Annotated in this window: 43 protein-coding genes and 1 pseudogene; 24 read left to right on the forward strand and 20 right to left on the reverse strand. The window is 64.6% G+C overall.

What is annotated here, in order from left to right; all coding sequences use genetic code 11:
* Together GSQ83_RS10205 and GSQ83_RS10210 are read left to right on the forward strand one after the other, a co-directional pair.
* A partial coding sequence (locus GSQ83_RS10205; protein WP_305782243.1) for a formyltransferase family protein occupies window positions 1-257 on the forward strand: 257 nt, incomplete at its 5' end.
* Between the two features lie 32 nt (window positions 258-289).
* Window positions 290-478, forward strand: a complete 189-nt coding sequence (locus GSQ83_RS10210) for a hypothetical protein (protein WP_158802796.1) — start codon at window positions 290-292, stop codon at window positions 476-478.
* Between the two features lie 82 nt (window positions 479-560).
* Here GSQ83_RS10210 and ndk read toward each other — a convergent pair whose 3' ends face one another.
* Window positions 561-983, reverse strand: coding sequence for a nucleoside-diphosphate kinase (gene ndk / locus GSQ83_RS10215; protein WP_158802797.1), 423 nt, complete (start codon window positions 981-983; stop codon window positions 561-563).
* 138 nt (window positions 984-1,121) lie between these two features.
* Here ndk and GSQ83_RS10220 point away from each other — a divergent pair, with 138 nt between their 5' ends.
* The 4 genes from GSQ83_RS10220 to GSQ83_RS10235 all read left to right on the forward strand — a co-directional run bounded on the left by GSQ83_RS10220 (window position 1,122) and on the right by GSQ83_RS10235 (window position 5,979).
* Window positions 1,122-2,993, forward strand: coding sequence for an ABC-F family ATP-binding cassette domain-containing protein (locus GSQ83_RS10220; protein ID WP_158802798.1), 1,872 nt, complete (start codon window positions 1,122-1,124; stop codon window positions 2,991-2,993).
* Between the two features lie 128 nt (window positions 2,994-3,121).
* On the forward strand, window positions 3,122-5,176 hold the full coding sequence (locus GSQ83_RS10225) for an NAD(+) synthase (protein WP_158803121.1): 2,055 nt from the start codon (window positions 3,122-3,124) through the stop codon (window positions 5,174-5,176).
* A 32-nt stretch (window positions 5,177-5,208) separates the two neighbouring features.
* Entirely contained in the window at window positions 5,209-5,523 is a 315-nt protein-coding gene (locus GSQ83_RS10230) for a Dabb family protein (protein ID WP_158802799.1), read from the forward strand.
* A 57-nt stretch (window positions 5,524-5,580) separates the two neighbouring features.
* Window positions 5,581-5,979, forward strand: coding sequence for a response regulator (locus tag GSQ83_RS10235; protein WP_158802800.1), 399 nt, complete (start codon window positions 5,581-5,583; stop codon window positions 5,977-5,979).
* Window positions 5,980-6,199: 220 nt separating this feature from the next.
* On the opposite strand, the gene GSQ83_RS10240 is transcribed toward GSQ83_RS10235, so the two are convergent.
* Both GSQ83_RS10240 and GSQ83_RS10245 read right to left on the reverse strand, forming a co-directional pair.
* A complete protein-coding gene (locus GSQ83_RS10240; protein ID WP_158802801.1) occupies window positions 6,200-8,683 on the reverse strand; it encodes a DNA translocase FtsK 4TM domain-containing protein in 2,484 nt (827 codons plus the stop codon).
* A 141-nt stretch (window positions 8,684-8,824) separates the two neighbouring features.
* Window positions 8,825-9,589: a class I SAM-dependent methyltransferase gene (locus GSQ83_RS10245; protein WP_158802802.1), complete on the reverse strand. Its 765-nt coding sequence runs from the start codon at window positions 9,587-9,589 to the stop codon at window positions 8,825-8,827.
* 29 nt (window positions 9,590-9,618) lie between these two features.
* Between GSQ83_RS10245 and GSQ83_RS10250 the strand changes: the two genes are divergently transcribed.
* The 5 genes from GSQ83_RS10250 (at window position 9,619) to GSQ83_RS10270 (ending at window position 12,680) form a co-directional block, all read left to right on the forward strand.
* Complete coding sequence (locus GSQ83_RS10250; RefSeq protein WP_158802803.1) at window positions 9,619-10,470, forward strand: helix-turn-helix transcriptional regulator; 852 nt, start codon at window positions 9,619-9,621, stop codon at window positions 10,468-10,470.
* 107 nt (window positions 10,471-10,577) lie between these two features.
* Entirely contained in the window at window positions 10,578-11,204 is a 627-nt protein-coding gene (locus GSQ83_RS10255) for an NTP transferase domain-containing protein (protein ID WP_216850031.1), read from the forward strand.
* 2 nt (window positions 11,205-11,206) lie between these two features.
* Window positions 11,207-11,674, forward strand: a complete 468-nt coding sequence (gene sufU / locus GSQ83_RS10260; protein ID WP_158802804.1) for a Fe-S cluster assembly sulfur transfer protein SufU — start codon at window positions 11,207-11,209, stop codon at window positions 11,672-11,674.
* Window positions 11,671-11,994 (forward strand): XdhC family protein, encoded by a 324-nt coding sequence (locus GSQ83_RS10265; protein ID WP_158802805.1) that lies wholly within the window; start codon window positions 11,671-11,673, stop codon window positions 11,992-11,994. The genes sufU and GSQ83_RS10265 overlap by 4 nt, the downstream gene beginning before the upstream one ends.
* Window positions 11,991-12,680: an XdhC family protein gene (locus GSQ83_RS10270; protein WP_158802806.1), complete on the forward strand. Its 690-nt coding sequence runs from the start codon at window positions 11,991-11,993 to the stop codon at window positions 12,678-12,680. The genes GSQ83_RS10265 and GSQ83_RS10270 overlap by 4 nt, the downstream gene beginning before the upstream one ends.
* 25 nt (window positions 12,681-12,705) lie before the next feature.
* Here GSQ83_RS10270 and GSQ83_RS10275 read toward each other — a convergent pair whose 3' ends face one another.
* The 4 genes from GSQ83_RS10275 to GSQ83_RS10290 all read right to left on the reverse strand — a co-directional run bounded on the left by GSQ83_RS10275 (window position 12,706) and on the right by GSQ83_RS10290 (window position 18,557).
* A complete protein-coding gene (locus GSQ83_RS10275; protein ID WP_158802807.1) occupies window positions 12,706-13,533 on the reverse strand; it encodes an SDR family NAD(P)-dependent oxidoreductase in 828 nt (275 codons plus the stop codon).
* Between the two features lie 184 nt (window positions 13,534-13,717).
* Window positions 13,718-14,209 (reverse strand): acetone carboxylase subunit gamma, encoded by a 492-nt coding sequence (locus GSQ83_RS10280; RefSeq protein WP_158802808.1) that lies wholly within the window; start codon window positions 14,207-14,209, stop codon window positions 13,718-13,720.
* Entirely contained in the window at window positions 14,206-16,407 is a 2,202-nt protein-coding gene (locus tag GSQ83_RS10285; protein ID WP_158802809.1) for a hydantoinase B/oxoprolinase family protein, read from the reverse strand. The genes GSQ83_RS10280 and GSQ83_RS10285 overlap by 4 nt, the downstream gene beginning before the upstream one ends.
* Before the next feature lie 14 nt (window positions 16,408-16,421).
* Entirely contained in the window at window positions 16,422-18,557 is a 2,136-nt protein-coding gene (locus GSQ83_RS10290) for a hydantoinase/oxoprolinase family protein (RefSeq protein ID WP_158802810.1), read from the reverse strand.
* A gap of 99 nt (window positions 18,558-18,656) precedes the next feature.
* Here GSQ83_RS10290 and GSQ83_RS10295 point away from each other — a divergent pair, with 99 nt between their 5' ends.
* The gene (locus GSQ83_RS10295) at window positions 18,657-19,439 is read left to right on the forward strand and encodes a helix-turn-helix transcriptional regulator (RefSeq protein WP_254065635.1); all 783 of its coding nucleotides are present in this window, start codon (window positions 18,657-18,659) and stop codon (window positions 19,437-19,439) included.
* Window positions 19,440-19,464: 25 nt separating this feature from the next.
* On the forward strand, window positions 19,465-20,991 hold the full coding sequence (locus GSQ83_RS10300; protein WP_158802811.1) for a sodium:proton antiporter: 1,527 nt from the start codon (window positions 19,465-19,467) through the stop codon (window positions 20,989-20,991).
* Window positions 20,992-21,013: 22 nt separating this feature from the next.
* Here GSQ83_RS10300 and GSQ83_RS10305 read toward each other — a convergent pair whose 3' ends face one another.
* A complete protein-coding gene (locus GSQ83_RS10305) occupies window positions 21,014-21,619 on the reverse strand; it encodes a DUF5666 domain-containing protein (protein ID WP_158802812.1) in 606 nt (201 codons plus the stop codon).
* A gap of 229 nt (window positions 21,620-21,848) precedes the next feature.
* Here GSQ83_RS10305 and GSQ83_RS10310 point away from each other — a divergent pair, with 229 nt between their 5' ends.
* The 3 genes from GSQ83_RS10310 to GSQ83_RS10320 all read left to right on the forward strand — a co-directional run bounded on the left by GSQ83_RS10310 (window position 21,849) and on the right by GSQ83_RS10320 (window position 27,681).
* On the forward strand, window positions 21,849-22,946 hold the full coding sequence (locus GSQ83_RS10310) for an efflux RND transporter periplasmic adaptor subunit (RefSeq protein WP_158802813.1): 1,098 nt from the start codon (window positions 21,849-21,851) through the stop codon (window positions 22,944-22,946).
* A 34-nt stretch (window positions 22,947-22,980) separates the two neighbouring features.
* The gene (locus tag GSQ83_RS10315; RefSeq protein WP_158802814.1) at window positions 22,981-26,124 is read left to right on the forward strand and encodes an efflux RND transporter permease subunit; all 3,144 of its coding nucleotides are present in this window, start codon (window positions 22,981-22,983) and stop codon (window positions 26,122-26,124) included.
* 123 nt (window positions 26,125-26,247) lie between these two features.
* Complete coding sequence (locus GSQ83_RS10320) at window positions 26,248-27,681, forward strand: NAD-dependent succinate-semialdehyde dehydrogenase (protein WP_158802815.1); 1,434 nt, start codon at window positions 26,248-26,250, stop codon at window positions 27,679-27,681.
* 25 nt (window positions 27,682-27,706) lie between these two features.
* On the opposite strand, the gene GSQ83_RS10325 is transcribed toward GSQ83_RS10320, so the two are convergent.
* A complete protein-coding gene (locus tag GSQ83_RS10325) occupies window positions 27,707-28,741 on the reverse strand; it encodes an LLM class flavin-dependent oxidoreductase (RefSeq protein WP_158802816.1) in 1,035 nt (344 codons plus the stop codon).
* A 185-nt stretch (window positions 28,742-28,926) separates the two neighbouring features.
* Between GSQ83_RS10325 and GSQ83_RS10330 the strand changes: the two genes are divergently transcribed.
* Window positions 28,927-30,213: an MFS transporter gene (locus tag GSQ83_RS10330; RefSeq protein WP_158802817.1), complete on the forward strand. Its 1,287-nt coding sequence runs from the start codon at window positions 28,927-28,929 to the stop codon at window positions 30,211-30,213.
* A 45-nt stretch (window positions 30,214-30,258) separates the two neighbouring features.
* Here GSQ83_RS10330 and GSQ83_RS10335 read toward each other — a convergent pair whose 3' ends face one another.
* The 9 genes from GSQ83_RS10335 to GSQ83_RS10375 all read right to left on the reverse strand — a co-directional run bounded on the left by GSQ83_RS10335 (window position 30,259) and on the right by GSQ83_RS10375 (window position 38,232).
* Window positions 30,259-30,954 carry a hypothetical protein gene (locus GSQ83_RS10335; RefSeq protein WP_158802818.1) on the reverse strand — a complete coding sequence of 232 codons (696 nt, stop codon included), beginning with the start codon at window positions 30,952-30,954 and terminating at the stop codon, window positions 30,259-30,261.
* 315 nt (window positions 30,955-31,269) lie between these two features.
* Complete coding sequence (locus tag GSQ83_RS10340) at window positions 31,270-31,701, reverse strand: CBS domain-containing protein (protein WP_158802819.1); 432 nt, start codon at window positions 31,699-31,701, stop codon at window positions 31,270-31,272.
* A 171-nt stretch (window positions 31,702-31,872) separates the two neighbouring features.
* Window positions 31,873-32,598 (reverse strand): FadR/GntR family transcriptional regulator, encoded by a 726-nt coding sequence (locus tag GSQ83_RS10345; protein WP_158802820.1) that lies wholly within the window; start codon window positions 32,596-32,598, stop codon window positions 31,873-31,875.
* A gap of 57 nt (window positions 32,599-32,655) precedes the next feature.
* Window positions 32,656-33,495 carry a FadR/GntR family transcriptional regulator gene (locus GSQ83_RS10350; RefSeq protein ID WP_158802821.1) on the reverse strand — a complete coding sequence of 280 codons (840 nt, stop codon included), beginning with the start codon at window positions 33,493-33,495 and terminating at the stop codon, window positions 32,656-32,658.
* 1 nt (window position 33,496) lies between these two features.
* On the reverse strand, window positions 33,497-34,225 hold the full coding sequence (locus GSQ83_RS10355; protein ID WP_158802822.1) for an ABC transporter ATP-binding protein: 729 nt from the start codon (window positions 34,223-34,225) through the stop codon (window positions 33,497-33,499).
* A complete protein-coding gene (locus GSQ83_RS10360) occupies window positions 34,222-34,950 on the reverse strand; it encodes an ABC transporter ATP-binding protein (protein ID WP_158802823.1) in 729 nt (242 codons plus the stop codon). The genes GSQ83_RS10355 and GSQ83_RS10360 overlap by 4 nt, the downstream gene beginning before the upstream one ends.
* Before the next feature lie 4 nt (window positions 34,951-34,954).
* A complete protein-coding gene (locus GSQ83_RS10365; protein WP_158802824.1) occupies window positions 34,955-36,007 on the reverse strand; it encodes a branched-chain amino acid ABC transporter permease in 1,053 nt (350 codons plus the stop codon).
* The gene (locus GSQ83_RS10370; RefSeq protein ID WP_158802825.1) at window positions 36,004-36,873 is read right to left on the reverse strand and encodes a branched-chain amino acid ABC transporter permease; all 870 of its coding nucleotides are present in this window, start codon (window positions 36,871-36,873) and stop codon (window positions 36,004-36,006) included. The genes GSQ83_RS10365 and GSQ83_RS10370 overlap by 4 nt, the downstream gene beginning before the upstream one ends.
* A 114-nt stretch (window positions 36,874-36,987) precedes the next feature.
* Complete coding sequence (locus GSQ83_RS10375; RefSeq protein ID WP_158802826.1) at window positions 36,988-38,232, reverse strand: ABC transporter substrate-binding protein; 1,245 nt, start codon at window positions 38,230-38,232, stop codon at window positions 36,988-36,990.
* 225 nt (window positions 38,233-38,457) lie between these two features.
* On the opposite strand from GSQ83_RS10375, the gene GSQ83_RS10380 reads away from it, so the two are divergent.
* From GSQ83_RS10380 to GSQ83_RS10410, 7 genes are all read left to right on the forward strand, one after another.
* Window positions 38,458-39,444, forward strand: coding sequence for an aldo/keto reductase (locus GSQ83_RS10380; RefSeq protein WP_158802827.1), 987 nt, complete (start codon window positions 38,458-38,460; stop codon window positions 39,442-39,444).
* A 49-nt stretch (window positions 39,445-39,493) separates the two neighbouring features.
* Window positions 39,494-40,360: an amidohydrolase gene (locus tag GSQ83_RS10385; RefSeq protein WP_158802828.1), complete on the forward strand. Its 867-nt coding sequence runs from the start codon at window positions 39,494-39,496 to the stop codon at window positions 40,358-40,360.
* A gap of 13 nt (window positions 40,361-40,373) precedes the next feature.
* Window positions 40,374-41,366 (forward strand): aldo/keto reductase, encoded by a 993-nt coding sequence (locus GSQ83_RS10390; protein WP_158802829.1) that lies wholly within the window; start codon window positions 40,374-40,376, stop codon window positions 41,364-41,366.
* A gap of 45 nt (window positions 41,367-41,411) precedes the next feature.
* Window positions 41,412-42,455: an Ldh family oxidoreductase gene (locus GSQ83_RS10395; RefSeq protein WP_158802830.1), complete on the forward strand. Its 1,044-nt coding sequence runs from the start codon at window positions 41,412-41,414 to the stop codon at window positions 42,453-42,455.
* Between the two features lie 12 nt (window positions 42,456-42,467).
* Complete coding sequence (locus GSQ83_RS10400; RefSeq protein WP_158802831.1) at window positions 42,468-43,166, forward strand: lysophospholipid acyltransferase family protein; 699 nt, start codon at window positions 42,468-42,470, stop codon at window positions 43,164-43,166.
* A 45-nt stretch (window positions 43,167-43,211) separates the two neighbouring features.
* A complete protein-coding gene (locus GSQ83_RS10405) occupies window positions 43,212-43,940 on the forward strand; it encodes an SDR family oxidoreductase (protein WP_158802832.1) in 729 nt (242 codons plus the stop codon).
* Between the two features lie 61 nt (window positions 43,941-44,001).
* Window positions 44,002-45,012 carry a substrate-binding domain-containing protein gene (locus GSQ83_RS10410; protein WP_216850033.1) on the forward strand — a complete coding sequence of 337 codons (1,011 nt, stop codon included), beginning with the start codon at window positions 44,002-44,004 and terminating at the stop codon, window positions 45,010-45,012.
* Window positions 45,013-45,171: 159 nt separating this feature from the next.
* On the opposite strand, the gene xylB is transcribed toward GSQ83_RS10410, so the two are convergent.
* Together xylB and GSQ83_RS30460 are read right to left on the reverse strand one after the other, a co-directional pair.
* A complete protein-coding gene (gene xylB / locus GSQ83_RS10415; RefSeq protein ID WP_158802833.1) occupies window positions 45,172-46,653 on the reverse strand; it encodes a xylulokinase in 1,482 nt (493 codons plus the stop codon).
* A gap of 45 nt (window positions 46,654-46,698) precedes the next feature.
* Window positions 46,699-47,529: pseudogene (locus GSQ83_RS30460) on the reverse strand (DNA polymerase IV); the annotation flags it as partial.

Here is a 47,529-nt window from a genome sequence, read left to right on the forward strand (position 1 = left end):
AGGCGGGGGTCACTCTCCACGGCTGCACGGTGCATCTGGTGACCGAGGCGCTGGATGCCGGGCCGATACTGGCACAGGCGGCGGTGCCGGTTATTCCGGGCGATACGGAGACGGCCCTTGCCGCCCGAGTGCTGCGGCAGGAACACGCGCTCTACCCGCAGGCTTTGCGTGACCTGATCGACCCGGCGGGTAAACGGGCGGCAGCGCCCGAGGCGGCACTCATCAACCCCTTGCCGAGGCGCGGCGCCGGGCCCTAAATGCCGGCTGGATCGCGGATAATGAGATGCCCATGGCCCAAGCAGTGACCACAGCCGATACTCACGGCCACGACGCGCATGCCGCGGCCGATGTCGATGCCACGCCGCAGGCCATGCTCGACGAGCGCCGTCACCTCTGGCACGATTTCGGCAAGTTTTTGCTCGGCAATATCATCGCCATTGCCGTGGTGCTGATCGGAATGGCGATCTTTCTGGTCTGAGGCTTTTCGCGGCGGCGGAACGGCTTTGGTCCCCCGCACGTCATGCTCGGCAAAGGCCGAGCATGACGGATCTTGAATCAGCTCAGGCGACGATGTCGATCTCGGCGAAGAAGAAGCTGATTTCCGTCGCAGCGTTCTCGGCGCTGTCGGAACCATGGACCGAATTCGCCTCGATGCTCTCGGCGAACTGGGCGCGGATGGTGCCGGCCTCGGCCTTCTTCGGGTCGGTGGCGCCCATCAATTCGCGGTTCTTCGCGACCGCGTTCTCGCCCGACAGGACCTGGGCTAGTACCGGGCCGGAAATCATGAAGCTTACGAGATCGTTGAAGAAGCCTCGCTCGCGATGCACGCCGTAGAAGGCCTCGGCCTGGGCGCGCGTGAGTTGCAGACGCTTCTGGGCGAGGATCGAAAGGCCCGCGCCCTCGAAAATCGCGTTGATCTTGCCGGTCAGGTTGCGGCGCGTGGCGTCGGGCTTGATGATGGACAGGGTGCGTTCGGTGGCCATGGCTCTGAGGTTCTTTCGTTACGTGTGACTGCGACCGGCAGTTGGCGGCGCCTTTAGAGGGTACAGACAGGCGCCGCAATCCCGCCCGGCCAAGGCCGCCGTTCCTTAGCTCCGCGAAGCGCTTTAAAGAGCGCGCCCATGAGCCTTCTCGTCATCCGCGACCTCTCCATATCCATCAAGGGCCGCGCCTTGCTGGAGAACGCCGCCCTCACCGTCGATCCCGGCCGCCGCATCGGGCTGATCGGGCGCAATGGCGCGGGCAAATCGACGCTGATGCGCGCGATCACCGGCGATCTGACGCCCGATGGCGGCGAGATCCGGCTCGCCACACGGGCCAAGATGGGCGCGGTGGCGCAGGAAGCGCCGAGCGGGGATATCACCCCCGTTGCCGTGGTGCTGGCGGCCGATAAGGAGCGCACCGCGCTTTTGGCGGAAGCCGAGAATCCGCGCACCGACCCGCTGCGGCTCGCCGAAGTCCATGACCGGCTGCGGACGATCGGCGCCGAGAGCGCACCGGCACGGGCCGGGGCGATCCTCGCCGGGCTGGGGTTCTCGCGCGAGCGGCAGGAAGGACCGGTCAGCGCGCTGTCCGGCGGCTGGCGGATGCGCGTGGCACTAGCCTCCGCGCTTTTCGGAGACCCCGATTTGCTGCTGCTGGACGAGCCGACCAACCATCTCGACCTCGAAGCCTCGCTGTGGCTGGAGGGATGGCTCGCGAAGTTTCCCGGCGCCGCCCTGATCGTCAGCCACGACCGCGGCTTGCTCGACCGTTCCGTGGAAGCCATCGCGCATCTCGATCGCGGCAAGATCCTGCTGAGCACCGGCGGCTTCAGCGAATTCCTGCGGCTGCGGACGGAGCGCACGGCGCAGCAGCGCCGGATGGCGGAGAAGGTCGGCGCCGAGCGGGAGCGCATCCAGGCTTTCGTCGATCGCTTCCGCGCGAAGGCAACCAAAGCGCGCCAGGCGCAGAGCCGGCTCAAGGCGCTGGAACGGCTGCCGCCCGTCGAGATGGTGATCGAGGACGCGCCGACGCGCTTCGCCTTCCCGGAGCCGACACGGCTGGCGCCACCGATCCTGACGCTGGACCGCGTGTCGGTCGGCTATGGCGGCAAGCCGGTGTTGCGTAACGTTTCGCTCAATCTCGACATGGACGATCGGGTGGCGCTGCTGGGTTCCAACGGCAACGGCAAATCGACACTCGCCAAGCTGGTCGGCGGCTCGCTGCCGCCGCTGTCCGGAGAGATGCGCCGGGCGCCGGGGCTGCGGGTCGGCTATTTCGCCCAGGATCAGGCCGAAGCGCTGGTTCCGGGGGAGAGCGCCATCGACCATATGGCGCGCGCCCTGCCCCGTGCCTTGCCGCCGCAGTTGCGCGCCCAGCTTGCGCGGTTCGGGCTGGACGCGGCGCGGGCCGAAACGAAGGTTTCCGAATTGTCGGGCGGCGAGAAGGGACGGCTGTTGCTGTCCCTGGCGACGCGGGATGCGCCGCATTTGCTGATCCTGGATGAGCCGACCAACCATCTCGACATCGATGCGCGGGAAGCGCTGATCCGGGCGCTGGCCGATTACATGGGCGCGGTGCTGCTCATCACCCATGACCCGCATCTGGTCTCGCTGGTCGCCGACCGGCTGTGGCTGGTGGCGAACGGCACAGTCACGACCTTCGACGGCGATATGGATGACTACCGCCAGCGCATATCGGGCAGCACCGGACCGAGCGGCAGTGCGAAGCCCGAGCCGTCACGTCAGGACGACCGTCGCGAGAGGGCGGAGGCCAGGATCGCGCTCGCACCGTTGCGGCGGGCGGCTCAGGATGCCGAGAAGCGCATCGCCAAGCTCACCGCTGAGAGGGCGGCGGTTGAGGCGAAGCTTGGGGATGGCGAGTTCTATAGCAAATCAACGGGCGCGGTGGTGGCAGAGGTGCAGACCCGGCTCGCGGCATTGAACCGCGACATCGAGGCGGCCGAGGAGACATGGCTGGAAGCGACGGGGGCGCTGGAGGCGGCTCAGTAGCTTCTCGGACGGATTAGGCTCGGCCGCCTCCATCCGGTTCGCCGGAAGCCGCGACGCGGGGCGTGATGCGCGTGGAGCGCAGACTCGTGCCGCTTCTAGCGATCGGCGATCCGCCCTACATTCGTTTCATGTCCTTTCGCTCGCTCTATGCCCATGGCTTCGCCCGGGTCGCCGCCTGCACCATTGTCAGCAGCGCTGCCAATCCGGCCGCCAATGCCCGCGCGATTCTGGCCGAGGCACAGTCGGTTCATGCCGAGGGCGCGGTGCTTGCGGTTTTTCCGGAACTCTGCGTCTCAGGCTATGCGATCGATGACCTGCTCATGCAGGACGCGGTGCTGGATGCGGTGCATCTCGCGCTGGCCGAGATCGCCGAGGGTAGCCGGGATCTTCTGCCCATCCTGCTGGTGGGCGCGCCGCTGCGTTTTGGTGAGCGGCTGTTCAACACGGCGGTCGTCATCCATCGCGGACGGATTCTGGGCGTGGTGCCCAAGATACATATCCCCAACTATCGGGAATTCTACGAAAAACGGCATTTCGCCTCCGGCGCCGGAACGGAGGGCGGCAACATCCGGTTGAACGGCGCGGAAGTGCCTTTCGGGCCGGACCTCATATTCGAGGCGGAGGATCTGCCGGGCTTCGTGCTGCATGTGGAGATTTGCGAGGACGTCTGGGTGCCATCGCCACCGAGCGGTGCCGCGGCGCTGGCCGGGGCGACGATTCTCGCCAATCTCTCAGCCAGTAACATCACGATCGGCAAAGCGGATAGCCGGACGCTGCTCTCCCAGTCGCAATCGGCGCGCTGCCAGGCGGCCTATCTCTACGCGGCGGCGGGCGTCGGCGAGTCCACCACCGATCTTGCCTGGGACGGGCAGGTTTCGATTTTCGAAAACGGCGTGACGCTGGCGGAAAGCCCGCGCTTCCCGCTCGGCCCGCAATCGGCGATCGCGGATATCGATCTCGATCTGTTGCGGCAGGAGCGGCTGCGGAACGGCAGCCTGGACGACAACCGGCGTTACCATGACGTGCAGGCGGGCGACTTCCGGCGTGTGACCCTGGCGCTGGAACCGCCCGACGGAGACCTTGGCCTGAAGCGGAAGCTCGCGCGGTTTCCTTTCGTGCCGGCCGATCCCGCACGGCTGAGCCAGGATTGCTACGAGGGCTACAACATTCAGATCAGCGGGCTGGCGCAGCGGCTGCGCGGCATCGGCGTGCGGAAGATGGTGATCGGCGTTTCGGGTGGCCTCGATTCCACCCATGCGCTCATCGTCGCGGCACGGGCGGCGGATCTGCTGGAGATTCCGCGCGCCAATATTCTCGGCTTCACCATGCCGGGCTTCGCCACCAGCGACTACACCAAGACCAATGCCATCGCGCTGATGGAAGCTTTGGGCATCACCTGGAAGGAGCTCGATATCCGGCCGGCCGCGACGCAGATGCTCGGCGACATGGGCCATCCCTTCGGGCGAGGCGAGCCGGTCTATGACGTGACTTTCGAGAATGTGCAGGCCGGGCTTCGCACCGACTATCTCTTCCGCCTCGCCAACCACAACGATGCCATCGTCATCGGGACCGGCGATCTGTCCGAACTGGCGCTGGGCTGGTGCACCTATGGCGTCGGCGACCAGATGTCGCACTACAACGTCAATGGCGGCATCCCCAAGACCCTCATCCAGCATCTGATCCGCTGGGTGATAAGCACCGGGCAGTTTGACGCGGCGGTGGGCGACACGCTGACCGCGATCCTCGCCACTGAGATTTCGCCGGAGCTGGTGCCGGCAAGTGAAGGGGAGGCGCCGCAGAGCACGGAGGCCAAGATCGGCCCCTACGCGCTGCAGGACTTCACCCTGTTCCATGTCCTGCGCTATGGCTTCCGCCCCTCCAAGATCGCCTACCTGGCGCTGATGGCCTGGGAGGATGCGGCCCGGGGCGAATGGCCACCGGGCTTCCCGGAGGAAAAGCGGCTCGCTTACGATCTGCCGCAGATCCGGCATTGGATGACGGTCTTCCTGCGGCGCTTCTTCGCCTTCAGCCAGTTCAAACGGTCCGCCATGCCGAACGGCCCGAAGGTGAGCGGCGGCGGCAGTCTTTCGCCGCGTGGCGACTGGCGCGCGCCCTCCGACGGCAATGCGGCGGCCTGGATCGAGGAGCTGGAACGCAATGTGCCTTCGGGCGAAGAGGGTTGATGCCGGAGTGACGCCCCTCTACCGATAGTGTGATGATCAAGCACATCGTTCTCATGCGTGCCCGTGCTGACATGGCGGCCACGGATTTGCAGGCCATATTCGCGGAACTCGCGGCTTTGCGGGGCCGGCTGCCGGGTCTCCGCACGGTCACTTTCGGCCGCAGTGACAGTCCGGAGAAGATCGAGCGTGGCTATACCCATGCCCTGATGGTGGACTTCGACGACTGGGCGGCGCTCAAGGTCTATGCCGAGGACGCGGCCCATAAGGCGGCGGGCGCGAAGCTGGTCGCGGCCACCCAAGGCGGCATTGATGGGCTTCTTGTGATGGACATCCCTGTCGAGGGTTAAGACTTACAACCGAGACGGGGCTAGCGTTTCGTGAGTTCCGCACGGTAAATTACCCGGATGGACCCACGACCCAGCCTTGACCAGTCGCGGCCATCGACAACGCTGCGGGTCTTTGTGCTCGAGGACGAGGCGCTCCTGGCGATGCTCCTAGAGGATGTACTGACGGATTTGGGCTGTTCCATCGTCGGTCCATTCGCGCGCTGCGACGAAGCGCTTCGTTTCCTGGAAGAACGGCCGTCCGAGGTCGATTTCGGGATTCTCGACGTCAATGTCGCCGGGCAGCGAAGTGACGGCGTCGCCGAGGCGTTCGACCGGCTGAACCTGCCCTTCGTCTTCAGCACGGGCTATGACGACACGGCTCTCGGCGCCCAATGGCGCGCTAAGCCGAACCTCCGCAAACCCTTCCGTCAGGCGGATCTGGAGCGTGTCCTCGCTGAATGTGCGACCCGCCGCTGAGGTGTGGTGGTGGCGAAGTCGGGCACGAGACGGCGCCGGGCCCTTGAGAATGCCTGGTCTGGGCCACGTCGCCATGCTCGGCGAAGGCCTAGCATCCGCATCTTGCTTGCTTCACGTAGGTAAGACGTGGATGGCACGGGGTGCCCCGCACGCCTTCGCGTGCCATGACGGAACCTCTGGACGCGGTTCTATTTGATCATCACGCTCAAAGCGCGCTGCCTCACTTGTCGTCGTCCTCGTCGTCTTCCTCTTCCTTTTTAATCCGGCGGATCAGGACCTCGCGCTTGCCGACATGGTTGGCGGCGCCGACGATGCCCTCTTTCTCCATCTGCTCGATCAGGCGGGCGGCGCGATTGTAGCCGATCTGCAGGTGCCGCTGGATGAAGCTGGTGCTGGCTTTGCCTTCGCGGCCCACGAGAGCGACGGCCTGGTCGAACAGCCCTTTCTCGCCCTCGCTGGCGCCGGCAATTCCGGATAGCGCGCTATTGCCGCCAGCCGGTTCCTCCTCGGTCGAATCCGTGACTTCCTCGAGGTAGTTCGGCTCGCCCTGTTCCCGCAGGAAGGCGACCACATCCTCAACCTCGCGGTCGGTCACGAAGGGGCCGTGGACGCGGGTGATGCGGCCACCGCCCACCATGTAGAGCATGTCGCCCTGGCCCAGCAGCTGCTCGGACCCCTGCTCGCCGAGGATGGTGCGGCTGTCGAATTTGCTGATGACCTGGAAGCTGATGCGGGTCGGGAAGTTCGCCTTGATGGTGCCGGTGATGACATCCACAGATGGCCGCTGCGTCGCCATGATGACGTGGATGCCGGCCGCCCGCGCCATCTGCGCGAGACGCTGCACCGCCATCTCGATCTCCTTGCCGGCGACCATCATGAGGTCGGCCATCTCGTCGATGATCACCACCAGGAAGGGCAGCGACTCGAGCGCCAGCGGCTGCTCCTCGAAGATCGGCCGCCCGGTCTCGGCGTCGAAACCGGTCTGCACGCGGCGGGTGACGACCTCGCCCCGGGCCCGCGCCTCGGCGACGCGGTCGTTGTAGCCACCGATATTGCGGACGGCGAGCTGACTCATGGCGCGGTAGCGGCGCTCCATCTCGCGCACGGTCCATTTGAGCGCGGTCACCGCCTTGGCGGGCTCCGTTACGACGGGCGCCATGAGATGCGGAATGCCGTCATAGACGGAGAGTTCGAGCATCTTCGGATCAATGAGAATCAGGCGGCATTCCTCGGGCGACATGCGGTACAGGAGGGAGAGGATCATCGCATTGATGCCGACCGACTTGCCCGAACCGGTGGTGCCGGCGACCAGCAGATGCGGCATGCGCGCGAGATCGACCATCACCGGCGCGCCGCTGATGTCCTTGCCGAGGGCGATCGGCAGCTTGGAGCTGTTATTCGTCCAATCCGGGGTCGCCAGAAGCTCGCGCAGGAACACGGTTTCGCGCTCGGCATTCGGCACCTCGATGCCGATCACATTGCGGCCGGGGACAGTCGCGATGCGAACGGCCGTCACGGACAGGCTGCGGGCGACGTCATCGGCCAGACCGATGACCCGGGCGGAGCGGATGCCGGGCGCCGGCTCAAGCTCGTAGAGCGTGACGACCGGGCCTGGCCGGATCTCGACGATGCTGCCTTGGACGCCGTAGTCCGAGAGAACCGTTTCGAGCAGGCGGGCATTGGCCTGCAGCGCCTCGGGGCTCACGCCCACTCCCCGGCGAAGGGGCGGTTCTTTGAGAAGCGACAGCGTCGGGAAGCGCCAGCCGAGCGGCAGCGAAGGCTGGATTTCGGGCGACAGATTTTCGCGCTTCTTCGGTGGCTGGACCCGGACGGCGGGGGCTGGAGCGCGGGGCGCGGCAGGCTGCGGCGCGAATGGCGTGGCTTGGCGCGCCATCGGCGGCAAGGCGTCCGGCGCATCCTCCGGTTCCATTGGTGGCAGCAGCGTCGCTGGGTGCGGGGCTCGCGCCTGCTCGCGATCGGCGGCTTGGCCCCAATCCGGCAGCAGGCGCCACAGCACGCCGAGGCCACGGCCAGCGCCGCTCATGCCGCGCGCGACCTGGCCACTGGACCGCATCGAGAAATTCGCCGCGCCAAGCGCCCCGCGGCCCGCATGGCGGCCGGCAGTGCGCCACTCACCCAGGCTGAGACCGAAGCCGAAGGCCGCCAGGCCGAGCCCCAGCAGCAACTCGATGACCCAGACGATCGCCGCTCCAAGCGCGCCGAGCGCATCGGCGCCGAGCCCGACGAGGCCATGTCCGACGCCGAATCCCACAGCGCCACCGAGGCCGCTGGACAGCCAGCCGCCAGTGATGACGCCGCTCACCGGCAGGGTGGCGAGGACACCGGCGACCAATGGCATGGAGACGGCAAGCGCAAGAATGCGCAGAAGTACGAATGAGAGCCGCTTGCTTTCCGCGATACGCCAGCCCCAGAGGAGCATTACGCCGGCAGGCAAGACCGCGACGATGCCGAAGCCCTGCCACAGGAGATCGGCGAGGATCGCGCCGCCCGGACCCGCGAGGTTGCGGACCACCGCACCCGCCGTGTCGAAGGACGCATCCGACGGGTGGTAGGAGCCCAGGGCGACCGCCAGTGCGACACCGGCGAGGCCGAGAACCAAGCCGCCCAGCGCGGCCAGCCGCCTGCGCCCCATTGCCAGAAGTGTTGGTGAGATAAGCCTGCGAGCCTCAACCAGAGCGGCCATCGAATCCCATTTCGCGTCAGTGCCGGCTTCCCGGCGGGTCTGAAGAAGCGGTCTCAAGGGCTTGATAGCATAAAGCTCGGAGTCGATCAGCCTTCCCGTCCGGGCATTTGAGCGATTGGCGTCGTTTGCAATCCGCGACCGCTACGCCGCCCGGCACATGACCGTCGCGGTGTCCAGATCGAAGCTGCCGTCCTCCGCGATCGCGAAATGGTCCCGGATGGCGGCGGGTGCCGCGGCCTGAAGCGAGCGGATCACCTTGGCATTTGCTTCAGAGGTGCGGGTGCGGGCGATCCAGACCGGGAAGTCCATGCGCAGCTTGCGGGCTGTGATGCCCTCGACCGCGAAGCCGGACCGGTAGAGGGCCGCCAGCCACTCGCCGACCGAATAATTCCGGATATGCGAGGCATCCCGCAGGATCTCAAAGGCCTGCAGATGCGTGTCGAGGATCCGGTCCGTGGGCGCGGTCACATCGACAAAGACGGCGCGGCAGGCAGGCTTGAGAACGCGGCGCGCCTCGCGCAAGCCGGCTTCCATGTTCCGCCAATGGTGGGTTGTGAAGCGGCAGAGAACGACATCGAAGCTCGCATCCTCGAAGGGCAAATCCTCGGCGGCGGCCTGACGGACGGCAATATTGGAGAGACCGCGCTCCGCCGCCGTCTGGGCAACCACATCCAGCATACTCTTGGTAATGTCGCAGGCGACGACCTCCGCGACATGGGGGGCCGCGCGGTAGCTGACATGGCCTCCGCCACAGCCGAGGTCGAGAACCCGCGCTTCGCCCTGCCCGTGCAGCTCCGCCTCCATCTGCGCCAGGTCATCGCCGGTGCTGTGATTGATGCTGGTGACGTAGTCCTGGGCACGGGGCGCGTATTGCGCGGCCGTGAAGGCGTTCATCGCGATGCTCATGGTCGGGTTCCCCTATCTGACGCGTCACCATGTCACTCGATTGGAACCAGTATAAGCCGGGTAGATATACTGGTATCACCGCTTCCCTGATGATTATGACCGCTGCGCAACGCGAGCTGCTGGCTGCCTTCGTCCGCGCCCGGCGTGAGGCGCTCGACCCCGCCGCTGCCGGGCTGCCGATGGAGGCTCATGCCCGCCGGCGCACACCGGGATTGCGACGGGAGGAGGTCGCGCAGCTCTGCGGGATCAGCGTCACCTGGTACACCTGGATCGAGCAGGGCCGCGATATCTCGCTCTCCTCCGAGGCCCTCGCGCGGCTGGCAAGCGCTCTGCATTTGAGCGCGGCGGAGCGGGCTTACCTGTTTGAGCTGACCCGGAAGAAGGACCCCTCTCCGGCCACGATATTGCCGTCGGCCGTACCGGATGCTCTGAGCGCTGTCCTCTCGACGACAACGGCACCGGCGTATCTGCTTGACCGGCTTTGGCATGCGCGCGCCTGGAACGCAGCGGCGGGCCGGCTGTTTTCGCCGTGGCTCGGCAGCGGTGAGACTTCTCTGCTGCGCTATGTTTTTCTGGACACGTCAGCGCGCGATTTCATTCGCGAGTGGGAAAATCGCGCAAGGCGGCTTCTGGCGGAATTCCGGGCGGATATCGCGCGCAATCCGGGTGATACCGAAACACAGGATATGGTCGCGCGATTGCTACAAGACAGCCCGGACTTCGCGCGCTTCTGGAACAGCCACACGGTGCTGGCTCGCGAAGGCGGCACGCGCATGTTCAGCCACCCCGAGGACGGCATCGTGCAATACGAGCAGGTCACTCTCATCCCCGCGGCGCAGGCGGACCACAAGCTGGTGATCCTCCTGCCAGCACAGACGTGAACCCGAAAGCCTTGGACCAAGCCAGGTGCCGCTTGAGGAGAGCGAGCTTCTGGCGGCATGTTCGGACAGTCCCCGCCGCGTGGGGGGCTACCATCGCTGGAGGTGCTGTGACCGCGCCCACCCCTCTTACCTCCGCCGTCATTCTGGCGGCCGGTCTCTCGTCTCGGATGGAAGGCCGGCACAAGCTTTTGCTCGACCTCGGCGGCCAGCCGATGCTGCGTCATGTCGTGACGGCGGTTCTTGGCGTGGCACTTGCTGAACTCGTGGTCGTGACCGGGTATCGCGCGCCCGAGGTGACGGCCGCGCTAGACGCCCTGCCCGTCCGCTTCGTGCATAACGCCGAGTACGCGCAAGGACAGCCGGGGTCGGTCGTCGCCGGGGTGCGTGCGCTGACGGTGGCTTGCGAGGTGTTGATGGTGGTTCTTGGCGACCAGCCTTTTCTCACAACGAGGAGTCTTCGCGCTCTGCTCGACGCATATCGGACGGTGGACGAAGGCAAGTCGATCCTGGTGCCCATGCGCAGCGGACAACGGGGCAATCCGGTGCTGTTCGCCGCGCGCCATATTCCGGAGATCGCGGCGGGTGCGTTGAATGTCGGTTGCCGCCAGCTGGTCGATAGCCACCCCGAACTGGTCGCCCGGATCGAGATGGATGATGATGCCTTCGTGCAGGATTGCGACACGCCAGCTGACTACGCGGCCATGCGGGCGCGCTACCAATCCGTGGCACGATGACCATGAGCGACACACAGGATATCTACAACGCGACAATCCTGGAACGAGCGCGGTCTCCCCGGCATAAACGCCGGCTGGAGGTGTTTGATGCCGAGGCGCGCGAGACCAATCCGCTATGCGGCGATCGGGTTGTGGTGCGCCTGCGCTGCGATCCCGAGAAGCGGATTGCCGCGATCGGCTATGAGGCGCGGGCTTGCGCCATCTGCATCGCGGCCGCCGACATCATGGCCGAGCTGGTCGAGGGTATCGCGGCGGAGGATGCCTGCGTGATGGCCGAAACCTTCGAACAGGGTTTACGCTCCGGCACCGAGATTTCGGCGGATTTGGGGATGGAGCCACTGCGCGTATTTGCGCCCTTGCACGAAACGCCCTCTCGCATCGGTTGCGCGACATTGGCGTGGCGATCCTTGACGCGGGCGATCGGCATGGTGAACCGGACTGATCAAGTGGTATCGGACTCCCGGTCATGAGCGGCGGTGTCGAGGATATCTTCGCCCAGGTCGGTGCGTGGCGGGACCAGGGCGAGCGGGTGGCCCTGGCGACGGTCATTGCCACGTGGGGTAGTTCACCTCGGCCCGTCGGAAGCCAGATGGCTGTCACGCAGAGTGGCCGCATCGTCGGTTCAGTCAGCGGCGGCTGTGTCGAAAGCGCGGTCGCGGAGGCGAGCCTTCTGACGCTTGCCACCGGGCAGCCGCAGGTTCTCGACTATGGCGTAACTAATGAGCGCGCCTGGGAGATCGGTCTCGCCTGCGGCGGCCGCTTGCGCGTTTTCGTGGAAGAGGTGGGATGACGCCGGAAATCACGGCGGCGCTTTTTCAGGCCCGAGCCGAACGGCGTCCCTTGGTTCTGGCGACCCGCCTCCCCGATGGGCTGCAACGGATCCTTCCAGATTCCATCGAAGATGATCTACAGGATGCGGCGCGCCAGGCACTTGAGCGCGACCGGAACGGGATTGTCGAGCTTGCCGGCGAAAGCTGGTTTCTGCATGTGCATAACCTCCCCGTGCGAATCTTCGTGGTGGGCGCGGTGCATATCGCCCAGGCATTGGTGCGGCTGACGGCGCCTTTCGACATGGCGACCATCGTGATCGATCCGCGACCCGCTTTGGCGACCGTTGAACGATTTCCCGATGCCGCACTGATGTCCGACTGGCCGGACGAAGCGCTGGATCTCGCGAAACTCGATGCCCGCAGCGCGATCGTTGTCTTGACGCATGATCCAAAGCTTGACGATCCCGCGCTCGACCGCGCGCTGAGGTCGGACGCGTTCTACATCGGCGCGCTGGGATCTCGCAGATCTCATGCCGCGCGGCTCGAAAGGCTGGCGGCACTGGGGCATGAGCAGAGCAGTCTCTCGCGCATCAAAGGTCCGGTGGGGTTGCCGATCGGCGCGGTTACCGCGCCCGAGATCGCGCTCTCGATCCTTGCGGAGCTGGTCGCGGTGCGGCGCGGTGCCGCGTTGGGTGCGGGGCGCTGATCCAGGTTCGAGCGCGCGGCGGCGGCTACCAGAGCGCGCCGCCGGTGATCTGGATGTTTTCCATTGTGATTCCCTTGGCCTCTTCGCGGCACAGGAAAGCCGCCAGGGCCGCGACCTCGTCGGGTTGAATGATGCGCTTCTGCGGGTTCTGCTCGGCGACCTCAGCCATGGCCTGAGCAAGAGTCCGCGTGTCGCCTTCGCGTGCGACGACTTGTTCGAGGTTGCGGCGCATGAGTTCGGTTTCGACCCAGGTCGGGCTGATCATGACGCAGGTCACGCCATGCGGCGCGCCTTCCAGGGCAACGCAGCGGGTGAGGCCGAGCAGGCCCGATTTCGAGGCGCAATAGGCCGGGTTGTCCTTCCAGCCGACGGTCGCCGCAGTGGAGCCGATATTGATGATCCGCCCCCAGCGCCGGGAGATCATGCCGGGCAGCAGCGTGCGGATCATGCGGAAGGCGCCGTTGAGATTGGTGTCGATGATCTTGGTCCAGAGCTCGTCGGAATGGCCCGAGACCGGCTGCTCCGCGGTCGTGCCCGCAGCGTTCACAAGGATATCGGCGGGGCCGCCGACAGCCTCAGCGTCGTGCAGGAAGCGGTCGATGGCGGTGGTGTCGCGCACGTCGAGATGTCCGACATAGGTGGGGACGCCGAAGTCACGCAGCGCCGCGCGCACCGTGACGATTTCGGCGGGGTCGGGATAGGCGGCCGCATCGCCCGATCGCCCCGCTTGCTCGCCGATATAGGAGCCGACCGCGACAGCCGCGCCTTCCGCCGCCAAAGCCTTGGCGATGGCCAGGCCCTGGCCCGTTAGGCCGCCGGTGATGACGGCGGCGCGGTTGGCGAGGGATTTCATGGAATGTGCCTGTCCAATTGAGCGTAAGGGCGTATTGCTGGCCCAAGCCCCAGACATCCGTCATGGCACGCGAAGGCGTGCCATCCACGCCTTGCCTTCGTCGAGCAAGGAAGGCGTGGATGCTCGGCCTTCGCCGAGCATGACGTGGGGGAATGAGCAAGGTTCAAACCCAAAACATCCTTTTCTAGCCTTCCAAAGGTTGCTTCAGCCAATCGCGGTAGAAGCCTTCGAGGTCGGGTTGGAAGTCGTGCAGGATCGGGTAGCCGGGAGCGCAGGCTTCGACCTCGTGCAGGATGCCGCAGCTTGGGCAGATGAATTCGCGGATCTCCATCCAACGCGGGTCGGGCAAATCGCTGTTGGGGTAGATCTCGCGCAGGGTCTCCTCGGTCTTGCGGACAAAGATATGGGCGGTGAGTTTCCAGTTCCGTCGATAATCGCCATGCTCGTGGCCGCATTCGCATTTGGTGACGCGGCCGCGCGGGGTTTCGGCGATGAAGAGGTGATCGCCGATGGGCAAAAGGATCCGGTCGTCCCAGGACACGCGGTCCTGCAGCACGGAGAGAACCTTGAAGAAGCGGTCTTCGTCCTTGTAGGCGCTCATGATGCGCTTGGTCTGGTGCCAGGGCAGCGTTCCGGCGACGAGTTCGCCGATGATCTCGCGGCTATAGCTGCTCATGGCTTTTCCCCGAAGGTGAAGCTGGGTTCCAGACCCCAGAAGTCGCGAAATTCGCTCGAGAAGCGCGGGGAGAGGCGCATCGCGCTCGCATACATGCGGCGTACCTCGAAGGCGAATTTCTGGTCGCGGATGCGCGTGCTTTCCTGCGCCATCCATTCCGCCACAGGTACCGCACGTCTTATGCGTTCGCGGCGAAGCTCCTCACGGGCCGCTGCGGTCGCGGCAAGGTCGGCTTCCATTTCGTCGGTGTCGAGGTTCTCCCGCACCACGATGCCGAAGACATTGCGCGCGGACTCGGCGGTGAGGAAGCCGTTCTCGACATCCCAGGCGGTCTTGACCGGATCGCGTTCCAACACATCACCGTAGCCGCCGCCGCCATTATAGGAATGGGTGAAGATATCGCCGCTTTTGTGCGGCGCGCTGATATAGGGACCTTCGTCCGTGAGGTGATCGCCGGTCACCAGCTTCTCCAGATCCGAGCGGTGCGGATCGGTTCCAGTGGTATGCGGGATCGGCAAACGGGCGGCCGTCAGCTCGTTGATATTCGTGTTTCGGACGACACGGTGCATCTGGCAGGTCGGCGCTGGATAGCCGCCGCACATTCCCGCATTGTCGAAGACGCGCGAGGAATGTTCGGAGGTCACGAGCCGCAGGTGGGGCGTTTTGTTGATGAGCCAGGTGGACATGAACGAGCAGCCACCACGGTATTTGCCGGAGCCGCCGGAATTCGGCACGATCGAGCGGCCAATGTAGAGCATCGGCATATTCTGTTCCCAGATCTCGATATTCCCCATATCGGATTCCGGATTCCAGCCGACATAGGCGGTGTCGAGACCGTCCTTGATGGCGAGCGCGCCGGAACCGGCCGCCGCGCATTCGAAATGGGCCATGCCGAATTGGGTGCCGTATTGGCTTTCACCGCCCATCTCAATCATCGGGCTATTCACCTGGCCGACGAAAATCTCCTCGACAAAACCACGCCCGAGAAAGCCGCGCGACAGCAGCCGCTGGAACACGCCGTAGGCCGGCAGCAGCAAGGCCCAGGAAGTCGCGGTGGCGCATTTCTCGTTGTCGGGATTGGTCCAGGTGCCGTACGGCAGTTTCAGCTCGGTGCCCATCCATGCGCCGTCATTGACGAGACCCTCGTAATTCATGTGCTGGGTCAGGGTCACGAACATGCCGCCATCCATGCCAGCGGGCGTGCAGTTCATGGAATGATAGCCCCAGGGCTGCGTTCCCTCGAAATCGAGCTTGATCGTGCCGTCGAGCGTGATCTCCATCTCGATCGGAATATTATAGAGCCAATTGGGATCGCCGAGCGGCTGGAAACCGGGTTTTCCCTCCGTCACATGGCCGTAGAAGGTATGGCCGCGATAGATGCCTGGTACGGTGAGCTGGCGCGTGCGGGCGAGCTGGCCGCGCCGGCCTTCCTCGATGAACTCCTTACTGACGCGCATCCAGTAATCCAGGCCGATCTCGCCGATGAGCCCCTTCACCGCCTCGCGCATATCGATGCAGGAGGCGACCTTCGCCTTTTCGTCGAGCACCCAGTAGATCGGCATGCGCAAATTACGCTCGCAGCGGATCACATAGTCGCGGCGGATCGCATCATTCGTGCCGATCTTCTCGGCACAGACGAAAAGCCCTTCTGTATAGCGTTCCTGTGCGAGGCAGACATCGCCGCCCGGCGTGATGCCACCACTTTCCAGCTCGTGGCAGACGGCGCCGGCCCAGCCGACCAATGTGCCCTCGTAGTAGATGGGCACGACATCCATCACATCCGGCACCTGCACGGTGCCGATGAAGGCATCGTTATTGGCGAAGATGTCGCCAGGGTTGATACCGGGATCGGCTTCGTAGCCTTGCTTGATCATCCACTTGATGAAGCGGCTCATGGTATGGACATGCACCATGATGCCGTTGGAAAGCGCGATCGCATCGCCCTCGGGCGTGTAGATGGCAACCACCATTTCACCCACTTCGCGCACGCCGGGGGAGGCGGAAATCCGTCGCGCCATTTCGCGCGCGGATACGCACAGCGCGCGGAGCTTCGTGTGCAGTGTTTCGAATTTGAGCGGATTGTCCTGGCGCAGCCTGAGGTCGGTGATACCGTCGTAGCAGCCGGTCTCCGCCATCATCCGCTCGGAGTCGAGCAGACGGTCGCGCAACGGCATGGCGATGTGGGTGCTGTCGAGCATGCGGATCGTCTCCCTTACGCGTGGCGATAGTGGAGCAGGGTCCACTCGTCGACAAAGACCTGGTCTTGCGGATGGACCACGAGCGTTGTCGCCGGGTGTTCGATGATGGCCGGTCCCGTCACCTCATGCCCCGGCTCCAACAGGTCCATTTCGTAGAGCCGCGCATTGTGCCAGCGGCCACCGATATAGGTCTCCCGCATGCCCTTGGCGGCGGCGGATGGATCGGAGCCGCCGAGCGGTCGCTTGACGAGGATCGGCTTGACCTTATCGGCGGTCGCGACCACGCCGAGTTCCATGATGGAGTAACCGACCGAGCCGTAGGCCGAAACGCGATGGTTGATCGTTGCATAGACTTCCTCGAACCTCGCCACGACCTGGCGCATATCGGCGGCGGTCGAAAGCTTCGTCAGTGGCGCGGTCACTTCGACATCTTCGAGCTGGCCGGTGTAGCGAGCCATCAGGAAAGCCTCCGTGCGGATCTTCTCGCGCGGATGGCCGTCTTCCATCATTTCCGCCACGGCGGCTTCCGTCAGGTCGTCCCAGACTTTCGTGACCTTGGCCGCGAAAGCCACCAGAGCGTCGTCACTCGCGCTCGATGGAATATCGAGCTGGGTGGAAACCGAATGGCGCCGCTTGTAATCGGCCGTGGTGCAGCCGAAGGCGGAAAAGGCGGCGGCGAATTGGAAGGTGATGATGTCGCGGAAACCGATGCCCCGGCTGCATCCGGCAAGATGCAAGGGCCCGGAACCGCCGTAGGAGAACAGCGTGAACTCCGACGGATGAATGCCCTGGCCCGAGATCACTCGGCGCAGCGCGCTATTGGCATCCGTCTCCAGCATCTCGATCATGCCTTCGGCGGCGTCTTCCAGGCTGACATCGAGCAGATCGGCGCAGGTCTCCTTGAAGATCCGCCGCGCCTTGGCGACGTCCAGCTTCACCTTGCCGCCAAGGAAATAATCCGGGTTCAGCCGTCCAAGGATCGCATCGCAATCGGCAATCGTCGGCGCCGTGCCGCCACGGTCGAAACAGATCGGACCGGGATCGGACCCCGCGCTTTCCGGGCCGAGGCTGATCTTGCGGGTCAGCGGATCCACTTTCAGGATCATGCCGGCGCCCGCGCCAATCGTGTCGAGATGCAGGGTCGGCACGTTGAGCTTGAACCGGTCCATGATCGGCTCGTTCTCGATCCGCGTCTGGCCGCGCGTGATCACGCCCATGTCGAAGCTGGTACCGCCCATATCGGAACAGATCAGCGAATCATTGCCGATCAGCTTGCCGACATAGGCCGCGCCCAGAATGCCGCCGATCGGGCCGGAGATCATGGTTTCGTGCAGCCGGGGATGGTTGATCGAGGTCAGGCCACCGAAGGACAGCAAGGTCTGCACCCCGTAGCGAAAACCATATTTCTTCGACACCGCCTCGATGCCGCGAAGCTGCTGCCGCCCGCGCGCGGTCGCGTAAGCCTCGATGAGAACGCTGTTGAGCCGCGACTGTTCGCGGATCACCGGCCGCACCTCATGGCTGGTATAGACGAGGATCTCGGCGCCGGCAGCGGCGATTTCCGCGCGCACGATCTCGGCGATGCGCTTCTCGTGCATCGGATTGACGTGGGAGAAGATCGTCATGATGCAGATGGAATCGACCTTGTCGGCAATCAGCTTGCGCGCCGCCGCCTCGGCCTCATGCTCGTAGAGCGGGATCACCACGTCGCCGAATTGGTCGATGCGTTCCGTCACGCCATGGGTGCGGCGGCGCGGCACCAGCGGGTCGGGATGGTGATGCGTCACCGCATGCAGCCGGTCGGCGTAGGAGTAATCCGCCCAGGCCTGTAAGCCACGGCCCATGAGGATCATGTCCTCAAGGCCCTTGGTGGTGATCAGGCCGAGACGCCGCCCGGTGCGGGACAGCAGCGTGTTGAGCATGCCGGTGCCGGAATAGAGCACGACACCGACACCGGTGAATAATTCCTCCAGCGAAATGCCCCAGGCATCGGCGGCATCCTCCGCCGAAGCGAGGAAGCCCTCGGCCTCGTTCTTGGGCGTGGTTGCCGCCTTGCCGATCTTGAAGTGGCCATCCGAATCAACCAGGATCGTATCCGTCATGGTGCCGCCAGCATCGATGCCAATCACGATGGGGTTCGTCGCTGCCATGAAGTGCCGCCTCCCTTGCCTGGAGCCGCGAAGACTAGGTCCCGGCGAAGCGCCGTGGCTATGTGCCTTTGGACACAACGAAGCCGCACCGCCTTGGCCGTGACGGCCGGGGACGCGCCATTCCTCCGGGCGCTGAGCCACGCCATCGCGGGCATTGGCGAGCCGAATCACCTCGACAGGCTGACCGATGCGATCGCCGCGGCGCTGCCGCATGATCTGGTCACGGTGACACGCTATTCGGCGACCGAGCCGCCGCGCTTCCTGTCCCACCGCAACTTCTCGGACGAATTGGCCCGGCAGTATCAGGAGGTCTATTTCGTCTACGATCCCTTCGGCGCCCATTGGCGAGAGAGCCGCAAAGCCGGCGTGGTGCCGTTGCAATCCTTCGCCAGCCGTGAGCTGAAACGTGGCCGGTACATCAAGGAATTCCTCGCCTCCTCGGTGATCTGTGACGAGGTCGGCGTGTTGCTGGAGGATGGCGGCGACTGGTGCCTCGGCATCTTCCTCGACCGCGCGAAGACGCCGTTTCGCGGGCAGGAGGTCGAGCGGCTCGGCAAGCTCTTCGGAGTCTTCGAGGCGCTGCATCTTGCCCACCGCAGACTGACGGAGCCGCCCTCCGCCCCACTGGCGACAGCGGTGACAGTCTCAGCCGAAACGCGAGATTCCGCACTCCCGCCAAGCCTTTGGCCGGAGCTAAGCGCGCGGGAGAGGGAGCTTGCGACGCTCATTCTCGCCGGCCATCCCTCCGCGACCATCGCGGAACGTCTCGGGATCACGCCCGGTACCGTCAAGAATCATCGGCGGCGGATCTATGCCAAGCTCGACATAACGACAGAGCGCGAATTGTTTCTTCAGTTCTTCCAGTACGGATCGAAACGATGAGACTTCGAGGATCACGGTATAACGCATGATCGTTTTTGAGCTCGTGCTGGGCCTCCTGCTCGCGGGCGTCTGCCTGGCCTTGCTGGCGCCCAGGATTGGCGTACCCTGGCCCGCGCTGCTGGCTCTGGCGGGCGTGGTGCTGGCGCTGATTCCGGGTGTGCCGGAGGTGACGTTGGACCCTCGGCTGGCCCTCGGCCTCTTCGTGGCACCTGTGCTGCTCGACGCCGCCTATGATGCGAGCCCGCGCGACCTTCGGCAGAACTGGGCGGCGGTCACCGGCCTAGTTCTGGTCGCTGTCGGTCTCACCGTGGCCGGGGTGGCGGCCACCGCGCATTGGCTGAATCCCGCGATGCCTTGGGCGGCGGCCATTGCGCTGGGCGCGATCGTTGCCCCGCCCGACGCCGCCGCCGCGACCTCGGTGCTGCGGCAGGTGCGGCTGCCGCACCGCATGCTGGTTATTCTGGAAGGCGAAAGCCTGCTGAACGACGCCTCCGCCCTGTTGATCTATCGCCTCGCCGTCGGTGCCGCGGCCGGTGGCGTGACGCTTTATACCGGCCCGATGATTGCCTTGTCGGCGGCGGGCGGTGTTTTGCTGGGTATGGTGCTCGCGCGCGGCTTCCTCGCGATCTCGTCCCGCATCGAGGAAGGGCCGGCCGCCGTGCTGCTGCAATTCCTCGGCACCTTCGGCGTCTGGCTCCTGGCGGACAGGCTGGCCCTATCGCCGGTTCTCACCGTGGTTGCCTTTGCTGTCACCCTTGCGCGCGTGGCTCCGGGCCGCATGAGCGCACGGCACCGGCGCGCGAGCTACGCGGTGTGGGAGGTGGTCGTTTTTGTGCTGAACGTGCTCGCCTTTATCCTCGTGGGCTTGCAGCTTCGCGGCATCCTCACCCGGCTGCACGGACTTCCGGGCCGCTATGCCACCTTCGGCCTCGCCGTGCTGGCCGCCTGCATCCTCATCCGGTTCGCCTGGGTGATGACCCACAACACCGCCTTGCGCTGGACGCGGCGGCGAGCCCTGGCACGGGGCGCCGAAGCTTTGACGCCACCCACCATCCAGGGGGGCCTGGTGATCTCCTGGTGCGGGATGCGCGGCATCGTCACCCTCGCCGCGGCGCTCGCCCTGCCCGAGCAGTTCCCCGAGCGCGACCTGATCGTGTTCACCGCCTTCTGCGTGGTGTTGGGGACGCTGGTTTTGCAGGGGATCACGCTTCGCCCGTTCCTGGCCCGGCTGACGCTGCAGCAGGATGACAGCGTAGCGGATGAGGTGGGCATGGCTCGCGCCGAGGCAGCGCGCGCCGCGCTTGAGGCTTTGGGCGACGATCGGGCGAGTGACATCGGCCGCTTCGTCGCCAAGGAATATGAGGCGCGGCTTAGGTCAGACGCTCAAGCGGAAACCAAGCTGGCAGCCGTCGCCGCGCTGCGCCGGCGTGCCCTGGGGGCGGAGCGTCAGCGTCTGGCAGCATTGTTGCGGGAGGGCCGGATCGGCGACGACGCCTTCCACCTCGTTGAAGAGGAACTGGACTGGGCGGAGGCCAACGAGCGAGAACACTGACTGGCCTCCTTCGCCGGTCTCGTTATGTCGGAGGCACGAGGCCGTTCAGGCCGACCGAGACGTTGAGCGCGTGAATAGAGCCGTCCGTGTCCTTGGCCCCCGACGCGCTGACATGGGCGCCGACGGTCAGCAAAGCGCGATCCCCCGGCACGATGCTGACGATCGGAACATCGGGCGGCACAACGATGATCTTCTGGCCGCCATGATACGTCACCGTCATTGTGTCGCCATTCGCGACGACCAGCTTACCCACGGTGCCGTTCGTCATCGAACTGCCTTTGCCCTGATCCCAGGGGCGATGGCCCTCGCCCATGCCGCGCAGGCTCGGCGGAAAGACGTGAACTTCGAGCGCCTTGAGCTTGCCGTCCGGCAATGGGATCGCGGCGCTGCCGATGAAGCTGCCTGGCTTGATATCGCTCAGCTTTGCGATGGTCATGCCGGCGATCCGGGTCTTGTCGGTCAAAACATACACGACCTTCGCACCTGACCGGCTTGTAACGTCAAGTTCATTTCCGCTGACGCTAGTAATGACGCCCCGCGTCCGAAGCGGATGGGCAGGCTGCGCCAAGGCCACGCCAGATACGAGGCAAGCGCCAATTGCGGCTGCCAAGAACGACATCTTTGCCATTGTTATTCCTCGATCTGAGAAAGCTGTCATGCTGCGGGAAGTCTGGGGGTTTCAATTTGCAGACATAGCTCAGCAGGCCACCCGCGTTTGTGAAGAAGTGTTTCCTGTTGGACGAAGGCGTTCCCGCGATGGAAGGTCTATGGCATCTAGGATCATGGAGTCACGGAACACCGAAGAGGAGCTCCCAGCCGCGGGAGCATCGGGAGGCAGACGGCGCCTAAGAATTTGGTTGTTTGCGACTCTTGGCGTCGCTGCCGCGGCGATCTTGGTCGGCATGCAATTTCGGTCTCCGGCGGAGAGCGAAACAACGCATGCCCCAGCCGCTGTTCCTGTCACGATCATCAAGGTGGGACGTTCCGATGTGCCGGTCTTCGCGAACGGCATCGGCACTGTGCAGCCCTACCGAACTGTCGTTGTCAAAGCGCGGGTCACGGGCACGATTGACAAGATCGCCTTCACGGAAGGCCAGGAAGTAAAGCCCAACGATCTTCTCGCCACGATCGACCCCCGGCCCTATGCCGCCGCTTTCGCCCAGGCGCAGGCCAAGCAGGCGGCCGATCAGGCTTTGGCGACGAATGACGAGGTGAATCTCAAGCGTGATTCGAGCCTCGCCGCGAACAGCTATGCCAGCAAGCAGCAAGTCGACAACGACATGGCGACGATGCGGGAGCTTCAGGCCAATGTCGCGGCGGACAAGGCGGCGGTGGATACGGCCGCGTTAAACCTCAGTTTTTGCAATATCACCTCGCCGATTTCCGGGGTGGTGGGATTCCAGCAAGTCAATGCCGGCAACCTGGTTCAGGCCGGGGATAGCCAAGGCATTGTCACCATCAATCAGGTTCACCCGATCTCCGTCGTCTTCACCCTGCCCGAGGACACGCTGCCCGCCGTGCAAGCCGCGATGGCGCATGGCAAGGCGCGAGTGCTCGCCTTCGCGGACGATAATGTGACGCAGATCAGCGCTGGCACTTTGCTGACGCCCAGCAACACGATCAACATCAGCACCGGCACGATCGCCCTGAAGGCGATTTTCCCCAATCTCGACAACAGATTGTGGCCGGGCCAATTCGTGAATGCCCATCTGGAGCTTTCGGTTCAGTCCAATGCCGTGACGGTGCCGATAGAGGCCATCCAGCACGGGCCGAACGGGCTCTATGTCTATGTCGTGAAATCCGATGACAAGGTGGCTAACCAGCCGATCACGGTCGGCTACCAGAACGACAAGATCGCCGTGGTGGCGACCGGCCTCAATGGCGATGAGAAGGTCGTTCTCAACGGTCAATCCCGCCTTCAGAACGGCACGATGGTCGCGGCCAAATCAAGCTAGCCTGGCTACCCATCCAAGGGAATGACGGCACAGAATGAGCATCTCTTCGCCCTTCATCCGGCGGCCGATCGCCACGTCCCTGATGGTCGCGGCGATTGTGCTTGGTGGCCTCGCAGCCTTTCCGCTTCTGCCGATCGCGCCCCTGCCCCAGGTCGACTTTCCGACCATCACGGTGACCGCGAAATATCCGGGTGCCAGTCCGGATACGATGGCGTCCAGCGTCGCCGAGCCGCTCGAATCGCAGTTCTCGCAGATCGCGGGCATGACGGAAATGACCTCGAGCAACGTGCAGGGCACCAGCACGATCACCCTGCAGTTCGATCTCAACCGCAATATTGATGCGGCCTCAACGGATGTGCTCGAGGCGATCAACGCGGCGCAGGGCCAGCTCCCGAAGAACCTGCCGAGCTCGCCGACGATCCGCAAGATCAATCCGGCCGACGCACCCATCATGATCCTGTCGGTGCATTCGGATGAGATGCCGCTGACCGAGGTGGATGACGAGGCCGAGAACCTGCTCGCGCAGAGGTTGTCGCAGATCGCCGGCGTATCGCAGGTTGTGGTGGGCGGTCAGCAGAAACCCGCGATCCGGGTGCAGATCGATCCGGCCAAGCTCGCGTATATGGGCCTTACGCTAGAGGATGTGCGCACCGTCCTGAATGAGGCGACGGTCAATTCGCCGAAAGGCAGCATCGACGGACCAACCCAATCCTACACCGTCCTCGACGACGACCAGCTCACCACGCCTTCGCCTTACGACAATATCGTTGTCGCCTATAAGAACGGCGCGCCTGTTCGCATTCGGGATATCGGCACGGCGGTGCGCGGCGCGCAGAACCGTGAGCTTCGGGGCTGGCAAAGCAGCCAAGGCAGCGAGGTCAAGCGCGGCGTGCTGCTGCTGATCTTCAAGCAGCCGGGCGCCAATGTCATCGCGACCGTCGATCGCGTGAAGGCGGCGCTGCCGCCGCTGGAAGCCAGCATTCCTCCGGCGATCCATGTCAGCACCATCGTCGATCGCACACAAACGATCCGCGCCTCGGTTCGCGATGTCGAGTTCACGCTGCTGCTCTCCGTGGCGCTGGTCGTGATGGTGATCCTGCTATTCCTGCGTAACCTGTGGGGAACCATCATCCCGAGCATCACGGTGCCGGTGGCGCTGATCGGCACCTTCGGGGCGATGTATCTGTTCAACTTCAGCCTCGACAATCTGTCGCTGATGGCGCTGACGATTTCCGTCGGCTTCGTCGTTGATGACGCCATCGTCATGCTGGAGAATATCTACCGGCATATCGAAGAGGGCATGAGTCCGAAGGAGGCGGCGCTTCAGGGCGCGGGCGAGATCGGATTCACCATCGTCTCGATCAGTCTCTCGCTGATCGCCGTGTTCATTCCGCTGCTGCTGATGGGCGGCATCGTCGGCCGGTTGTTCCGCGAATTCGCGATGACGGTGGCGGTCGCCGTGGTGATGTCGGCTTTCGTGTCGCTGACGCTGACGCCGATGATGTGCTCGCGCCTGCTCAGCCGCCACCACGGCGCGCATGGCCGAATATTCCGCTTCATCGAGGCGGGGTTCGTGGGATTGATCGACGGCTACCGCCGCACGCTCGATATCGCGCTGCGCTTCCGGTTCTTCACCCTGCTGACGTTTCTGGCGACCGTCGGATTCACGGTCTTCCTGTATGTGATCATCCCGAAGGGTTTCTTCCCCACCCAGGATATCGGGATGATCATCGGAACCTCGGTGGCGGCGCAGGACGCGTCCTTCGACCAGATGGTCGAGGTGCAGTCGAAGCTCAACGAACTCGTCAAGGATGATCCGGCAGTCGCCGGCTTCGCTTCGCAGGTCGGAGCGGGCACGGCGGGCGCGCAGGGCAACCAAGGGCGCTTCTACATCAACCTCAAGCCCTGGAGCCAACGACCCGGCGACCCCGTGATGAAGGTCATCGCCCGGCTGGCCGAGAAGGCCCGCGCGATGCAGGGCGTCAATCTGTATCTACGGCCCGGTCAGGACATCAATGTCGGCGGACGGCTGGCGCTGACACTTTACCAGTACACCCTGCAGGATCCGGATTCCGACCAGCTCAACTATTGGGCGCCGAGGATCCTCGCGAAGGTGAAGACCCTGCCGATGCTCCGGGATGTCGCGACCGACCAGCAGATTGCGGGCACGACGACCACGCTGAAGATCAAGCGTGACGTTGCCGAGACCTATGGCATCCGCCCGCAACAGATCGACGACACGCTGTACGACGCTTTCGGCCAGCGCGAGGTCACGCAGTATTTCACGCAGCTAAGCTCTTACTACGTGATTCTCGAAGTGCCTCCGAGGCTGGAAGGGAAGCTCAGCACGCTCGATGAGCTTTATGTGAAGGGCAGCAGCGGTCAGGTGATCCCGCTGTCGCAGCTTGTCGAAATCGACAGCGCTCCGGTGGCGCCGCTCGCCGTCAATCATCAGAGCCAGTTCCCGGCGGTCACCATCTCCTTCAATCTCGCGGCTGGCGCCTCGCTCGGCGAGGCAGTCGATGCGATCAACAAGATGCGCGGGCAGCTCGGCGCGCCGCTGGCGCTGCAAGGCTCGTTCCAGGGCACGGCGCAGGCTTTTCAGTCGTCACTCAGCAGCGAGCCCTATCTGGTCGCCGCCGCTCTCATCTCCGTCTACATCATCCTGGGGATGCTGTACGAGAGCTACATCCTGCCGCTGACGATCCTTTCGACCTTGCCCTCAGCGGGGGTCGGCGCGCTGCTCATGCTGATGCTGGCGAAGACGGATCTGTCGGTCATCGCGATGATCGGCATCATCCTGCTGATCGGCATCGTGAAGAAAAACGGAATCATGATGGTCGATTTCGCCATCACGGCGGAGCGGCGAGATGGGCTGCCACCGCTCACCGCCATCCGCCAAGCCTGCCTGCTGCGGTTCCGGCCGATCCTTATGACGACGATGGCGGCCATGCTGAGCGGCCTGCCGCTCATGCTGGAATCCGGCGCGGGCTCCGAGCTGCGCAAACCGCTGGGCTATGCGATGGTCGGCGGGTTGCTGCTGAGCCAAGTCCTCACGCTCTACACGACGCCGGTCATCTACCTTTATCTGAATCGGCTGGAGCGCTGGCTGACGCCGCGCCGGCGAGCGCGCCTGCCGGCCTTGGCAACCAAGATGGGCGTTTTGGCGGCGGATTAGGGCGCCGCCAAGCCCGCTCGCATAGCTGCGCAGCAACGATTACCCCTTCTCGTTTGGGCGTGTCTTCGACACTTCGGGTGCAACGCACCATTTGTAGACGCGCGACACTGAAAGGGCTCCGACATGCCGAACTATCCCAACACCCAGCTTTTCATCGACGGCCAATGGGGTCCGGCCGCAGCGGGCGGCGTGCTGCCCGTGCTCAACCCGGCGACCGGCGAACAGATCGGCACCCTCGCTCGCGCCGAGAAGGCGGACCTCGACCTAGCGCTCGCGGCGGCGGATCGCGGCTTCAAGGTGTGGCGTAATACCTCGGCCTATGAGCGCGCCAAGATCATGCGCACGGCCGCCAATCTGCTGCGGGAGCGCGCGGAGGGCATCGCCCACCTCATGACGATGGAGCAGGGCAAGCCCCTTGCTGAATCGCGTATGGAGACGCTGGCTGGCGCCGATATCATCGATTGGTTCGCGGGCGAGGCCCAGCGGGCCTATGGCCGGGTCATCCCCTCGCGCGCGCCGCATGTTTTCCAGACCGTGGTGCGCGAGCCGGTGGGTCCTGTCGCGGCCTTCGCGCCGTGGAATTTCCCGATCAACCAGGTCGTCCGCAAGGTTTCGGCGGCGCTCGCGGCGGGTTGCTCGATCATCGCCAAAGGCCCCGAGGAAACGCCGGCTTCTCCGGCCGAGCTGGTGCGGGTCTTTGCCGATGCAGGGGTGCCGGCGGGCGTGATCAACCTCGTCTATGGTGATCCGGGGACGATTTCCTCCTACCTCATCCCGCACCCCGTCATCCGCAAGATCACCTTCACGGGGTCCACCGCGATCGGCAAGAAGCTGGCGGGGCTGGCGGGCGAGCATATGAAGCGCGCGACGATGGAGCTTGGCGGCCACGGCCCGGCCATCGTCTTCGACGACGCCGATATCGAGCTGGCGACGCGGCTGCTGGCCGCCGGCAAGTTCCGCAATGCGGGCCAAGTCTGTGTCTCGCCGACGCGCTTTCTGGTGCAGGAAGGCGTCTACGACCAGTTCGTCGAGGGCTTCGCCGCCGCCGCCCGCGCCATCAAGGTCGGTGACGGTCTGGCGGAGGGAACGGTGATGGGGCCGCTCGCCAATGCCCGCCGGGTGCAGGCGATGGAGGGTTTCGTGCAGGACGCCGTTCAGCAGGGCGCCAAGCTAGTGACGGGCGGCGAGCGGATCGGCAATGCAGGCAACTTCTTCCAGCCGACCGTGCTCAGCCGGGTGCCGACCACCGCGCGCGCCATGAACGAGGAGCCGTTTGGTCCGCTCGCGCTGATGGTGCCCTTCGCCAAGTTGGACGATGCCATCACTGAGGCGAATCGGCTGCCCTATGGGCTGGCCGCCTATGCCTATACGCGCTCGTCCGCGACCTCCCAGGCGCTGTCCACCTCGGTCGAGAGCGGCATGATCTCGATCAACCATGCGGGCCTCGCCTTGGTGGAGACGCCCTTCGGCGGGGTGAAGGAGTCGGGATATGGGTCCGAGGGCGGCTCGGAGGCGATCGACAGCTATCTGGTCACCAAGTTCATCACCCACGCCTGAGACGGGTTCGAACAGCAGCGCGCCCTTATGCGGCGCGTTGCTGTCCGGCGGTGACTTGCGGCCAGACTTCCGACAATAGCTTGAAGGATCGCAGCCTCGCGCTGTGGTCGAAGATATTGGCGGTGGCGATCACCTCATCGACCTTTGTGCGCGCGACAAAATCCTCCAGACCCTGACGCACCGTCTCAGGCGCGCCGATCACCGCGTAGCGGAAAGTGCTGGAGAGGGCGGCACGCGCGAATTGCAGCTCCTCCGCCTCTGGGTCGATCGGCGGCGGTAGCTGCCTCGGCCTGCCCGTGCGCAGCGCGATGAAAGCCTGTTCGAGGGAAGTGAAGAGGCGCCGCGCCTCGGCATCCGTGTCCGCCGCGAAGACGTTGATGCAGGCGGCGGCATAAGGCTGCGCGAGGTCCTCGGAAGGCCGGAATCCACTGCGGTAGATTTCGAGCGCCTGCAACAAGTAGTCGGGCGCGAAATGCGACGCGAAGGCGAAGGGCAACCCGAGGGCGGCCGCCAGCTGCGCGCCGAACAGGCTCGAGCCCAGGATCCAGATCGGCACATTCAGGCCTCGCCCGGGAATGGCGCTGACGGCCTGGCCCGGCTCGCCCGGTCCGAAAAAATGCAGCAGCTCCACCACATCGCGCGGAAAGGAATCGGCGGCGGCGTGGAGATCGCGCCGCATCGCGCGAGCAGTGACCTGATCGGTTCCAGGCGCCCGGCCGAGGCCAAGGTCTATGCGGCCCGGATGCAGCGCCGCGAGGGTGCCGAACTGCTCGGCAATCAGCAGGGGCGCGTGGTTCGGCAGCATTATACCGCCGGAACCGACGCGAATGGTGGTGGTGCCCGCAGCGACATGGGCGAGCGCCACCGCTGTCGCGGCGCTCGCGATGCCGGGCATGTTGTGATGCTCCGCCAGCCAGAAGCGGCGGAAGCCGAGCGCCTCCACGTGCCGCGCCAAATCGAGCGCATGACCCAGCGCGTGACCCGCATCGGAGCCCTCAGCGATCGGCGCCAGATCCAGCACGGACAGTGGCAAGCCGGATGCGGATAGCAGCGGTGACATGGGCAAAATCTCCAGGCGTGGCACTGAGACAGAAATCGGCACGCGATGATCAATCGACAACTGTAGAACGATTGCCGCAGGCCTGTGATGCTCCCGGCTCGGCATGGCTGCACACCAAGGCGGGACGGCGGCCGGTCCCATGGGATAGGTTGCCGGAGCCCTGAGAAGACACTAGCCGGGACATCATGCGCGCTCCCCTCGCCCCGATTGCTCCCGTCCTGCTTGGCGTGCTGATCGCCGAGGTCGCGCTCGGCATGCTCACGACTCTCATCCCGCTTTCGCTGTCCAGCCGCGGCGTCGCGGCAGGCACCATCGGTTTCGTGGGTTCGGGTTACTTTCTGGGTTTCCTCATCGGCACCCTCACCTGTGCGAGACTGGTGCGCGCGGTGGGCCATATTCGCGCCTTCACCGTTTTCGCCGCTTTGGGCGCGGACTGCGCGCTGCTGATGACGACAACCCACTCGCCCTGGGTCTGGACTGGCTTACGCCTCGTCATGGGATGGCAGATGAGCGGGCTGTTCCTGGTGGCGGAAAGCTGGCTGAACGACAAAGCCGACAGCGAGACGCGCGGCCGCACCTTCGGAGCCTATCTGCTGATTTCCTGGGGCGGCGCTGCTGCCGGCCCACTCGCCTTCGGGTTGCTGCGGAGCACCGATACGGCGCTGATCATGGTCGGCGTTGCCTTCGCAAGCGCATTGCTGCCGATGGCGCTAAGTCCAGTTTCAAACCCGCCGCTAGGCGATCGGCGCCGGCTGAGCCTCGCGCGTCTGTACAGTATCTCGCCGATGGGCATGACCTGCGTCATCGCCTCCGGCTTTTTCAACAGCTCGTTCTATACGCTGGTGCCGGTCTATCTCGAGCGGCACGGATACGGGTTGGAGCATGTGCCGATCTTTCTCTCGTCGGCATTGGTGGCGGCGCTGCTCGTGCAATATCCGGTCGGCATGGCCGCGGACCGTTTCGGGCGCCGGCCGATGACCGTGGCGTCGCTTGGCCTCGCGGTGATCATTTCGATCTCTCTCGCGGTCTGCGGCGCGGCACCGTTTTGGGTGCTGATCGTGCTCGGCTGCCTGCTCTCGGGTGTGACCGCGCCGCTGTATGGGCTTGGCGCGGGACAGACCAATGACCGGGTTTCGCGCGGTGACTATGTGGCGGCGAGCGGGGGCCTGTTGTTCGCCTGGGCGCTCGGCTCGACGGTCGGGCCTTTGGCGGCGGGCGCTGTCATGGCACGCGCCGGAGCCAATTCGCTCTTCGCGGTTCTCGCGGTGGCGCTGTTGCTGCTCTCCGGCTTCACGCTGCTGCGCATTCGCCAGAGTGCGAGCGTGCCGAATGAAAGCGCATTCGTTGTGGCCCGCAGGGCGCCAGCCCTGATGGCCGAACTCAATCCCGAGGCTCCGCCAGAGACGGAGACGGAGCCAGAGCCCGTGGCTGGGCCGCCGCCGTCCCGGCCGCGGCGGACCAAATTCGGCTGATGCGTGTTCCCGCGCGCGAGTTTATGCGCGCCGCAAGTGCGGATGTCAGGCCGCGTCGCTGTCCAGCACGGAGAGATCCACCGGTTGCAGTGAAAACCACACCGGGTCTGCGCTGCGAGCGGAGGCCCGCAGGATCGGCTTGATGGCGGAGAGAAGATCATCCAGCGAGCGGAAGGGTGCCAGGCTTTCCTCACCATCCGCTGTGCGCATGACGAGCCCGACGCCTGGTTTTGCCAGCTTCGCGCCGACCTTCGTGGGCGCTGGACCAGATGTGCGGGCGGGAGGTCGCGCCGCCTTGGGTGCCGGTAGCGAAGCGGACGAAACCGGCTCCACGGCGCGAACCTCGGTTTGTCCAGTCTCCTGAGCGAGGACCGCACTCAGGGTTGTCCGCTCGAAGCTGAGAACGTTCCCGTTTTCCTCGCTCGGCGGAGCGGTTTCCACGCTCTCTGGCCGATCCGGCTTGGCAGGCTCAATTGCCGGCTCAAGTTCGGCGACTTGGTGTTCTTCCTCGCTGGCGGAAACCACGGCCGTCACTGTCGGCGGAGCCTGGTCGAGAGCTAGCGGCTGCTGCGCAGCGCCCTGCCCCGACGCTTCGCCCATCGAACGGCGCAGCTTTCCAAGCAGGACATAGATATTGGCAGGCGTGCAGCCGAACTCGGCCGCGACTTCCGAGACCTTGCGATTTTCGACGTCGACCATTCGCAAGATCGCCGGATGGTCTTCTTTGCTAATGCGCGCCATTCGTCGCCCTTCCTTCTCCATCGCCAACCGCCCGACTCGGCGTGAACGAAACAAGAACGTAGCGGTGCCTGTTCGATTCGTAAAGGCCCATGGTGGCGTGGTTGAGCGAGTAGATTGGCGGAAAAAGCGACCGGTCTGGGTTTCGGAGTGGGGTGTCTCTGTGGTTTGAACCATGCTCACTCCACCACGTCATGCTCGGCGAAGGTCGGGCATCCACGCCTTTGCTTTGCGTGGACGAAGGCAGACGTGGATGGCACGCCTTCGCGTGCCATGACGGGGCTTTGGGTCGCGTTTCAGTCTTAAATCGTCTCCGCGTTAACTGCCGCCCGCCACGTACGAGCGCAAGTTCTCCACCTCGTAGGCCTGCTCGGTGAGCAGCGCTTTAACTACGTCACCAATGCTGATGATGGCGGTCATCCGCCCTTGCTCCATCACGGGCAGATGGCGAAACCGTCCGGCTGTCATCGCAGCCATCGCCTGTTCCACCGTCGCGTCCGGCGTGGTGGTCTGGACACTTCGGGTCATGGTGTCCCCCACTTTCAGAGTGAGCGCGCCCGCGCCGTGCTGAGCGAGGGCACGGATGATGTCCCGCTCGCTGATGATCCCGTCGAGGCCGCCGCCACCCGATACGGGAGCGGCACCGATACGGTGCGTGGCGAGGAGCGCCACGACCTCGGAGAGCGGAGCGCTGGGGCTCACGGTGATAATCTCGCCCTGCTTGTGTCGAAGAATGGCTGCGATGATCACGTCACGGATCCTTCCATTTGCGAGAGCTTCTAGAGGCCTCGTTTTCCCATACCTGAGCGCGACAAGGCTGCGGCCGGCGGGCTGAACCTAAGCTTAGCCGATTGGGCGCGGCAAAACGCAACATTCCACAAAACCAAAGCGTGCCTCGGGACCATCCCCGGGCGAACCGCCTCACAACCCAAGCTTCTGGAGGCGCGCGTAGGACTTCCGGAGATGAGATCGCGCGGCAAGGCGCGCGGCGGAGGCGTCTCCCCGCGCGATGGCGGTCACGATCGACTCGTGTTCGCCGTGGAGCCGGCGCATGTACAACTCGCGCTCCCGGTCGCTCATCTCGTCGAGGCGAAGGCGCCGCTGGGGGATGATCGCGCTGCCGACCACGTCGAAGACCCGGCTGAAATAGGGGTTGTCGGCGGCGAGCAGCATGGTGCGGTGAAAGGTGAAATCCTCCTCGGCACCCGAACGGCTGGCAAGGATCGCATCGGAGATCGCGGCCAATGCCGCTCGCAGCCGCGACAGATCCTCCTCGGTCCGCCGGACCGCGGCGAGCGAGGCTGCTTCCGCCTCTATGCCAAGCCGCAGTTCATAGATTCGAAGGGCGTCTGCCAGGCCCGCCTTCGAGTCGATCGAGAAGGAACGTGGCGTCGCACTTTCGGCGACGAAGGCGCCAAGGCCCTGGCGAGTCGTGATGAGACCTCGTGCCCTGAGCGAAGCCAGTGCTTCCCGGACGACCGTGCGGCTGACGCCGGTCGCCGTCACAATCGCCTGTTCGGTCGGCAGACGCTGACCCGGCGCCAGCTCCCCCGATTCTATCTGGCTTACCAGAGTGTCGATAAGGCCAGCCGTCAGGTTTGGCGCCTGCTCGATGCGGTCGAATACCGCCGGCCTCCTACCGCCCATTCTCCCCCCGTCCTCTGATCCTCATGGACGTAGATAGCGCGGCAAGCAGGGTGGCGTTCAAGATTCCGCCCGGGCCTGCCGGTTCGTGCCCGTGGCTCGGCGGGGCCTAGGCTTCGGCTGCCCGCTTTCCACGAGCGGCCGGCTCCGCGCCTCGCCGGACCGCCCGACTGGCTTGTCACCGAGCTCAGAGCTGGGCTCCGCCGTGATGCGGGTTCGGGCGGCGGCCAGATGCCGGCGCATGGCCTGTTCGGCTGACGCCTCGTCCCGCGCTTCAATGGCGGCGAGGATCTCATGATGCTCGCGCTCCGTCATCGCAGCCATCTCGTCGGAACGATGCTGGTTGCCAGCCGCGATGATGCTCTCGCGGACACGCTCGGCGACGAAAGTCACGATCTGGATGACATAGGTATTGTGGGTCGCCCGCGCGATTGCCTGGTGAAACTCCAGGTCGCCCTTTAGCCAGCCGACGCTGCCGAACAATGATGAGGACATGATGCCGAGGGCGGCGCGCATCGCCTCCAGATCGGTGGCAGTGTACGACTTGGCTGCGAGCCCAGCGGCTTGCACCTCCAATATGCCGCGAAACTGGAACAGCGAGTCGAAAGCGTCGCCGGGCTGCTGCGCGTCATGTTCAATCTTCAGCACGCTGGATTGCGAGGCCTCCGACACGAAGGCGCCGCGGCCTTGCTGGGACCAGATGCGGCCCTCATAGCGCAAACGCGCGATGGCTTCCCGCACCACGTTGCGGCTGACGCCAAAAGTCGTGGCCAAAGCTTGTTCGGTGGGAAGCTGGTCGCCGGGGCGCAGGCGTCCTTGGGCGATTTCGCGTGTGATCGAACTCGCCACCAACGTCGGCAGATGCGGACCGCGACTGACTTTGCGGAGCTTCAGAGGCATTTCAGTGCCCCTGCGGCGTATTGCCAAGATAGAGATCGCGCATGAGACGATCGTCCCGCAGCTCCGAAATCGGGCCGGAGGCGACAATGCGGCCGTTGTGCAACAAATAGCCGCGTTCGGCGACGGTCAGCGCGAGACCGGCGTTCTGCTCGACCAGCAGTACAGCGGAGGCGAAGGTTTTCTTCACGTCCATGATGACGGCGCGCAGATCCTTGACGAGCTTTGGCGACAATCCGAGGGATGGTTCATCCAGCAGCAGAATTCGTGGCCGCGCCATCAGCCCCCGCGCGATCGCCAGCATCTGCTGCTGACCGCCGCTCAGCTCGCCGCCTTTTGCGCCGCGCTTCTGTGCCAGAATTTCGAAGTAGGACTCCATCAGCTTGACGTCTTCCTCCACCGCGTCGCGGTCCTTGCGGGCATAGGCACCGAGCCGGAGGTTCTCGCGCACCGTCATATCAGCGAAGATCTTGCGGCCCTCGGGCACCATGATGATTCCGAGACCCACCGCGCGATCGGCCGGCGTATTGGTGACATCGCGATCATCGAAGCGGATGCTGCCGCTGCGCGGTTTAAGCAGGCCGGAGATGGCGCGCAGCAGTGTGGATTTGCCTGCGCCGTTCGGGCCGAGGATCGTCACAATCTCGTTTTGGCCAACGGTCAGCGACACGTCGCGATTGACCGTCACGGGTCCGTAGGCTGTGCCCAGATGCTCGACCTGGAGGAGCGTCATAGATCGACCCCCAGATAGACTTCGAGCACTTTCGCGTTCTGCAAAACCTCAGCGGGCGCGCCTTCGGCGATTTTGGTGCCGAAGTTGAGAACGATGAAGTGGTCGCAGACGGCCCCCATCAGCGCCATGTCGTGGTCGATCAGGCAGACGCCGATACCCATTTTCGGGAAACGCAGAATCAGCTCTCGCAAGTCGCCTGCTTCGCTGTCGCTTAGCCCGGCGGCCGGCTCGTCGAGCAACAGCAATACCGGATCGGCGGCGAGCGCCACGGCGATGCCCAGGCGGCGTAGATTGCCGAAGGACATCGAGCCGGCGACTTCCTCGCCCAGGCCATCGAGCCCCACGAATGCCAGAACCTCGTCCGGCGAGCGCCATCTACGGTCCGTGGATCCTATGCTGCGGCCGTGCTCGAAGCCGATGCTGACATTGTCGCGCACCGACAGGCCGGGATAGGACATCGCTTGCTGGAAGGTCCGCACCAGGCCCAAGCGCGCGATCCTGTAGGCTGGAAGTGCGGTGATGTCCTGACCGTTCCATGTCACTCGGCCAGCAGTGGGCTTATGGGCGCCTGTCACGACGTTGAAGAGAGTCGTTTTGCCCGATCCATTGGGGCCGATGATCCCGGTTATGCCCGAACCATCGATCGAAACATCGACACCGGCGAGGGCCACGACGCCGCCGAATTTCTTGCGCAGACCGGTGATTTCAAGTCTTGCCGCGACCATCCCGCTAACCCTTCTCGGCCCGGCGCTGGCGGCCGATCATCGATCGATACAGGCCGAGAAGGCCTCCGCTGACGCCCGCAGGTAGCAGCAGGATGACGAGGAGCAAGCCGACACCGTAGGCGATGCGGGAATCGATCGGGTCGAGTCCGCCGACCTCGGGCAGGAATGTCACGATGATCGCGCCGAGCAGAGGACCATAGAGCGGACGGGCACCGCCCAGCATGACCATCAAAGCGAGATACAGGCTGGGGAATGCGCCGTAGAGCGGTGGTGATATGTGCCGCAGATAATAAGTCTGGAGGATGCCAGCCGCCCCCGCGAAGGCGCCGCTGAGGGCGAAAACGCCGATCTTGTGGAAGTTGGTGTTGATGCCAACCGCGCGGGCGAGCGGCTCATTCTCACGGATCGCCCAGAGGGTGCGGCCGTAGGGCGAATGCACGATGACATAGGTCAGAACAAGAGAGACCACCAGCGCGAGCATCACGAGATAGTACATGTTCCGCAGCTTGGCGAGGTTGATGCCGAAAGGTCCCGCGATCGGCCCGACATCGAGACCCGTTGCCGCGCCTGTAAAGTCACCGCCATTGGTGAGCGCAATCACCAGCAGCGCGCAGAAGCAGAAGGTGATGATTATGTAGTGTTGCCCGCCCACCCGAAGCGACGGCAGCCCTACCAGCCCCGCCGCCAGGGCCGAAAGCAGGATAGATGCGGGCAAAGCGAGCCAGAATCCGATCCCCAGTTGGTTTGCGAGGATCGCGGCCGTGTAGCCGCCGATGCCCATGATTCCCGCATGACCGACCGACATGATACCCGCCTGGCCGAATTGCAGCGCGAGACCGTACAGCGCGATCGCCGTGAAACCTGTGGTGATCGCGAGAGACAGGAACCGATAGCCCGGATTGAAGAAAGGAAAGGCAATCAGGAAGGCCAGTATCGCGACGCCCATCACGATGTGATCGAGCGGCGGCCGCTCCAGCCAGCCGGAAGAGCCTGTCTTTCGTGTGTTGAGCGAAAAGCCGGGCGCCGTCACGGCGTCTCTCCGCTGATCGGCGCTCATGTGGCGCGCGGCCCGAGCGTGCCGCCCAGCAAGCCCTGCGGCCGGAGGATGAGGATCACGATCATCACCACCAGCGAATAGGCATCGGTCCATTGCGGATAGCCGTATTGCGCGCTCAAGGCATCGACCAGGCCGAGAACCAGGCCGCCGACTACGGCGCCTCCGACATTACCGAGGCCACCGATGAGCGACACCGCGAAGCCACGGATGATGACGACGCTGCCGGTGAAGGGCGTGATCGGAAACAGCGCGATCATCAGGGCGCCACCGAGGCCCGCCAGCACGCTGCCATAGATGAAAACGCCGGTGACATAGCGCCGCACGGGAATGCCCATCAGCGCGGCGGTGTCCTGATCGGAGACACTCGCCCGCAGCGCGACACCGTAGCGGCTTCGCGTGATGCCGAAATAGGTGATCGCGACGACAACGACCGTGATCGCCACGACGATCGCGCGCATGGCGATGATGTCCACGCCACCGATCACCCAGACTTTGGCGATCGGATCGGGAATGCTCTTCTGCACCTCGTTCAGCGCCTTGATCACGACATTCTGCAGGATTACGCTAAGGCCGATCGACATGATGAAGCCGTTCATCGGTCGATTGAGCGTGAAGCGGAACAGGGTGCGCTCCGCCACGTAGCCCAGCACACCAACGGCCGCCATGGCGCCGAACATCGCGATGAAGAAATTCACGCCGGCCATTACCAGCAGCCACGTCACCATGCCGCCGACCATGAGGAACTCGCCATGCGCGAAGTTCACAATCCCCGCGAGGCCGAAGATCAGGGTGATCCCCATGCCGATCAGGATGGTGACGCTGGCAACAGAGAGGCTGTTGATCAGCTGCTGGAGAAAGATATCCATGGTCCGTTCTGCATCCCGGCAAAGTCAGGTGTTCGCTCGCGGAGGTGGGCCGGAGACGAAGCGCTAATGCTCGCCACCCGGCCCTTTAGCCTGGGCCCGGAATCTGACGATCCGTCAGCCGCCGGCATCGCCGGGCGGTGGCGCCGGAGGAGGCTGCTCGGTCGCGCAATGAAAGTCGTCCGAGGTATTCGGCTTCACGACACAGACTTCGGTCGCGAAGGTAACCTGGTGATTGGCGTTGAAGACCAGCGGCACGGGCGAGACCACGCCCTGATATTGCATCTTCAACAGGGCATCGACGACGCCATCCGGATTGTCGACGGACCCGACCTGCGTGAGCGCCTTCGCATACATGAAGAAGTAGTCGTAGTAGAGCAGCGAAACTGAGGATTGCGGGCCTTTGGAGGCACCGGAGGCGAAGTATTTCGTGAAGTAGTCATCCACTTCCGGCCGCTTCGGGCCGCCCCAGCATTCCGGCACACAGCTCATCGCGACGGGCACGGTCGCCTTGAGGTTACGCTGGGCGTAGATGCCAGGATCGACGCCAAACAGGAAATAAGCGGGCGCCACATGGATCTGCTCGGCCTGGGGGAAGGCTGTCAGCGTCGAATCGCCGTTGTACCAGAAATGCACGATATCCGGTTTCATGCCCTTGATGCGCGTCAGGATGGGCAGGAAATCCGTCGTGTCGGGCGGATATTTCACCAAGTCGACGGTCTGGCCGTCAGCCTCCAGCGCCTTCACGTAATGCGAGGAGAGATATTGCCCGGTCGCGTCATTGCCGACCAGAACGACGGAATGCACCGGCTTCGTCGCCAGCATCGGCGTCAGGAGTGAAAGCACACCCTTGGCCGTGCTGCCGCTGCGCTGCCATTCCTGCGGCTCGGTCTGGAAGGCGTAGTGCAGCCAGGCGCCAGGCGCGACCGATTTGGCATTCAGCGCACTGCCGAGCGAGCTATTCCCGGAGAACTGCAACACCTTCGCCGGACCGGTGATCTTGGCCATGGCGATGGAATAGTCGTGCGTTTCGGTGCCCCAGATCGCACTCACACCAATGTCATTGACCAGTTCGAGCGCGGCAGCGACGGTGACGTTCACGTCGGTCCGGTTATCGCGGATATAGAGTTTGATCTTATAGGTGTCGTTGCCGACCTTGATGCCGCCGGCGTCATTGATTTTCGTCGCCGCGAGTTTGGCTGCCGCGACGATCGTGTTGCCAGCGGAAACGAATGAGCCGGACTCCGCCGCCACGACGCCGATCTTCAGGTCTTTATCGGCTGCATGGGATGGCGGCGACAAGACTCCGAAAAGTCCCAACGCGGCGATCCCGAGCCCCAGTTTGAGTCTCAGCCTCTTCATCGGATTTTCCTCTGCAATTTTTGTTTCACTGGCTTTTTCGTGGCCGGCTTGTTCTGGAGGCGGTGGCGTGGTGACGGCCTAAACCCTCATCCGCCGCGAGACAAGGTCCTTTACCCTGTTGTCATACAACCCGATCTCCTCTAACTTTAGGCTCGATTGAAGTCAAGCGTGCACGAGCGGGCTGCAATGCGGCAGGAACAAGGTCGTGCGGCGGAAGGGAACGAGATGCGTAATCGAATCTTCGGGCGGACTGGCCGCGAGGTCAGCGAAATCGGCTTCGGCGCCTGGGCGATCGGCGCGAGCTGGGGGCATGTCGACGAGAATGACGCGCTTGATGCCTTACGCCATGCGCTGGATAGCGGCGTCACCTTCATCGACACAGCCGATGTCTATGGCGATGGACGCTCGGAGAAGCTGATTGCCCGGGTCCTGAAAGAGCGTGGCGCCGATCGGCCTTTCGTGGCGACCAAGGCTGGCCGCCGCCTGCCTTCTCAGACCGTAGCGGGCTACACTCAGAAAAACCTGACGGAATGGATCGAGCGAAGCCTGCGGAACCTCGAGGTCGACACGCTGGATCTGGTGCAACTGCACTGCCCGCCGACCGATCTCTACTACCACCCCGAGGTCTTCGGCTTTCTCGATACGCTGAAGCAGCAGGGCAAGATCCGTGACTATGGCGTGAGTGTCGAACGGATAGAGGAAGCGATCAAGGCGATCGAATATCCCGGCGTAGTAAGCATCCAGATCATCTACAATATCTTCCGCCAGAGGCCGGAGGAATTGCTGTTCGATCTCGCCCTGCAGAATCAGGTCGCGATCATCGCCCGCGTTCCGCTCGCGAGCGGGCTGCTCTCCGGCAAGTTCCGCGCGGATTCGAAGTTCGAGGAAACGGACCACCGCCAATTCAATCGCAATGGCGAGGCCTTCGATGTGGGCGAGACCTTCTCGGGCGTGCCCTATGACGTCGGCCTCGCGGCCGTCGAACGCGTGCGGCCGCTCGTCGCGGACAGTACCATTATGGCGCGCTTCGCGCTGCGGTGGATCCTGATGTCCGAGGCTGTCACGGTCGCGATTCCTGGCGCGCGCAATGCCGAGCAGGCTTGGTCGAATGCCGAAGCGGCCGCGCTGCCTCCGCTCGCGCCGGAGGTGATGGAGAAGCTCAAAGCGATCTACGACGAGGATATCCGGCCGCATGTCCACCAGCGCTGGTAGTCAGCCGCCAAACCACTGAGCGACCGACTGCCCAAACCATGGATCCGACATGACATCGCGCATCATCGACGCCCATCAGCATTTCTGGGATCCCGTCAACGGCGACTACGGCTGGCTGAGCGGCCCGTTCGAGCCGATCCGCAGAGTCTTCTCGCCCGCCGACCTCCAGCCGGCGATGGAGGAAAATGGCGTCGCCGCGACGGTTCTCGTTCAGACCTGGCACGATCTGAACGAGACCCGCGATTTTCTCAGTCTGGCTGAGCAGACGGATTTTGTTGCTGGCGTGGTCGGCTGGGTGGATCTGACGGACCCGAAGGTCGAGGAGGTTCTCGCAGCGCTGAAGGCCGGACCGGGCGGGCAGTGGCTCGTTAGCGTCCGGCACCTTCTGCATGAGGAGCCAGATCCAAAATGGCTGCTGCGTGAGGATGCGCAGCGCGGGCTGAGGGCAGTTACTGACGCAGGTCTTGCCTATGATCTCGTCGGCAAGACTGTCCATTTGCCCGGCATGATCCAGACGGTCGCCAACCATCCGCAGTTGCGTTTCGTTCTGGACCACATCGCGAAGCCGGAGATCAAGCAGGGTGTGATACAGCCTTGGGCATCGCTGATGACGGAGCTCGCGTCGCATCGCGATCACGTCTGGTGCAAGCTGTCGGGGATGATCACGGAAGCCGATTGGGAAAGCTGGTCGCCATCGGATCTGCGGCCCTATATCGCGGAGACCGTGCGGCTCTTTGGCCCCGAGCGTTGCATGTTCGGCACGGACTGGCCTGTCTGCCTTGTCGCAGGAAGCTATGGCCGAGTAATCAAAGCGCTTCGCGCCAATCTCGATTACCTGACTGAGGCACAGCGCGACCAGATCTTCGGTCGTTCGGTGATTGAAAGCTATCGGCTTCCCAGTCTCCGCGCAGGATGAGGAGGATTCGGCGATGAGCGGAAAACGCATCGGCTTCGCGTCGGCCATCGGTTTTGGCGGCAGCACGGTGGGGACGCTCTATCGTTCGATGTCGGATCAGCAGGCGGAGGAGGCACTGCGCGCGGCTTACGATGCGGGCCTGCGTTACTTCGATACGGCGCCGCTTTACGGCTACGGACTGAGCGAGCTGCGCTTCGGGCGGTTTCTTCGTTCGGTGCCGCGGGAAAGCTTCACGCTTTCCACGAAAGTCGGCCGATATCTGGTGCCACCGCGCGGCGAGACGGTCGATCAGGGAATCTGGGCCAATGCGCTACCGCTGAAGCCGGTCTTCGACTATAGTTACGATGGCACCATGCGGAGTTTCGAGCAAAGCGCCAGCCGGTTTGGCTTCGCGAGTTTCGATATTCTGTACATCCATGATGCTGATCGCTTCAATCATGGCGCTCACTATGATCGGATCTTCGGCCAGGCGATGGACGGCTGCTACAGGGCGCTCGACGAGCTGCGATCCGCCGGCGATATCCGCGCCATCGGTGTCGGCGTGAACGAAAGCGATGTCGCGACGCGTTTCCTGCGGGCGGCCGATTTCGACGCCATCATGATTGCCGGCCGATACACCTTGCTGCAGCAGGATGCTCTGACCGACCTGGTGCCCGAGGCGACGGCTAAGGGTGTCGAACTCGTCGCGGTCGGCGTCTTCAACTCCGGCATTCTGGCGGCAAGCGCGGCCAATGCGGCGGGCTCCACCTATAACTATGGGTCGATCCCACCGGAGATCGCGGAGAAAGCGCGAAAACTGCGCGAGGTTTGCGACGCGCATACTGTGCCGCTTCAGGCCGCGGCCATACAGTTCCCCTTGCGGCAACCGGCAATCTCGGCCGTGGTCATCGGCATGGGCAGCGCGAAGGAAGTCGCGCAGAACAATGAATGGGCGAAATGGCCCATCCCGCCGGCGCTATGGGCGGATCTCCGGTCCGCCGGGCTCTTGCGCGCCGACGCTCCTTGAGGGCATCGATACCTCTGCTTGAGGCTTTCTGAGCGCGGAGATTCGATGACCGAGGCTATCCTGGTTCCTGCCGAGATCTTGGCGGCCCGGCTCCTGCAGGTGCTGACGGAGACCGGCGCCTCCGCTGAATCGGCAGAGGCCGCGACCAAGGCGATGATGCATGGCTCCCGCATCGGCATCGACAGCCACGGCGTGCGGCTCGTCGCGCATTACGTCTCGGTGCTGAAGTCTGGGCGCGTGAACCCACGGCCCTCCATCGTCACGCGCCGGACGGCGGCGGCAACAGCTGTTGTCGATGGCGATGATGGACTGGGCCACCTCACCGGCTACCGTGCGATGGAGGCGGCCGTCGAGATCGCGCGGGATTCGGGTGTTGGCGCGGTCGGGGCCATTCGGTCGTCCCATTTCGGCGCGGCTGGCGCTTATGCGCTTGTCGCGGCGGAACATGGCATGATCGGCTTCGCGACCACCAATGGCGACAGCATCGTGGCCCCCTTCGCCGCCGCCGAGGCCTTCCACGGCACCAATCCCCTCGCCTTCGCGGCGCCGGTGGCGGGGGAGAAGCCGTGGCTGTTCGATATGGCGACATCCTCCATCCCGTTTAATCGCGTGCTGCTGTTCCGGTCTTTGCAAAAGCTGCTGCCGGAGGCGGTCGCCGCGGATGCCGCCGGCACGCCCACCCAGGACCCCCAGGTCGCCGAGATGCTCATGCCGCTCGGCGGCGCGGGTTTCGGCTTCAAGGGGGCGGGGCTTGGGGGCGTGGCCACGCTGCTCTCGGCCATACTGATGGGCATGACGCTGGATCACGCGATGATTCCGATGATCGGCGCCGCGGATGTTCAGACACCACGCGGCATGGGGCATTTCTTCCTCGCCATCGACCCGGAACGGTTCGGGGGCAGCGCGATGTTCGCAAGCGGCATGCGCGATTATCTCGTGGCGCTCCGCTCCGTCCCGCCCAATGCGGAGGGTCAGGCGGTCATGGCGCCGGGCGACCGCGAATGGCGTATCGAGGGACAGCGGCTTCAGGACGGCATTCCGATCGATCCGGAAACCGCGGCTTTCCTCGGCCTGGGGACCAGGGCCTGACGTGGGTGTAGCTTGACGACACTGCTCCGCAGCGCGGCGGTCGAGGCTCTTACCGCGCGTATCGTCGGTTCCTACCTGGCTTTGGCGTTGCGCACGACGCGGTGGACGCTGCTTGGCGGCGAACACCTGACGCCATTTCTTGCCACATCGCCGGTGATCGCGGCCTTCTGGCATGAGCGCCTGGCGCTGCTGCCGGCCCTGTGGTCGATCATGCGGCGGCGCGGGGCGCGGGGCACGCCGCGTGTTCTCGTCAGCAAACATCGCGATGGCCGCCTGATCGGCGATGTTGTCCGGCGGTTTGGCGTGGAGGTGGTGTACGGCTCCTCGACGAAGACCGGCACCGCGCGGGAAGTTGCCGAGAAGGGCGGCGTATCCAGCGTGCGCGTTCTGTTGAATGTTCTCGAGGCTGGCGAGCACATTCTCATCACGCCAGACGGCCCACGGGGTCCACGGCGGGTGGCGGCTCAAGGCGTCGCCCAAATCGCGGGCCTGTCGGGTGTGCCAGTGTTGCCGATCGGGGTTCAGACCAGCCGCCGCCGGACCTTGTCGACCTGGGACAGAACGATCGTCCCGCTGCCCTTCGGGCGTGGCGTCATCGTCTGTGGCGCGCCGATCGAGGTGCCGAGAGAGAATTGGGAAGCGTGGCTGCCGATCATCGCGGCGGCACTCACCGCGGTCGCGGAGCAAGCGGATGCGGAATGCTCGGCCTGATCCTTTGGGACAGCCGCAACAATCCTTCAGAAGGGACGAGAAGCCATGAATTATGACCTTGCCGGGAAAGTTGTCGTTGTAACCGGGGCGAGTTCCGGAATTGGCCGGGCGACGATCCGGGTGCTTGCGGCCCAAGGATGCAAGATCGCGCTCGTCGCCCGGGAAAGCGATCGGCTGCGCAAGGTGGCGGACGAGATCGGCGAAGGCGCCTTCGTCGTGCCGACGGATCTCGCCCGACCCGAGGAGACCGATCGCATGGTGGAGACCGTGCTCGGACATTTCGGCCGCATCGATGTGCTGCTCGCCAATGCCGGGATCTATATTCACGGCGACGTGGCGGATGGCGATCCCGATGACTGGGACAGGCTTTTGCAGATCAACGTCGCAAGCGTCTTCCGTGCGGTGCGCCGCGTGCTGCCGGGGATGATCGCGCGCGGCGAAGGCGATATCCTGGTGACCAGCTCGATCGCCGGCCATCAGGCGATCCCTTGGGAACCGGTCTACAGCGCCAGCAAACACGCCATCCGGTCTTTCGTGCATGGCCTGCGGCGACAGGTTCTCAAACAGGACATCCGCATCAGCTCGGTCTCGCCCGGCATGGTCCTGAACGAGCTGTGGGGGATCGCAAGCCAGGAGGAGATCGACCGGCGGGCCGAGGCACGCGAGGGGCTGAGGTCGGAGGATGTCGCCGAGGCGATCCTCTTCGCGCTGACCCGGCCTCGCAATGTCACCATCCGTGACCTCGTGATGCTGCCTGCGGGCCAGGATCTCTGAGTTGCGCCCAGACGGTGAATGTGGAGAGATGGACCGATAAATCGAAACGGCAGGAGACGTCATGGCTGTAGGAATTACGCGGCGCGGTGCGATGAAGGCGCTGGCGGCAACGACCGCCATCGGCGCCTTGGGTGCGCCCACGATTGCCAGAGCGGCTGACCCGACGATGGTGACGGTGGTCAAGATCATCGGCGTGCCCTGGTTCAACCTGCTGGACCAGGGGCTGACCGCGGCCGGCAAGGATCTTAACATCACGACCTCGATGATCGGTCCCGCCCATGTCGATCCGGCCCAGCAGGTCGGTGAGGTCGAGGATCTTATCGCGCGCAAGGTCGATGTGATCGGCGTGGTGCCGCTGGACGTGAAGGTGCTCAGCCCCGTGCTGAAGCGGGCGCAGGATGCCGGCATCATCGTGATAACCCAGGAAGGTCCGAACCAGGACAACCGCACGTGGGATGTCGAGATGATCGACAGCAAGCTGTTCGGCGAAACACAGATAAAGGCGCTCGCCGAGGAGATGGGCGAGGAGGGCGAATACATCATCCTCGTCGGCACGCTGACGACGCCGCTGCACAATGCCTGGGCCGATGCCGCCACTGCGTATCAGCTCGCGAATTATCCCAAGATGAAGCTCGCTACATCTCGGTTCCCCGGCGCGGACGAAGTCGATACCTCGGAACAGGTGGCGCGCGAGGCGCTGCAGGCCTATCCCGACTTACGAGGCATCGTCGCATTCGGATCGAACGGGCCGATCGGCTGCGGCAATGTCATCCGGCAAAGGCATTTGCAGAAGAAAGTCGCGATCGTCGGCACCGCCATTCCGTCGCAGGTGCAATCGCTGCTGATGGCGGGCGCGGTGCGGAAGGCATTTCTCTGGAGCCCGAAAGACGCCGGCTATGCCATGGTGGCCGTCGCGAACCTGACATTGAAGAAGGCGAAGTTCGAGACGGGGATGGATATTCCTGGCCTCGGGAAAGCCAATGTCGATGTGGATAAACGCATCATCAGCCTCAACCGCATCATCACCGTGGATAAGGCGAACGTCGCGCAACTGGCGGCTTCTGGACTTTAGGACTTTCATTCCACAACGTCATGCTCGGCGAAGGCCGGGCATCCACGCCTTGCTTGCGTAACAAAGGCAAGGCGTGCATGGCACGCCTTCGCGTGCCATGACGGATCTTTGGGTGCTGTTCAGTATTAGATCTCCACGCCTAGCCGCGTATCGCTTGTCTCAGGGTTTACGCCGGAACTCCGGACGCAGCGCCTGATATAGATGACGGTAAGCTTCAAGCCGCGGTGCGTAAGCCTGGTGCAACCCGGCATCCGGCGTGATTTGCTCCACGACTACCGGCTGGCGCGGCGGCGTTGTGTCCCCTGTCGCCATGCGGCCGAGCCGCGCCGCTCCGAAGGCCGCGCCATGCTCGCCGCCATCATAGCGGTCTAGCGTAAGACCGGTCGCGCTGGCGATGATGCGCGCCCAGAACCGGCTGCGCGCGCCGCCGCCAATAAAGCCCGCGCGCTTTATATGCAGCCCCGCCGCGTCCAAAGCCGCCACACCATCGGCGAGGCTGAAAGCCACGCCCTCCAACACCGCCTGGATGACCTCCGGCCGCCGCGTATCCGGCGTCAGGCCGAAGATCACGCCGCGCGCATGGGGATCGTTATGCGGCGTGCGCTCGCCCGCGAGGTAGGGCAGGAAGAGCAGCGAACCCGGCCCGGTGAAACCAGCCTCGACCTCGGCCAGCAGCGCGGGGAGGTCGCCTGCATCCGCCGTGCCGCCTGTCATCCGTGCGACCGCACCAAGCGCACTCGCGCCGTTCAGGACAGCGGCCATCGCGCACCAGCGGCCTGGCAGGCAGTGGCAGAAGCTATGCACCGCGGCGTCAGGCGCCGGGCGGTAGCGGTCGGTCGCGACAAAAACCTGGCCGGAGGTTCCGAGCGCCACGAAGGCACGGCCATCCTCGACCGCACCGATCCCCATGCCACCGGCCAAAGTGTCCCCCGCACCGCCCGCCACCACGACGCCCGGCGACAGGCCGAAACGCGCGGCGATCTCAGGCCGCAGGGTTCCGGTGGGCGTTGGGCTCTCCACCACGGGCGGCAGCAGTGCGGGATCGATCCCAACGGCGGCGATCGCCTGCTCGCTCCAGCTTCGCGATTCCTCATCGAGCAACCAGGTTCCGGCGGCGTCCGAAACATCGGTCACGCGCGCGCCCGTCAGATGCAGTCGGATGATGTCCTTCGGCAAAAGCATATGGCGCGCGCGCGCCAGTACTTCCGGTTCATGCCGCGCGAGCCACAGCAGTTTGGGCGCCGTGAGCCCCGCCATTGGCGGCACGCCAAGCCGCCGCGCTAGATCTGGGTGGGCATCGGCGAGGGCTTGAGCCTCACCGGCCGCGCGTCCGTCATTCCACAGCATCGCCGGCCGCACCGGGCGGTCCGCACCGTCGAGCAGCGCGAGGCCGTGCATCTGTCCGCTAAGCCCGATGCCAGCGACGCGTGCCATGGCAGGCGCATGCTCGGCCGCCAGTTCCTCCAATGCCGCCGCGACCGCCGTCCACCAGCTCTCCACCGGCTGCTCAGATGCCAAGGGCGCGGGGTGGGTGGGCGACGGCACCGGCACCGAGACCACGGCCAGCACCGTTTCCGCCTCATCCAGGATGATCGCTTTGACCGAGGAGGTGCCGAGGTCGAGGCCGAGGAAGGTGGTCATGCGAGCGCTCTATCTCTTAGCGGATTTGAAGCGGCCGCCCCCGGCTCAGCCGAAGCCCCGTCCGCGCCCGATGATGGCCGGGCCGAAGCGATCCCGCAAATGGTCGAGCGCCTGCTGCCGCGCCACTCGCCGGCCGGAATCCGGATCGGCAAGATCGGCGGGATCGGCCTCGGCGATCGAGCGTAGCGGCTGGGCGCCGAGGCCGATCAGCCGGAAGGCCGTGCCATCCGCCTCGGGCGTCAACATCGCCCTGGCGGTGGCGAAGAGCACATCCGCCAGCGCGGTCGGCGCCGGTAGGCGATGCGTTCGTGTTCGTATGACGTGTTTCGCGGTCTTGAGCTTCAGCACTACGCCACCCGCCGCCCATTCGCCGGCACGCAGCCGGGCCGCCACCCTCTCGGCCATGCGCCACAAAATGCGTTCCAGCTCGGCCGGGTTGGAGAGATCGCTGTTGAAGGTCGTCTCGGCGCTGACCGACTTGGTTTCGCGCCTGGGTTCTACACTGCGGGCGTCCTCGCCGCGGGCGCGCCGCACCAGGGAGGGGCCATCTTCCCCCAGCCTGCGACGCGCCGTGGTGTCGTCCAGTGCCTGCAATTGGCCGATACGCGTGATGCCCATGGCGGCAAGCCGCGCGACCGCGACGGCACCCACACCTGGCAACAGCCCTACCAGTTCGGGCGCCAACAGCGCGGGCGCCTCCGACCCCAGCACCGAAAAGCCACGCGGCTTGCCACGCTCAGCCGCAAGCTTGGCGAGCAACCGGTTGGGGCCAAGGCCGATGGAGATGGAGACGCCGATCTCCGCCTCCACCCGCCGCGCCAGTCGCGACAGCATCATGGCGGGCGGCGCGCGGGGCAGCGCCTCAGTGCCCGCCAC

The sequence above is a fragment of the Acidisoma sp. L85 genome, from assembly GCF_009765865.1.
Taxonomy (GTDB): Bacteria; Pseudomonadota; Alphaproteobacteria; order Acetobacterales; family Acetobacteraceae; genus Acidisoma.

Excerpts from the sequence above, each read along its gene's own strand:
- GSQ83_RS10210 (WP_158802796.1), top strand. The coding sequence starts at position 290 with ATGGCCCAAGCAGTGACCACAGCCGATACTCACGGCCACGACGCGCAT.
- ndk (WP_158802797.1), bottom strand. The coding sequence starts at position 983 with ATGGCCACCGAACGCACCCTGTCCATCATCAAGCCCGACGCCACGCGC.
- GSQ83_RS10220 (WP_158802798.1), top strand. The coding sequence starts at position 1,122 with ATGAGCCTTCTCGTCATCCGCGACCTCTCCATATCCATCAAGGGCCGC.
- GSQ83_RS10225 (WP_158803121.1), top strand. The coding sequence starts at position 3,122 with ATGTCCTTTCGCTCGCTCTATGCCCATGGCTTCGCCCGGGTCGCCGCC.
- GSQ83_RS10230 (WP_158802799.1), top strand. The coding sequence starts at position 5,209 with ATGATCAAGCACATCGTTCTCATGCGTGCCCGTGCTGACATGGCGGCC.
- GSQ83_RS10235 (WP_158802800.1), top strand. The coding sequence starts at position 5,581 with ATGGACCCACGACCCAGCCTTGACCAGTCGCGGCCATCGACAACGCTG.
- GSQ83_RS10240 (WP_158802801.1), bottom strand. The coding sequence starts at position 8,683 with ATGGCCGCTCTGGTTGAGGCTCGCAGGCTTATCTCACCAACACTTCTG.
- GSQ83_RS10245 (WP_158802802.1), bottom strand. The coding sequence starts at position 9,589 with ATGAGCATCGCGATGAACGCCTTCACGGCCGCGCAATACGCGCCCCGT.
- GSQ83_RS10250 (WP_158802803.1), top strand. The coding sequence starts at position 9,619 with ATGTCACTCGATTGGAACCAGTATAAGCCGGGTAGATATACTGGTATC.
- sufU (WP_158802804.1), top strand. The coding sequence starts at position 11,207 with ATGAGCGACACACAGGATATCTACAACGCGACAATCCTGGAACGAGCG.
- GSQ83_RS10265 (WP_158802805.1), top strand. The coding sequence starts at position 11,671 with ATGAGCGGCGGTGTCGAGGATATCTTCGCCCAGGTCGGTGCGTGGCGG.
- GSQ83_RS10270 (WP_158802806.1), top strand. The coding sequence starts at position 11,991 with ATGACGCCGGAAATCACGGCGGCGCTTTTTCAGGCCCGAGCCGAACGG.
- GSQ83_RS10275 (WP_158802807.1), bottom strand. The coding sequence starts at position 13,533 with ATGAAATCCCTCGCCAACCGCGCCGCCGTCATCACCGGCGGCCTAACG.
- GSQ83_RS10280 (WP_158802808.1), bottom strand. The coding sequence starts at position 14,209 with ATGAGCAGCTATAGCCGCGAGATCATCGGCGAACTCGTCGCCGGAACG.
- GSQ83_RS10285 (WP_158802809.1), bottom strand. The coding sequence starts at position 16,407 with ATGCTCGACAGCACCCACATCGCCATGCCGTTGCGCGACCGTCTGCTC.
- GSQ83_RS10290 (WP_158802810.1), bottom strand. The coding sequence starts at position 18,557 with ATGGCAGCGACGAACCCCATCGTGATTGGCATCGATGCTGGCGGCACC.
- GSQ83_RS10300 (WP_158802811.1), top strand. The coding sequence starts at position 19,465 with ATGATCGTTTTTGAGCTCGTGCTGGGCCTCCTGCTCGCGGGCGTCTGC.
- GSQ83_RS10305 (WP_158802812.1), bottom strand. The coding sequence starts at position 21,619 with ATGGCAAAGATGTCGTTCTTGGCAGCCGCAATTGGCGCTTGCCTCGTA.
- GSQ83_RS10315 (WP_158802814.1), top strand. The coding sequence starts at position 22,981 with ATGAGCATCTCTTCGCCCTTCATCCGGCGGCCGATCGCCACGTCCCTG.
- GSQ83_RS10320 (WP_158802815.1), top strand. The coding sequence starts at position 26,248 with ATGCCGAACTATCCCAACACCCAGCTTTTCATCGACGGCCAATGGGGT.
- GSQ83_RS10325 (WP_158802816.1), bottom strand. The coding sequence starts at position 28,741 with ATGTCACCGCTGCTATCCGCATCCGGCTTGCCACTGTCCGTGCTGGAT.
- GSQ83_RS10330 (WP_158802817.1), top strand. The coding sequence starts at position 28,927 with ATGCGCGCTCCCCTCGCCCCGATTGCTCCCGTCCTGCTTGGCGTGCTG.
- GSQ83_RS10335 (WP_158802818.1), bottom strand. The coding sequence starts at position 30,954 with ATGGCGCGCATTAGCAAAGAAGACCATCCGGCGATCTTGCGAATGGTC.
- GSQ83_RS10345 (WP_158802820.1), bottom strand. The coding sequence starts at position 32,598 with ATGGGCGGTAGGAGGCCGGCGGTATTCGACCGCATCGAGCAGGCGCCA.
- GSQ83_RS10350 (WP_158802821.1), bottom strand. The coding sequence starts at position 33,495 with ATGCCTCTGAAGCTCCGCAAAGTCAGTCGCGGTCCGCATCTGCCGACG.
- GSQ83_RS10355 (WP_158802822.1), bottom strand. The coding sequence starts at position 34,225 with ATGACGCTCCTCCAGGTCGAGCATCTGGGCACAGCCTACGGACCCGTG.
- GSQ83_RS10360 (WP_158802823.1), bottom strand. The coding sequence starts at position 34,950 with ATGGTCGCGGCAAGACTTGAAATCACCGGTCTGCGCAAGAAATTCGGC.
- GSQ83_RS10365 (WP_158802824.1), bottom strand. The coding sequence starts at position 36,007 with ATGAGCGCCGATCAGCGGAGAGACGCCGTGACGGCGCCCGGCTTTTCG.
- GSQ83_RS10370 (WP_158802825.1), bottom strand. The coding sequence starts at position 36,873 with ATGGATATCTTTCTCCAGCAGCTGATCAACAGCCTCTCTGTTGCCAGC.
- GSQ83_RS10375 (WP_158802826.1), bottom strand. The coding sequence starts at position 38,232 with ATGAAGAGGCTGAGACTCAAACTGGGGCTCGGGATCGCCGCGTTGGGA.
- GSQ83_RS10380 (WP_158802827.1), top strand. The coding sequence starts at position 38,458 with ATGCGTAATCGAATCTTCGGGCGGACTGGCCGCGAGGTCAGCGAAATC.
- GSQ83_RS10385 (WP_158802828.1), top strand. The coding sequence starts at position 39,494 with ATGACATCGCGCATCATCGACGCCCATCAGCATTTCTGGGATCCCGTC.
- GSQ83_RS10390 (WP_158802829.1), top strand. The coding sequence starts at position 40,374 with ATGAGCGGAAAACGCATCGGCTTCGCGTCGGCCATCGGTTTTGGCGGC.
- GSQ83_RS10395 (WP_158802830.1), top strand. The coding sequence starts at position 41,412 with ATGACCGAGGCTATCCTGGTTCCTGCCGAGATCTTGGCGGCCCGGCTC.
- GSQ83_RS10405 (WP_158802832.1), top strand. The coding sequence starts at position 43,212 with ATGAATTATGACCTTGCCGGGAAAGTTGTCGTTGTAACCGGGGCGAGT.
- GSQ83_RS10410 (WP_216850033.1), top strand. The coding sequence starts at position 44,002 with ATGGCTGTAGGAATTACGCGGCGCGGTGCGATGAAGGCGCTGGCGGCA.
- xylB (WP_158802833.1), bottom strand. The coding sequence starts at position 46,653 with ATGACCACCTTCCTCGGCCTCGACCTCGGCACCTCCTCGGTCAAAGCG.